This window comes from Micropruina sp., assembly GCF_047606665.1.
Taxonomy (GTDB): Bacteria; Actinomycetota; Actinomycetes; order Propionibacteriales; family Propionibacteriaceae; genus Micropruina.
The window spans coordinates 55,413-107,922 of the sequence record NZ_JASGEF010000047.1; the positions used below are offsets into that span (position 1 = coordinate 55,413).

Genomic DNA, 52,510 nt, shown 5'->3' on the forward strand with positions numbered 1-52,510 from the left:
GATCGCCGGGGTCAGCGACGGCGAGTCCGGCCTGGACGCCGCCTACGAATCCGCCGCCGCCGAGGTGGAACGGATCGAGGCCGGGCTGGCCGACGTCCGGCGCGCCGAGGCGAAGGCGCAGACCGAGCGGGCCACCCTGGCCGCCCGGCTGGACGCGTTGGCGTTGGGCCTGGAACGCAAGGACGCCTCCGCGGCCCTGCTCGCCGCCGGCGACGCGGTGGGCGGGCTGCTCGGCTCGGTGGCGACCCTGATCGGGGTCGAACCCGGTTGTGAAGTGGCGATTTCGGCGGCTCTCGGGTCGGCCGCGGACGCCGTCGCGGTCGCCGGGCTGGACGCCGCCGTGGGCGCGTTCGGGCATCTGAAAGCCGAGGATCTGGGCCGTGCCGGACTGTTGCTGGGCGGCTCGGCCCATCCGGACGCCGACTGCTGGCCGACGTTGCCGGGCGGGGCGCGCTGGGCGATCGACGCGGTGACCTGCACCGACCAGGTGAGGCCCGCGCTGGCCCGGCTGTTGCTGAAAGTCGCCGTGGTGGACGATCTGCCGGCCGCCCGCGCACTGGTCGCCGACCTGCCCGACGTCACTGCGGTGACCCGCGACGGCGACGTGCTCAGCCAGTGGTTCGCCGCCGGCGGATCGTCGGCGAAACCGTCGCTGATCGAGGTGCAGGCCGCCGTCGACGAGACCGAGTCGCGGCTGGCCGGCGTCCAGGCCGACCTGGAACGGGCCCGGTTCGCGCTCGCCCAGCACGAGGCCGAGCTGGCCCAGGCGCGCGAGCGGGCCGAGGCGGCGCTGGCCCGGCTGCACGAATCGGACGCCGAACATGCCGCACTGGCCGAAGAGCTGGCCACGCTCAGCCAGACCACCCGTGCCGCGCAGGCGGAGGCCGAGCGGCTGGCGGCGTCCATCGCGGCGGCGCAAGCCACCCGCGAGCAGAACCGCACTGCGCTGGCGGCGTTGGAGCAGCGCCTCGAACTGGCCTCGGCGCAGACCGAGGTGACCGAGGCCGACCCGTCCGAACGCGACCGGCTGAGCGTGCTGGAGCGTGCGGCCCGCGGTGCCGAGATGGAGGCCCGGCTGGCGCTGCGCACCATCGAGGAGCGCGCCCGTGCGCTGGCCGGACGTGCCGACTCGCTGACCCGTGCCGCCGCCGCGGAACGTCAGGCGCGAGCACGGGCAGCCGCCCGTCGCGAACAGCTGCGCCGCGAGGCTGCCGACGCGCGTGCGGTCAGCGAGGCCGCGATCTGGCTGCTCGGCCGGGTCGAGGCGTCCCAAGAGCTGGCCGCCGCCGAACGGTCCGCGGCGGAGGCCGCCCGGCTGGCCGCCGAGAACACGCTCACCGAGGCGCGGCGTCGCGGCCGGGAGTTGGCCAAGGAGTTCGAGGACCTGGTCGCCCACGTCCATCGCGACGAGCTGGCCCGGGCCGAGCAGCGGCTGCGGGTCGAAGCGCTCGCCGAGCGGGCCCTGGTCGAGCTGGGCCTGGACGCCGACGTGCTGGTCGCCGAATACGGCCCCGACCAGCTGATCCCCGTGCTGACCAGGGCCGATGGTTCCGCGCTCGGGCCGGACGAGCGTCCCGAACCGGTGCCGTTCGTCCGGGCCGAGCAAGAGAAGCGGCTCCGGACGGCGGAACGCAACCTCGGCGTCCTGGGCAAGGTGAACCCGCTGGCCCTGGAGGAGTTCGACGCGCTGCAGGAACGGCACGCCTTCCTCGCCGAGCAACTGGACGACCTGCGCAAGACCCGCGCCGACCTGAGCGAGATCATCGAGCAGGTCGACGCACGAGTGCAGGAGGTGTTCGCCGCCGCCTACGCCGACGTCGAAAAGGCCTTCGAGCACTCCTTCGCGCGGCTCTTCCCCGGTGGCGAGGGACGCCTGGTGCTGACCGAGCCGGGGGAGTGGCTGACCACCGGCGTGGACGTCGAGGCGCGTCCGGCCGGCAAGAAGGTGAAGCGGCTGTCGCTGCTCTCCGGTGGTGAACGCTCGCTGGTCGCGGTCGCGTTCCTGGTCGCGCTGTTCAAGGCCCGGCCCAGCCCCTTCTACATCCTCGACGAGGTCGAGGCCGCCCTGGACGATGTCAACCTCGGCCGGCTGCTGGAGATCTACGAGGAACTGCGCGAGAACTCGCAGCTGCTGGTGATCACCCACCAGAAACGCACCATGGAGATCGCCGACGCCCTGTACGGCGTCACGATGCGCTCCGACGGTGTCTCCGCGGTGATCAGCCAGCGGCTCCGCGACTGAGTAGCCGGGGCCGCTGCGCGGCCATCGTGGGTTCGGGAAGAGTTCGGGTTGGTGCGGTTGGTCGCGGGGCAGGACCGTGGCGGTGTGGATCGTGGTCGACCTCGGTTTACCTTTCGTGCTGGTGACCGACTACCCAATCGGCCAGTTGACCACCCAGTCGGCTAGTCGGGCTGCCGTACTAGCGCGCACATCGAGAGGGACTTGGCGGGTGATGTAAAGTGTGGCCATTCCTGGAATGGCTAAATGTCGAGAAAGGGCGAGTCTGTGACGGAGTTCTCGATCCTGTGTGTGGCCATCACGGGGTTCCTGGTTGTATTGAGCATTCTCATGCTAATTCTTATCCGCAAGGTCAGGGATGGGACCCTCCAGCGTCCTGATGGTATGTTTAGCGGTTTTGGCCTCCGAACTCCGGCAACTTTGGCCAGTGATGAGGCCTGGCAGGCAGGGCATCATGCCATTCTTCCTTGGGCTTGGGTAACCGTCGTGGCGGGGTTCGCGGGAGCCTGTGCCGCCCTGGGCGGCCTGGTGTTGGGAGATGATCGGACCGGCTTCGCGATTTGCGATGGTTGGAGTTGCCGCGGTCATTGCAATATCCGTGGTCATCGCACTCGTCGGCAGCGCCGCGGCCGCGAAAGTGGGCAGATGATCGATCGTCCGAGAGTTCAGGTCGTCCCTATCCGAGCGAATGAACTCTCGAAATATGGGGTTTCCGACCTGACCTCGGTGTGCGCACGCTATAGGTGGGGAAACGAACTTGGCAAGAGAGGAGGCGGCGGGGTGGAAGCATCCGCCCGCGGCTGCTCCTTGCCGTCGCATCCAAGGTGGCAGAGGTTGGCGGCTCCAACGCTGCGGCGTTTGACTGTCGGCGCCAGGAACTTCCGGCCACGATGCGGCATACTGGGCACCACCCGTCCGGAAGGTTCATAAACGTGGCTGTCGCACTGCTGGTGATGGTGGTGATCCTGGCCGTGGCCATCGGCATCGTCGCCGTGGTCGCCATGGGAATCCAGGGCGCCGGTCGCGAGCGGGCACCCGAACTCGCCAACGTGATGGCCGAGACGGCCAGGCACCTCAACGGCGACGCCGAACCTCCGCAGGGACTGGTCGGGTTCTTCGAGGAGATCCCCGATATGCGCAAGGGCTCGGACGGCGCCGCCAAGTCCGAGCCGTCCGCCAAGTAGCAGAACAAGCACCGATTTCGCCGGACGGGCTTGTCGAGCCCGGAACGGCCCGCTGCTGACAAGGTGTTTCGGCAGACTCAACCCGCCTTGGTCGCGCTTCTTAGTGCGGCGCGATGTCGAGTTGTAGCTCGTTCCAGACCACCGCACCGAGCCGGCGGACGCCGTCCGCGAGCCGGTGGGACGGCGCCGGTCCGGCCTCCGCGAACCACGACACCATGACGGTGTGTGCGTGGGGCCGCCACGTGCCACAGACCTGGCCGTCGCGGATGATGGCGTTGCCCCCATTGGTGATCAGCGCTCGCCGTGCCGGGGTCACGATGAGGGGGTCGGCGGTACCGGGACCGAGCATCCACGGGTCGTATCCGGGCAGCAGGACGACCGCGTCCGACGGTTCCGTGGCGGCCATCTCGTCCAGGTCTGCGGTCAGCGCCAGGCAGGGGAGTCCGTCCATGCTCACTGCGGTGACCACGTCCGCCAGTTCGGCGAGCCAGCCTGCGAGCCGACGAGTGGGGACCCCGAGGCCCTCGCTGAGCCAGTACTGAAGATTGGCCTCGGTGGCCGGCCCGTAGGCATGCAGATAGTGGACGATCGCACGGCGCCCGGCGTCCTCCACGTCCGGCAACCCCGGCCAGTGGGGATCGCCGCGGAGCAAGCGGAAGGTGGCCTGTCTGCCTCGGGCCGGGCCGAAGCAGATGTCGCCCCACCAGTGCAGCGGCTTGTAGAGGGTGTCGGCACCCGCGCCGGTGGCGGCCGCGTCGGCCAGCCGCCGCAGCGTCGGCGACCGCCGCAGGTGTTCGGCGATCTCGTCGCGAGTCAACGGACCGTCGGCCAGCGCCGTGCGGATCGCGTCGCGAACCGGCTCCCAGTCGTCCACGACGATGTCGCCCTGGCGCTGCCACCGGTCGGTTCGCCAGATCGCGGTGACGGTGCGGACGGCGAGCAGCACGGCGCCGATCTCGGGGGCGAACACGTACGACCCGCCTCGGAACGCGTAGCTGCGGATCAACTCGCCGACCTCCACCGCACGCGGAACCACATCTGGAACGGGCTCGGCCAACCGGACCCCGAACGCCAGGTCGGCGGTCCGGTCGGGCCAGCCGCGCACCGCCAGGACGCGCTCGGCGACGTCGGTCGCGTCCGTCCCGGACGCCGGATCGAGGCCGTGCCGGCGGAGCCGCCAGGCCAGCGCGCGTCTCCCGTCCAGTTGCATACGCCGACGGTATCCCGCGACCGCCGGGCGGACTCGACCGACGAACCGGGCGCTCGCCGCCCCCGCGGCACCCGTAGCATGAGCCGGTGGATTGGATCTCCTGGCTCATCGTCGGCGTCCTGGCCCTCGCGGTCGTGGTCGCCGGCATCGTTGTCATTGCTCGCCGCAGGTCGCTGCCGCCGGCGCCTCGGCGTCCGGTATTGCCCAGCGAGCCCGAGACCTCCGCCGGTCCGGACGCCGGCGCCGCCGAGCCGGAGACGTCCACCGGAACCGCCACACTGGAGCGCCCCGAGGCGCCGTCCACCCGGATGGCCAGGCTGCGCCGCCGGCTGGCCGGCAGCAACAATCCGCTGGCCCGCGGCCTGCTGTCGATCCTGTCGTCCGATCGGCTGGACGCCGACGTCTGGGACGACTTCGAGGCCACTCTGATCACCTCCGACCTCGGCGTCGGCCCCACACAGGAGCTGACCGAGGCGCTGCGTCGCGAACTCGCCGTCGACGGGGTCAGCGATCCGGCCCACGCGAGGGCTGTGCTGCGGCACGAACTGCTCAGCCTGGTCGGTCCCGGCGTGGACCGCTCGCTCAACCTGCACGGCGCCGACGGCAAGCCGGCCGTGGTCCTGGTGGTGGGCGTCAACGGCACCGGCAAGACCACCACGATCGGCAAACTGGCCCGGGTCCTGGTGGCTGAGGAGAAGTCGGTGGTGCTGGGCGCCGCGGACACGTTCCGGGCCGCCGCCGCGGAGCAGCTGCAGACCTGGGGTGACCGGGTCGGCGTCCCCACCGTCCGCGGCCCCGAGGGTGGCGATCCGGCAGCTGTTGCCTACCAGGCCGTCCAGCGCGGCATCGACGAGGGTGCCGACGTGGTGATCGTCGACACCGCCGGACGCCTGCACACCAAGACCGGCCTGATGGACGAACTCGGCAAGATCAAGCGGGTCATCGAGAAGCTGGCCCCGGTCACCGAGGTGCTGCTGCTGCTCGATGCCACCACCGGACAGAACGGGCTGATCCAAGCTCGGGTGTTCGCCGAGGTGGTGCAGATCACCGGCATCGTGCTGAGCAAACTGGACGGCTCCGCCAAGGGCGGCATCGTCGTCCAGGTCCAGCGCGAGCTCGGCGTCCCGGTGAAGCTGATCGGTCTCGGCGAGGGCGTGGACGACCTGGTCCCGTTCGAGGCCGAGCAATTCGTGGACGCTCTGCTCACCGACTGAGCGCCGCGACGGGCACCCGTCCGAGCCGGTCGCGACGGCGTTCGGTGGGCTACCGGTACGATGTCCGGGATACCCGACTGCGTGAGGAAGCCCGTTGTTCGACACCCTGCAAGACCGCCTCTCCGAGGTCTTCAAGAACCTGCGCGGCAAGAGCCGGCTGTCCGAGGCCGACATCGACGCGACCGCGCGCGAGATCCGGCTGGCGCTGCTCGAGGCCGACGTCAACCTGGGCGTGGTCAAGGAGTTCATCGCCAACCTGAAGTCGCGCGCCCTCGGTGCCGAGATTCACAAGGCGCTCAACCCGAGTCAGCAGATCATCAAGTTGGTCAACGAGGAACTGATCGCGATCCTCGGCGGCGAGACCCGTCCGCTGCGGTTCGCCAAGCGTCCGCCGACGGTGATCATGCTGGCCGGTCTGCAGGGCTCCGGTAAGACCACGCTCGCCGGCAAGCTCGGCCTGTGGCTCAAGGGGCAGGGACATTCGCCGCTGCTGGTGGCGGCGGACCTGCAGCGTCCGAACGCGGTCAACCAGCTGCAGGTGGTCGGCGAGCGCGCCGGCGTCCACGTCTTCGCGCCCGAGCCGGGCAACGGCGTCGGCGACCCGGTGCAGGTGGCCCGGACGTCGATCCTGCACGCGATGAGCAAGCTCTACGACGTGGTGATCGTCGACACCGCCGGCCGGTTGGGCATCGACGCCGAGCTGATGCAGCAGGCGTCCGATATTCGCAGCGCGGTGAACCCGACCGAAGTGCTGTTCGTGGTCGACGCGATGATCGGCCAGGACGCGGTGAACACTGCCAACGCGTTCGCCGAGGGCGTCGGCTTCGACGGCGTGGTGCTGACCAAGCTGGACGGCGACGCCCGCGGTGGTGCCGCGCTGTCGATCGCCAAGGTGATCGGCAAGCCGATCATGTTCGCCTCCAACGGCGAGGGCTTGAAGGACTTCGACGCCTTCCACCCCGACCGGATGGCGTCCCGCATCCTCGGCATGGGCGATGTGCTCACCCTGATCGAGCAGGCCGAGAAGACCTTCGACGCCGAGCAGACCCAGAAGGCGGCCGAGAAGCTGCTGGGCGGACGCGGCGAGTTCGGCCTGGACGACTTCCTGCAGCAGATGCAGGCCGTGCGGCGGATGGGTCCGCTGTCCAAGATCCTCGGGATGATGCCCGGCATGGGCGCCATGAAGGACCAGATCAACAACATCGACGAGCGCGAGATCGACCGTCTCGAGGCGATCATCAAGTCGATGACCCCGGCCGAGCGGGCCAACCCGAAAATCCTGGACGGCTCTCGCCGCACCCGGATCGCGAAGGGTTCCGGAACCACGGTCACCGACGTGAACAGCCTGGTCAACCGGTTCTTCGACGCCCGCAAGATGATGCAGCAGCTGGGTGGCCAGATGGGCGGCATGCCCGGTCTGCCCGGCGGACGCCGCCAGCCGCAGCGTCAGGCGGCCCGGCCGAAGCGCGGCAAGGGCGTCTCCGGCAATCCGGCCAAGCGGGCGGCCGGTCCGGCCGCCGTGCCCGCCGCGCAGCAGCAGCCCGAGTGGAACCCGGCGGACGCCTTCGGGCTGGGCGCCAAGCCGTCGGACGCCGATCTGGCGAAGGCGCTCGGCGACTTCCAGCTGCCCCCCGATCTGCAGAAGATGTTCAACCAGAAGAACCAGGGCCCCCGCTGACCCTCACCCACGCGGTGGTCGAGCTTGTCGAGACCCTGCGGCGCCGTCTGGTGAACTTCAACCGGCGACGCGACCGCAGTGACAGGATCGGATCATGACCCACAGCCATGACATGCCTCCCGGTTTGGGGCCGCTCACCTCGCTGACCCACACCCACGACGGGCACACCCATACCCACGTCCGCAGCGAGGTTCCGGTCGGACCACCGCAGCGGCTGCATCTGCGGGGCGTCGTCCTGCCCGACGGGGAGGAGCGCGATCTGTGGCTGCACGACGGGGTGATCGGCTTCGAACCGCTGGCGGACGCCATCACCATCGCCACCGAGGGCTGGATCATGCCGGGCCTGGTGGACGCCCACTGCCATGTCGGTCTGGAATCACACGGGGCGGTCAGTGAGGAGCGCGCGGAGGAGCATGCGATCATCGATCGTGAGGCGGGTGCGCTGCTGCTGCGCGACGCCGGTTCGCCGCTGGACACCCGGTTCTTGCAGGACCGTGAGGACCTGCCGAAGATCATCCGGGCCGGACGGCACATCGCCCGGCCGAAGCGCTACTCCCGCAATTTCGCCGAAGAGGTGGAACCCGACGAGCTCGTCGACGAGGTGGTCACCCAGGCCGAACGCGGTGACGGCTGGGTCAAGATCGTCGGCGACTGGATCGACCGGGACGCCGGCGATCTGACCCCGTTGTGGCCCAAGGAGGTCGCGAAAGAGGCGATCGAGGCCGCCCACGCGCATGGGGCGCGAGTCACCGCGCACTGCTTCGACGAACGCTCGGTCGCCGAACTGGTGGACGCCGGAATCGACGGCATCGAGCACGGCACCGGCCTCGACGACGAGACCATTGCCGCCATGGCCGAACGTCAGGTCTCGCTGGTGCCCACCATGGTGAACCTGGAGAACTTCCCGAAATTTGCCGCCGCCGGCGAGGCCAAATTCCCCCGCTACGCCGCCCATATCCGGGCGCTGCACGCCCGGCGGTTCGAGACCATCGGCAAGGCGGTGGACGCCGGCGTCGGCGTCTATGCCGGCACCGACGCCGGCGGCGTCCACGGGCACGGGCTGATCGCGTCCGAGATCGAGCTGCTGGCTCAGGTCGGCGGCAACGACTTCGCCCTCGGTGCGGCGTCCTGGAACGCGCGCCGTTGGCTCGGTCACCCTGGTATCGAGGAGGGCGCACCCGCCGACATCGTGGTGTTCGCCGAGGATCCGCGGGTGACGATCTCCGTGGTGCGCGAGCCGGTGCTGATCATCCTCAACGGACGCGTGGTGGGTGGGTCTGCGGCGGCCTGAGATCCCGGCGTTCGCCGGGATGACGAGGGTCGGGACGCGGGGGTGCGAGCCCCGTCATCCCGTGCTCGACACGGGATCTCAATGCGGGACGGCCGGGTGGGCATGTCACGCGCCGTCCGGGACTACTGTCCGGACATGGAACCGCATCGGCTGAGCCGGCAGGACGCCCGCCGCATCGCCGTCCGGGCTCAGCTGCTCGACGCCGACCGTCCCGCCCTGGTCGCCGAGGTCGTCGATGAGCTCACGGTGCTCAATATCGACCCCACCGAGGCCATCGCCCCTAGCGAAGACCACATTCTGTGGTCGAGGCTGGGTGGCGGCTACGAGCACGCGCAGTTGCAGGAGTCCGTCGAGACCGACCGGACCGTGTTCGAATACGACGGCATGTACCGGGCGATCGCCGACCTGCCGCTGTACCGGGCGCTGATGCGGCGTCCGTTGCGTTACCAGAAGCCGGCCGACTGGCTGGCCGCCAACGACCGCTTCCGCGGCGACGTGCTTGCCCTCTTGCGAGAGCGGGGCCCGCTGCGGACCGGCGAGATTCCGGACACCGCCCAGCAGCCCTGGGGTTCGACCGGCTGGACCAACGATCGAAACGTCACCATCCTGCTGGAGCTGCTGGTGCGGTTGGGAGAGGTGGCGATCGTCGGCCGTACCGGGCGCGAGCGCCGCTGGGATCTGGCCGAGCGCTGGTACCCGGCCGATCTGCCCGAGGTGCCCGACGCCGAGGTGGACGCGCGACGCGACGAGCGGCGGCTGCAATCCCTGGGCATCGCGCGCGCGAAGCAGACCGCGGTGCCGTTGGAGCGGATGGACGTCGGCGCCGCCGGCGAACCCGCGGTGGTGGACGGGGTGGCGGGCCTCTGGCGAGTCGATCCGGTCGGCCTGGACGACCTGGCCCGCCCCTTCGAAGGCCGGACGGCGCTGCTGTCGCCCTTCGACCGCCTGGTCTTCGATCGGGCCAGAGCGATGGCCCTGTTCGGCTTCGAGTACGCCCTCGAGATGTACAAGCCGGCCGCCAAACGCCGATGGGGCTATTTCGCCCTGCCGATCCTGCAGGGCGATGCGCTGATCGGAAAGCTGGACGCCAAAGCGGACCGGCGGGCCGGGGTCTTGCGGGTATTCCGCGTCCATGCCGACGGCGACTGGACGTCCGAGACCGCCGAAGCGGTCCGAGCCGAGATCGGTGCCCTGGCCGAGTGGCTCGGCCTGGAGATCGACGAATCCGAGGCGGCAGCCGAACGGTGAGACCGGGCGTCTCGTTCCGGCGCGAATCGCGCGAACCGGCTGCGGCGGCCGGCGGTGCGCCGGGAGAATGACCTTGTGACCAAGGACATCTTCACCGACCGCGATATTGCCGACGGCACGGTCCGCGCGGCCCTCACCGAGCTCGTCCGGCGTCCGCTCTCCTGGGTGACGACCACGTCACCGGACGGCGAACCGTGCGTCGCCGCGCAGAGTTTCGTCACTCTGGTCTCGGTCGATCCGCCGATGGTCGGGGTCAGCCTGTTCGGCGAGCAGCAGACCCTGGCCAACATCGAGCGCAGCAACGAATTCGTGGTGTCCCTGGCCACCGCGGAGAGCGTGCGGCGGGCGACCTTGATCGCCGGCGGCCTGCACCCCGACATCGACGAGTTCACCGCGGGACTGCCGTTGGAGACCGCCGACACCGTGGGCGTGCAACGGCCGTCCGATTCGTCGGTGCACCTGGAATGCGGGCTGCAGACCGTGCTGAACTTCGGCAACGGGCACCTGGTGATCGGACGCCTGACCGCGCTGGTGGTCGACGGCGACACCGCACGCGACGGCGTCCAGTTGGTGGCCGACAGCCTCGCCGGCGTCGGCGGCTGAGATCGGCAGAGAGCGGCTCCGAACCGGGAGCGCCGGCTTCACCCGACAAGGTGCGGACGCCGGCGTCGCGGTTCGCGGTTTCGGTGAGCGATCTGGCACAATATGGGGCGCGTCGTCCGCGCCGGTGCCCTCTCACCTCCGGTTCGGTCGGTCCACCCGAGACTCGCGTTCATTCCCCACAATGAGCGTCGGCCTCACCCGTCCAGCCTGGCAGACGTTGTCCAGGCTTTCCCACAGGAGAAACCACACACGTGGCTGTCAAGATTCGTTTGAAGCGGCTCGGCAAGATCCGCTCGCCGCACTACCGCATCGTCGTCATGGACTCGCGCACCAAGCGCGACGGCCGTGCGATCGAGGAGATCGGCCTCTACCAGCCGAAGAACGACCCTTCGGTGATCAAGGTCAACTCCGAACGGGCGCAGTACTGGCTCGGCGTCGGCGCCCAGCCGACCGAGGCCGTCGTCACCATCTTCAAGCGCAGTGGTGACTGGCAGAAGTTCACCGGCGACTCCTCGGAGTCGGGCATCGCCCCGCAGGCCGAGAAGGCCGACAAGGTCGCCCGGTTCAACGCCGCGCTGGCCGAGGCCGACGACGCGCCGGCCGCCGGGGCGATCAGCACCGGCAAGAAGCGGGCCGCCGAGTCGGACGCCGCTGACGCCGACGAGGCCTGATCGTGCTCGCCGACGCCCTGGAGCATCTGGTGCGCGGCCTTGTCGCGAACCCCGATGAGGTGCGCGTCTCCGATTCCGACCGGCGTCATCCGCGCACCCTCGAGGTCCGGGTTCATCCCGAGGACATCGGCAAGGTGATCGGACGCCAGGGCCGCACCGCCGGTGCCCTGCGCACCGTGGTCAGCGCTCTGGCCGGCCGCGAGACGGTCCGGGTCGACTTCGTCGACGTCGACCGGCGGCAACGCCAGCGTCGCCGCTGATCATCGGCGACTACAACCATACCGACGCCCCTGAGCCTGCTCAGGGGCGTCTATGAGTCTGCGCAACACCCCGTTTCGGCAGGCTCTCCGGCTTTCGGGAGGAATGATGGCGTCCACCGTCGAGGTGGTGGTCGGCACCGTCGGACGCGCCCACGGGCTGCGCGGCGAGGTGACCATCCGGCTGCTCAGCGACTTCCCCGAGGAGCGGTTCGCGCCCGGCGTCGTGCTGCACGCCGGGCAGCCCGCAGGCCGCGGGCTCGAGGTGGCCACCAGCCGCTGGCAAGGCGACATGCTGCTGGTCGCTTTCCGCGGATATACCGACCGGTCGCGTGCCGAGACGCTGCGTGGCACCGAACTGTGGGCACAGGTCGAGGCGGGCGAGGACGACGAGGGCGACTTCCACGATGCCGCACTGACCGGTCTGGAGGTCCGCACCGGCACTGTCGTCCGCGGCCGGATCGCCTCGATCGTGCACAACCCCGGCCAGGATCTGCTGGTGGTCCGTTCCGCCACGGGCGAGCATCTGGTGCCGTTCGTCACCGAGCTGGTGCCGACGGTCGACCTGGCGGCGGGTTTCGTCGAGGTGGTCGACCTGCCGGGTTTGTTCGGCGAACCTGAAGTCGCCGGCGAGTCCGAGGCGGAGGAGGTCCGATGAGGCTCGATATCGTCACGATCTTCCCCGAATACTTTGCACCGTTGCAGCTGTCCCTGGTCGGCAAGGCGATCCGCGCCGGCACGGTGGACGTCGCCGTCCACGATCTGCGCCGCTGGACCCACGACCGGCACCGCACCGTCGACGACACCCCGTACGGCGGCGGTGCCGGCATGGTGATGAAGCCCGAGCCGTGGGGCGAAGCACTGGACGAGCTGCTCGCCCTGCCGGATCACCAATCCGATGAGCCGGTGCTGATCGTGCCCACGCCGTCCGGGACGCCGTTCACCCAGCAGATCGCGCACGAGTGGGCCGCGGAGAAGCGGCTGGTCTTCGCCTGCGGACGCTACGAGGGCATCGACGCTCGGGTCGTCGAACATGCTGCCACCCGGATGCGAACCGCCGAGGTCAGCCTCGGCGACTACGTGCTGAACGGGGGAGAGGTCGCCGCGCTGGCGATCGTCGAGGCCGTCGTCCGGCTGCTGCCCGGGGTGCTGGGCAATCCGGCGTCCCTGATCGAGGAATCGCACGCGCCCGGCCACGACAACCTGCTGGAGTACCCGACCTACACCAAGCCGGAGACCTGGCGCGGGCTGAGCGTGCCGGAGGTGCTGCTGTCCGGCCATCACGGTGAAGTGGCGAAGTGGCGCCGGGCGCAGGCCGTGGAGCGGACTCGCGAATGGCGTCCGGACCTGCTCTGAGCGGCGTGGGAGATCCTCGGCGGGTGGCGTTCACTGGTCCGGTGATTGCTTCCCCGTAACGCCCCCGATCGCCTTCGCCTGTGGTCTCGCCCTGCTGCTCGCCGGCCGTGCCGCGCCCCTGCCCTGCAACCTGGACGCCGGTCGGCACCCGACCGACTCACGAGACCCTTCGTCTCAACCGGGGCGACTTTCCGGTGGCGTCCAACATGGCCGTCGCAAGGGGAATATGGTGACTCTCGTGGCGACGACAACTCTTTCCCCACGCGCTCAGGCGGTCCGCTCCTCGGTGGCCATAAAGGTCCTGATGGCGATCACCGGTCTGATCATGATCGGGTTCCTGCTGATGCACATGTACGGCAACCTGAAGGTCTTCTTCGGTGCCGAATCCTTCGATCACTACGCCGAGTGGCTCAAGGGGGACATCCTCTACCCGCTGGCGCCGAAGGGTTGGTTCATCTGGATCTTCCGGACGTTCCTGCTGGCGGCGATCGTGCTGCACATCTGGTCGGCGGCCACTCTGACCCTGCGCGCCCGTCGCGCCCGCGGCACCAAGTACGTCAACTCCAAGCCGATCCAACAGACCTACTCGGCCCGCACCATGCGCTGGGGCGGCGTGATCCTGGCCGGCTTCCTGGTCTTCCACATCCTCCAGTTCACCTCCCGCACGATCAAGACCGGCTTCGCCGCGGACGCCGGGGCGTACGACATGTTCGTGGCCTCGTTCCAGTACTGGTGGCTGGTGCTGGCCTACGCGCTGTGGATGGTGACGGTCTGCATGCACATCCGGCACGGCTTCTGGAGCGCGTTCGCGACGCTCGGCGCAAACACCTCGGCGAAGGCCCGCACATGGTTCAACATCGTTGCCTACGCGGTCGCCATTCTGTTGTATGTCGGATTCATGGTGGCACCACTGGCGGTGCTGTTCGGAGCGGTGAAGTGATGGCAACCCAGACGATTGAGCGCGACGAGACGTCCGTCGGCGACCAGTACTGGCAGGTCGGTGCCGAGGTCCGAGACGCGAAGGCGCCGGCCGGTCCGATCGAGGGCAAGTGGGCGAAGCGGCAGTTCGAGGCGAAGCTGGTCAACCCCGCCAACCGGCGCAAGCTGACGGTGATCATCGTCGGCACCGGTTTAGCCGGCGGCGCCGCGGCGGCCTCCCTGGGTGAGGCCGGCTACAACGTGCTCAACTTCTGTTACCAGGACAGCCCGCGCCGGGCCCATTCGATCGCCGCGCAGGGCGGCATCAACGCCGCCAAGAACTATCGCAACGACAACGACTCCACCTACCGGCTGTTCTACGACACGGTCAAGGGCGGCGACTACCGCTCCCGCGAGACCAACGTCTACCGGCTGGCCGAGGTGAGTGCCCGGATCATCGACCAGTGCGTCGCCCAGGGCGTCCCGTTCGCCCGCGAGTACGGGGGTCTGCTCGACAACCGTTCGTTCGGTGGCGTCCAGGTGCAGCGCACCTTCTACGCCCGCGGCCAGACCGGGCAGCAGTTGTTGATCGGCGCCTACCAAGCGCTGGAGCGTCAGGTGGCAGCTGGCACGGTCAAGATGCACACCCGGCACGAGATGCTCGAGCTGATCGTGGTGGACGGCCGGGCTCGGGGCATCGTCGCTCGCGACATGGTGACCGGTGAGATCGAAACCCATCTCGCGGATGCCGTGGTGCTGGCCACCGGTGGCTACGGCAACGTGTTCTTCCTGTCCACCAATGCGATGGGATGCAATGTCACGGCCGGCTGGCGGGCGCACCGCAAGGGCGCCTATTTCGCCAACCCGTGCTACACCCAGATTCACCCGACCTGCATTCCGGTGCACGGCGAGACCCAGTCCAAGCTGACCCTGATGAGCGAGTCGCTGCGCAACGACGGACGCATCTGGGTGCCGAAACGCGCCGAGGACTGCGACAAGGACCCGCGGCAGATTCCCGAGGAAGATCGCGACTACTACCTGGAGCGGATCTACCCGGCGTTCGGCAACCTGGTGCCCCGCGATATCGCGTCCCGGCAGGCCAAGAACATGTGCGACGACGGACGCGGCGTCGGCCCGGCGGTCGCAGAGAAGCAGCCGGACGGCTCAACCAAGATGGTCCGCCGCGGCGTCTACCTCGATTTCGCCGAGGTGATCAAGCGAATCGGACGCGACGGCGTCGCCGCCAAATACGGCAACCTGTTCGACATGTACGCCCAGATCACCGCGGAGGACCCCTACGAGGTGCCGATGCGGATCTACCCGGCCGTGCACTACACGATGGGCGGCGTCTGGGTCGACTACGACCTGATGACCTCGATCACCGGCCTTTACGCCACCGGCGAATGCAATTTCTCCGACCACGGCGCGAACCGGCTCGGGGCGTCCGCCCTGATGCAGGGGCTGGCCGACGGCTACTTCGTGCTGCCGAACACGATCAACGACTACCTGGCTGCCGCTCCCTTCCCGAAGCTGAGCCCCGACCACCCGGACGTGGTGGCCGCGGTGCGCAGCGTCCAGGAACGAATCGACACCCTGCTGTCCATTCAAGGCAGCCGCACGGTCGACTCGTTCCACAAGGAACTCGGCCAGATCATGTGGGAATACTGCGGCATGGAACGCACCGAAGCGGGCCTGAAGAAGGCGATCGGGCTGATCCGCGAGCTGCGCGACGAGTTCTGGCGCGACGTCAAGGTGACCGGCCAGAACGAGCAATTCAACCAGACCCTGGAACGGGCCGGACGGGTCGCCGACTTCCTCGAACTCGGCGAACTGATGTGCATCGACGCGCTGCATCGACGCGAATCCTGCGGTGGCCATTTCCGGGCCGAGTCGCAGACCCCGGACGGCGAGGCGCTACGGCACGACGACGAGTTCCTCTACGTCGGCGCCTGGGAATATACCGGCGATGTGCCCGTGCTGCACAAGGAACCGCTGGAATACGAGTTCATCGAGCTGAAGCAACGGAGTTACAAGTGAACATCACTTTGCGGGTCTGGCGGCAGGCGAACGCCGACGCCAAGGGGGCCATGCAGACCTACCAGCTGGCCGATGTCAGCCCGGACATGTCGTTCCTGGAGATGCTCGATCTGCTCAATGAGCAACTCACCATCGAGGGCGGCGAGCCGGTCGCCTTCGACCACGACTGCCGCGAAGGCATCTGCGGCATGTGCGGCGTGGTGATCAACGGTTCGGCGCACGGACGGGGCTCGTCCCCGGTGCCGACCACTACCTGCCAGCTGCACATGCGCTCGTTCGCGGATGGCGCCACCATCGACGTCGAGCCGTGGCGGGCCGGCGGCTTCCCGGTGATCAAAGACCTGGTCGTGGACCGCAGCGCCTTCGACCGGATCATCCAGGCCGGCGGCTACATCTCGGTCAACACCGGCGCCGCACAGGACGCCAACGCCCTTCCGGTGCCCAAGGTGGACGCCGACCGCGCGTTCGACGCCGCCACCTGCATCGGCTGCGGCGCCTGCGTGGCGGCCTGTCCGAACGGTTCGGCGATGCTGTTCACCTCGGCCAAGATCACCCACCTGGCGATGCTGCCGCAGGGCCAGCCGGAACGCTGGTCGCGGGTCAAGGGCATGGTGGCCCAGCACGACGCCGAGGGCTTCGGCGGCTGCACCAACATCGGCGAGTGCGCGGCGGTCTGCCCCAAGGGCATCCCGCTGGACACCATCAGCCAGCTGAACCGCGACCTGATGCACGCCCTGTTCAAGAAGGACAAGTAGGTCCCCCCAGCCTCCGCGCTCGTCCCACTCGTCACGGCTCGCTGAACTCGGCGAGCATCAGGTAGGCGAGCGGCCGGGGTCGGACAACGGATCTCGTCCGATTTCGGGCTGGGGAGGGGGTATGGCAGACTTGATCCTCGGTGCCGAAACGCCCCTGCCACAGGGGGGAAGGCGTCCGCACTCCGGTCCTGATCAAACCACGAGGTGTCCTGTGGCACCGGCGAGGAAATCGACATGAACAAGCTCGTTGCCGAGGTCACTGCGGCCTCCCTACGCTCCGACATCCCCGAGTTTCGCCCCGGCGACTCCGTGCGGGTGCACGTGAAGGTGGTCGAGGGCAACCGCTCCCGGATCCAGGTCTTCGCCGGCGCGGTGATCTCCCGCACCGGCAGCGGTATCGGCGAGTCGTTCACCGTCCGCAAGGTCAGCTTCGGCACCGGTGTCGAGCGGACGTTCCCGCTGCACTCCCCGATCATCGACAAGATCGAGGTCGAGCGCCGTGGCGACGTCCGGCGGGCCAAGCTGTACTACCTGCGCGGTCTGCGCGGCAAGGCGGCCAAGATCAAGGAAAAGCGGGACCGCTGAGTCCGCCCGATGGGGACGCCGAACACAGGGGCAGGAGCCGCGCGGTGAGCGAGTCAGCCCCGAGCGAGAAGAGCGAGAAGCCCTCGGCCGGCCGGGTGGCCGGCATGTGGGCCAAAGAGATCGCCATCGTAGTGATCGGCGCGCTGGTCGCGTCCACGCTGCTGCGGTTGTTCATCGCCCAGATGTTCGTCATCCCGTCCGGATCGATGGAGAACACACTGCTGATCCGCGACCGGGTCATGGTGCAGAAGGTCGCCGGCTGGTCACGCGGCGACGTCGTGGTGTTCCGCGACACCCAGGGCTGGCTCGCCGACCCCGAGGAAGAGACCGATCCCGTTCGCAAGGCGTTGATCTTCATCGGCCTGGCGCCCGACGAGAGTTCGAACCACCTGATCAAACGGGTGATCGGGCTGCCCGGCGATCACGTCAAGTGCTGCGATTCGCAGGGCCGGATCACGGTGAACGACGACCCGCTGGACGAGACCAGCTATCTGTACTCCAGCAATGGCGAGACGGTCGAGCCGTCCGCGATGTCGTTCGACGTGGTGGTGCCGAAAGACCGGATCTGGGTGATGGGCGACCATCGCAACGATTCCCAGGATTCCCGTTGCCACCTCACCGAGGGCACCGGCGGCATGGCGGCGTTCGTGCCGATCGCGGACGTAGTGGGATCGGCCGTGGCGGTGGTGTTCCCCTTCGACCGATGGCGCGGACTGTCCCGTCCGGACACCTTCGCCCAGGTCCCGGAGCCGGCCTCGCCGGCACCCGATCGGCCGGTGATCGCCGGGCAGACACCGGTCTGCTGAGATCGCCATGGCGTTCGTGTTGCGTCGGGACGCGGGCCTGTACGGCTACGAGCGGGCACTCCGCCGGGCCGGTTTCGGGCTGATCGCCGGTGCCGACGAGGCCGGACGTGGGGCCTGCGCCGGTCCGTTGGTCGCGGCGGCGGCGATTCTGGGCAGTACGCCGGGCGCGCAGGTGGCCGGTTTGAGGGACTCCAAACTGCTCAGCCCGGCGCAACGCGAGCGCTGCTACGACGAGATCATGGCCAAGGCCGTGGCCTGGTCGGCGGTGCTGATCGAACCCGGCGAATGCGACCGGCTGGGCATGCATGTGGCGAACATCCAGGCGTTGCGCCGGGCGGTCTGGCGGCTCGGCGTCGCCCCTCATTTCGTGCTGACCGACGGCTTCGGCGTCGACGGATTGGGCGTGCCGTCGCTGGCGGTGTGGAAGGGGGACGCCGTGGCGGGCTGTGTGGCGGCGGCGTCCGTGATCGCCAAGGTCACCCGGGATCGGCTGATGAAAGCCGCGCACGAGCAGTGGCCGCACTACCGTTTCGACGTTCACAAGGGCTATTGCACGCCTCTGCATCAAGAACACCTGGACGTCCACGGGCCCTGTGAGATCCATCGGTTCCGGTTCGAGAACGTCCGTCGGGCAGCGGCGACCGTGGCGGCGCGCACGCACGGTTCGGGATCGGCCCTGACGCCCCCACCGGGGTTGCCGAGCGACGTCCGCAATAGAGATAGAGTGGCCACGCTATGAGCGCCGAAGATCTTGAACAGTACGAGAGCGAACTCGAACTCCAGTTGTACCGGGAGTACAAGGACGTGGTCGGGATCTTCACCTACGCGGTGGAGACGGAGCGGCGTTTCTACCTGTGCAACGCCGTTGATCTGAAGGTGCGCACCGAGGCTGGCGACGTCTACTACGAGGTGTCCATGGGCGACGCCTGGGTGTGGGACATGTACCGTCCGGCCCGGTTCGTGAAGTCCGCCAAGGTGCTCACCTTCCGCGACGTCTCCATCGAAGAGATCGCCCACAGCGAGTTGAAGGTGCCGGACAGCCTCTGAGGTTCCCCAGCGGACCTCGCGCCCGTTTATCCACAGCCGCCCGACGACTTTGAACACTTTCGTATCCGGGTGCCCATGCTGAGGGCATGGAACGACAAGCGGTGGGGCGAGCGGGCGAGGTGGCGGCCGTTCAGCATCTGGTGCGCCGGGGCTGGACGATCATCGAACGCAACTGGCGATGTTCGCTGGGCGAGGTCGACATCATCGCTCACACGGCGGAACCCGATCCGGTGCTGGTCTTCTGTGAGGTCAAATGCCGTAGTGGCACCGGGTTCGGCGATCCGCTCGAGGCGATCACCGCCGAGAAGCTGGCTCGGCTGCGCCGGCTGGCGCTGACCTGGCTCGGCGAGCAGAGCAGGTGGGTGCCGCACTACCGGCTGGACGCCATCGGCGTCCTGCTGCCTCGCGACGGACGTCCCCGCATCGCCCATCTGGAAGGAATCGGCGAATGACCCCGGCACGGGCCTTCTCGGTCGCCCTGGTCGGGGTCGAGGGCACGATCGTCGAGGTGGAGGCCGCCATCGGGGGCGGGTTGCCGCGGATGGTGATCGTCGGATTGGCGGACGCCGCACTCGGCGAGGCACGCGAACGTTGCCGGGCCGCCGTGCATGCCCAGGGCCTGGGCTGGCCGGCGCAGCTGGTGACCGTCAACCTGTCGCCGGCGACCTTGCCGAAGGCGGGTTCGCATTTCGATCTGGCGATCGTGGCCGCGGTCGAGGCGGCTGCCGAGAAGTTCGACCGGGCCGTGCTGGAACGCATGGTGCTGTTCGGCGAGTTGGGCCTCGACGGACGCGTCCGGCCGGTGCGCGGGCTGCTGCCGGCGCTGCTCGCCGCGGTCACGGCCGGGTTCAGCACCGCCGTCGTGCCCGCCGCGCAACTGCGCGAGGCAGAGCTGGTCGAAGGGCTCACCCTATGGGGCGTGAACGACCTGCTCGACCTGGTGGCGGTGCTGCTCGGCGAACCACCCAAGCCTCCGCCGGAGGTGCCGCCGACGGCCGCCGCCGAGACCTCACCCGTCAAAGACCTGAGCGATGTGGTGGGTCAGTTGGAGGCCAAGTGGGTGATCGAGGTGGCGGCAGCCGGACGCCATCACCTCTACCTGCACGGGCCGCCGGGGGTGGGCAAGACGCTGCTGGCCGAACGCCTGCCCGGCATCCTTCCCGACCTGGAGACCGCTGAGGCGCTGGAGGTGTCGGCGATCCATTCGCTGGCCGGTCTGCCGCTGGAGGGCGGCCTGATCCGGCGTCCGCCCTATGCCGATCCGCACCACACGGCGTCGCTGGCCAGCATCGTCGGTGGCGGCGCCCGGATCGCCCAACCCGGCAGCATCAGCCGGGCTCACAACGGGATTCTGTTCTTGGACGAGGCTCCGGAATTTTCGCCGCGGGTGTTGGAGGCGCTTCGGGTGCCGTTGGAGTCGGGCCGGGTGGTGCTGGGCCGGGCGGCGGCGCAGGCCAGCTACCCGGCCAGCTTTCAACTGGTCCTCGCCGCGAATCCCTGTCCGTGCGGCAACGCCGCCACGCCCGGCGCGCACTGTACCTGTGCACCGATGGCGATCCGGCGCTACGGCGACCGCATCTCGGGGCCGATCCTCGACCGGATCGACATCCGGCACTACCTGCGGCCGATGTCGCAGAGCTATCTGAAGGCGGCCGTCGGCAGGGGGGAGCCGTCGGCGGCGGTGGCCGCGCGGGTGGCCGAGGCACGCGAGCGGCAACGGCATCGACTCGCCCCGCACGGCTGGCGGACCAACGGCGAGGTGCCCGGCCCCGCGTTGCGGCGCCGGCTGCCGCTGCCGCAGGGCAGCGAACTGCTCGACGAGGCGGTGGCCCGCGGACGCCTCTCGGCCCGCGGCGTCGACAAGGTGATCCGGCTGTCCTGGACGGTCGCCGACCTGGCCGGCGTCGACCGGCCGCGACGCGAACATCTGCACACCGCCCTGGCGATGCGTCACGGGCGCGATCTGGCGGAGGTGGGAAGTGGATGAGCGTGACGCCCGGATGGCCCTGTGCTGCGCGGTCGAACCGGGCAATCGCGCGGTGACGGCGGCGGTGGCCGAATACGGCCCCGCGGCGGTGTTCGCCAGCCTGTGCAAACCGTCGTCGCGTTCCCGCTGGGAGCGGCGGGCCAAGGCGGTCGACCTGACGGTGGTGCGCCGGGCGGCGGACCGCAACCGGCTGCGGTTCGTGATTCCCGGCGACGACGAGTGGCCGGAGGCCCTCGACGATCTGGCCACCGGCGAACCGGTCCAAGAGATGGGTGGCGTCCCGTTCGGGCTCTGGCTGAAAGGGGACGCCGACCTCGCCCAGGCGGCCGCACGGGCCATCGCCATCGTCGGCTCCCGTGCCGCGACGCCGTACGGCCGGTCGGTGGCGTCCGATCTGGCGGCCGGCCTGGGCAGCCACGGCATCGCGGTCGTCAGCGGCGGCGCCTATGGCATCGACGCCGCCGCGCACGAGGGTGCGCTCGCCACCTCGGTGCCGACCATCGCCGTGATGGCCGGCGGCCTGGACAGCCCGTATCCGCCGGGCAATGCGGCGCTGCTGCAGCGAGTGGCCGGGCAGGGCCTGTTGGTCAGCGAACTGCCGCCGGGGGAGCATCCCACCAGGTCCCGGTTCCTGGCGCGCAACCGGCTGATCGCGGCCTTGTCGCGGGCCACGGTCATCGTCGAGGCCGCCTGGCGCAGCGGCGCGCGGAACACGGTCAGCTGGGCGAGCGCCTGCGGACGGGTCGTGCTGGCGGTACCCGGTCCGGTGCACAGTGCGACCTCGACCACCCCGCACCGGCTGATCCGCGATGCCGAGGCGGTGCTGTGCACCGGCGTCCCGGACGTCCTGGAACTCGTCGGCCCGCTCGGGCGGCAGCCACCCGGCCGGCCCGATCAGCACCGTCTGCTCGACGAGCTCAACGCCGACGAACTGGCCGTCTACGAGGCGTTTCCGGCGCGCGGCGAAATCGATGCCGGCGAGGTGTCGCTACGCGCCGGCCTCGCGCTGGGCAACTGCCTGGCGATCCTCGACCGTATCTCTGAACGCGGTCTCATCGAGTACGGCGCGGCCGGCTGGAAACTGACCCGGCCTGTCACTCGCACGGGTGACTGACGTGGCAGCTAACGATCTATAAAGTTGTCCATGTCGGGGGGACATAGAAGTACTGTTGACCGGATCGCACTAGTTCGGGGGGAGTGGGGCGATTCGGCCAGCGGTTCTTCCAGCTACTTTCCGCCCGCAGGCGACCCAGCGTCGCCTGCGGGCGGAGTGCTTGCGATCGCGCCTTCCGGTGTCTGATATCGGCCGGCGTGAGAGGACAAGAAGCCATGTTGGAGTACCGCCGCAGGTGCGAGCGTTGCGGCCGCGACCTTGCTGTCGACGACCATCGGGTCTACATCTGCTCCTTCGAATGCACCTGGTGCGCCGATTGCGCGGCCACCTTCCCGGCGGGACACTGCCCCAACTGCGGCGGCAACCTCGAACTGCGTCCGATCCAGCCACGTCACCTGGCCCGGCACACGCCACGGTTCCAGCCGCACTCCGACATGCTGCAGCTGCTCGCGCCCAGCGTCTGAGCACACGCCACGTCGCTCGCGGCAGTGCCGTGAGGGACGTCTATGCTGACCGCCATGAGTCGCGGACCGATGAACCGGGCACTGAGCGGTTTCACCTCCACGATCTTCGCCGAGATGTCCGCGTTGGCGTCCCGCACCTCGTCGGTCAACCTCGGTCAGGGCTTCCCCGACTTCGACGGACCGGCGAGCATGCTCGATCGGGCCCGCCAGGCGATCGCCGATGGCGTCAATCAATACCCGCCTGGACCGGGGAGTCCGGAACTGCGGGCCGCCGTGGCAGCCCATCAGCGACGGTTCTACGGCCTTCCACTCGACCCGGACGCCCAGGTGCTGGTCACCGCGGGGGCAACCGAAGGAATCGCCGCCGCCATGCTCGGTCTGCTCGAACCCGGCGACGAGGTCGTTCTGCTCGAGCCCTACTACGACTCCTACGCCGCAACCATCGCGCTGGCAGGCGGCGTCCGGCGTCCGGTCCGCCTCGAACCACCGGATTTCGTGCTCCCCCGCGAGGCGTTCGCCTCGGCGATCGGGCCACGAACCCGGCTGCTGCTGATCAACTCGCCACACAACCCGACCGGTGCCGTACTGAGCCGTGGCGACCTGACCTTTATCGCGAGTTAGCCGTTCGCCACGACCTGATCGTCGTCACCGACGAGGTCTACGAGCACCTCACCTACGACGGAACCGAGCATCTGCCGCTGAGCACCTTGCCTGGGATGGCCGACCGGACCATTACCTTGTCATCGGCCGGAAAGACCTTCTCCGCGACTGGCTGGAAGATCGGCTGGGCCACCGGGCCGGCCGAACTGGTCGCCGCCGTCCGGGCCGCCAAGCAGTTCCTCACCTACGTGAACGGGGCGCCCTTCCAGCCGGCGATCGCCGAAGCCCTGCAGCTGCCGAACAGCTACTTCCGCGATTTCCGGACGTCCCTGCAAGACAAGCGGGACCGGCTCATCGACGGACTGACGAGCGCCGGCATCGCGACTTTCCGGCCGTCCGGCACCTACTTCGTGGTCGCGGACGCCCGCAGCCTCGGCTTCGACGACGGCTACCAGCTGTGCCGGGAGCTGCCCGCCCTCTGCGGCGTGGTCGCCGTGCCGATGCAGGTGTTCTACGACAATCCGGACGGCGCCCGTCACCTGGTCCGGTTCGCCTACTGCAAACGCGACGAGGTGCTCGACGAAGCCGTCCGCCGGCTTGGTTTCCTGCGCTCCGGCTAGCAGAGTCGCCGATTTCGTTGGTCGAGCTTGTCGAGACCTCGCGGCGTCCGCTATTCAGTGAGGCCCAGTCGGGCGAATGCCTCGACCAGACCGGCCTGCTCCGGCGGCGGCACGACCAGATCGGCCAGCGCCAGCAACGGTTCGGGCGATCCCTCGATCACCACCGCGGTGGCTGCGTCGGTGAGCATCTCCAAATCGTTGTAGCCGTCGCCGATGGCCACGATGTCTGCGTGGTCCGCGCCGAAGTGCTCCACGGCCATCATCATCCCGACCGACTTGTTTACCTCGGCCAGATAGAGCTCGCCGGCGCGATCGCCGAGCGTCGCCATCGAGCTCGGCACGAAGCCGACCTCCGGCTGGAGTTGGTTCGCCACCTCGCTCATCGGCGCGTTCGCGTCGAAGTTGGCTACCTTGCTGAACGACACCGTGCTCAGGTCGTCGCTCACCCGAAGGGCGTCGACGATGTCGCCACCGGTGGTGCTGGTCGGCGAACCGTCGTCCTGCCCCACGTGCATCAGGGACGCGATCCGCGCCGGCGTCGTCGGGCGCGCGTGCACGGCGTCCGGGGTCTCGAGAATGTAGGCCGCGTCGTGGGCGTCCAGGAGTGCCCGGACGCGGTCGCCCAACTCGGCCGGGAAACGGCGATCGAGAAGTACCTCGCCGTCCACCTCCAGATAGGCGCCGGCGGCGCCGACCATGCCGTCGAAGAGCACTCGGACCTCGTCGCTGACCAGTGAGCGCGGACGGCCGGTGCAGAGCAGGATGCGGTGTCCTCGGCTACGGGCCTCGCGGATGACCTCCGCATGCGGCGGCGGCACCACACCCCGGTCGGCCAGCGTTCCGTCGAAGTCGATGAACACGATCTTGCCCACGGGCGAAGCAACTCCTGAAATTAGATGTTTCAACTAAAAGGCAGTCTATGCCGGGTGGCCTGCGTCGCCCCAATCGACGTCCGGGGGGCGCTCAGAAGTCCCAGTCGGAGTCCTCGGTGTTCACCGCCTTGCCCATCACGTAGGACGAGCCGGAGCCGGAGAAGAAGTCGTGGTTCTCGTCCGCGTTGGGCGACAGCGCGGCCAGGATGGCGGGGGAGACCGCGGTGGCCTGCTTGGGGAACAGCGGTTCGTAACCGAGGTTCATCAGCGCCTTGTTGGCGTTGTAGCGCAGGAACATCTTGACGTCCTCGGTCTGGCCGAGCGGGTCGTAGAGGTCCTCGGTGTAATTCTCTTCGTTGTCGTACAGCTCGTAGAGCAGGTCGAAGGTGTAGTCCTTCAACTCGTCCCGCCGTGCCTGGGACGCCTCGCGCAGCGCCACCTGGTACTTGTAGCCGATGTAGTAGCCGTGCACCGCCTCGTCGCGGATGATCAGCCGGATCAGGTCGGCGGTGTTGGTCAGCTTGGCGTGGCTCGACCAGTACATCGGGGCGTAGAACCCGGAGTAGAACAAGAAGGACTCCAGCATGGTCGAGGCGACCTTGCGCTTCTCGGGGTCGTCGCCGTAGTAGAAGTCGAGCACGATCTGCGCCTTGCGCTGTAGGTTCTCGTTCTCCTCGCTCCAGCGGAACGCGTCGTCGATCTCGGCGGTGGAGATCAGCGTGGAGAAGATGGACGAATAGCTCTTGGCGTGCACCGACTCCATGAACGCGATGTTGGTGTACACCGCTTCTTCGTGCGGCGTCCGGGCGTCCGGGATCAGCGAGACCGCACCGACGGTGCCCTGGATGGTGTCCAGCATGGTCAGCCCGGTGAACACCCGGGTGGTCATCAGCTGCTCGTGCGGCTTCAGCGTCCGCCACGACGGGATGTCGTTGCTCAGCGGAACCTTCTCGGGCAGCCAGAAGTTGCCGGTCAGCCGGTCCCAGACCTCGAGGTCCTTGTCGTCCTCGATGCGGTTCCAGTTGATCGCCTGGACGCCACGCAGCAGGGTCAGTTTCTGAGTCATCGGGTCTCCTTGGTGCAGGGGGACGGTTCTTCTCGTGCGAATTTCGCCTCTTGGGGACGGTTCTTCTGGTGCGATTTTCGGTGGGGGTGGGGACGGATCTTGGGCTCACGCTGACCGGAAGAACCGTCCCTCGCGTGTGAGTTTCGAACGAAAAGAACCGTCCCCGGTGTGCGAGTTTCGAACGAAAAGAACCGTCCCCAATGGTTCACAGCGCGCAGCTGACGCAGCCCTCGACCTCGGTGCCCTCCAGGGCGAGCTGCCGCAGCCGGATGTAGTACAGCGTCTTGATGCCCTTCTTCCAGGCGTAGATCTGGGCCCGGTTGAGGTCGCGGGTGGTGACGTTGTCGGGGAAGAACAGGGTCAGCGACAGGCCCTGATCCACATGCTTGGTCGCCTCGGCGTAGGTGTCGATGATCGCCTCGGGGCCGATCTCGTACGCGTCCCGGTAATACTCCAGGTTGTCGTTGGTCAGGTACGGCGCCGGGTAGTAGACCCGTCCGATCTTGCCCTCTTTGCGGATCTCGACCTTCGCGACGATCGGGTGGATCGAGGACGTCGAATGGTTGATGTAGCTGATCGAACCGGTCGGCGGAATGGCCTGCAGGTTCTGGTTGTACATCCCGTATTCGGCCACCTCGGCGGCCAGCGCACGCCAGTCGTCCGGGGTGGGCAGTGCGATCCCGGCGTCGCTGAACAGCCCGGCCACCTTCGCGGTGCGCGGCGTCCAGTCGCCCTCGATGTAGCGGACGAAGTACTCGCCCGAGGCGTACTTCGAACGCTCGAATCCGTCGAAGGTCTGGCCGCGTTCACGGGCGATCCGGCAGGACGCCGCGATCGCATGGAAGGTCACCGTGTAGAAGTACATATTGGTGAAGTCCAGGCCCTCGTCCGAGCCGTAGTGGATGGACTCCCGGGCCAGGTAGCCGTGCAGGTTCATCGCGCCCAGGCCGATCGCGTGGCTCATCGCGTTGCCGCGTTCGATGCTCGGCGCGCAGGCGATGTTCGACTGGTCCGACACCGCGGTCAGCGCTCGGATCGCGGTCTCCACCGTGACGCCGAAGTTCGGCGAGTCCATCGCCTTGGCGATGTTCAGCGACCCGAGATTGCAGGAGATGTCCTTTCCGATCTCGGCGAACGACAGGTCCTCGTTGTAGCTGGACGCCGTCGAGACCTGCAGGATCTCCGAGCACAGATTGCTCATGGTGATCCGGCCGTCGATCGGGTTGGCCCGGTTCACGGTGTCCTCGAAGACGATGTACGGGTAGCCCGATTCGAACTGGATCTCGGCCAGGGTCTGGAAGAATTTGCGGGCGTTCATCTTCGACTTGGTGATCCGGCGGTCGTCGACCAGTTCCCGGTATTTCTCCGTGATCGAGATCTCGGTGAACGGCACCCCGTAGACCCGCTCGATGTCGTAGGGGCTGAACAGGTACATGTCCTCGTTGTCGCGGGCCAGTTGGAAGGTGATGTCGGGAATCACCACGCCCAGCGACAGCGTCTTGATCCGGATCTTCTCGTCGGCGTTCTCGCGCTTGGTGTCCAGGAACCGCATGATGTCGGGATGGTGGGCGTGCAGGTACACCGCACCGGCGCCCTGCCGCGCTCCCAGCTGGTTGGCGTAGGAGAACGAATCCTCCAGCAGCTTCATCACCGGGATGACACCGGAGGACTGGTTCTTGATCTTCTTGATCGGCGCGCCGGCCTCACGAATGTTGGTCAGTGACAGCGCCACCCCGCCGCCCCGCTTGGACAGCTGCAGCGAGGAGTTGATCGCCCGGGCGATCGACTCCATATTGTCCTCGACCCGCAGCAGGAAGCACGAGACCAGCTCGCCGCGCTGCGCCTTGCCGGCGTTCAGGAAGGTCGGCGTGGCCGGCTGGAAACGTCCGGCCATGATCTCGTCGGCCAGGCTCTCGGCCATCCGCCGGTCGCCGGCGGCCAGGGTGAGCGCCACCATGCAGACCCGGTCCTCGAAGCGCTCCAGGTAGCGCGAACCGTCGAACGTCTTCAACGTGTACGAGGTGTAGTACTTGAACGCACCCATGAAGGTCGGGAACCGGAACCTCACCGCGTAGGCCCGCCTGAACAGCGACTTCACGAAATCGAAGTCGTAGAGGTCGAGCACTTGCTGCTCGTAGTAGCCCTGCTCGACCAGGTAGTCGAGCTTCTCCTTCAGCGAATGGAAGAAGACCGTGTTGGTGTTGACGTGCTGCAGGAAGTACTGATGGGCGGCCTTGCGATCGGCCTCGAACTGGATCTTGCCGTCCACGTCGTACAGATTCAGCAGCGCGTTGAGTGCGTGATAGTCGACCTCGGACGAGACGGCCTCTAGGCCGGTGTCGGTGAGCACAGTGGTTGCCATAGTGAAATGAGTCCTTCGCGGACGGCCTCGACGTCGTCGGGCGTCCCCATGAGTTCGAACTGGTACAGGTGGGGCACGCCGCATTTGCGTGCCACGATGTCGCCGGCGATGCAGTACGCCGCGCCGAAGTTGGTGTTGCCGGCCGCGATCACACCCAGCATCAGTGCTCGGTTGGCCGGATCGTTGAGGAAGCGGATCACCTGCTTGGGGATCGCCCCTTCGCCGTTGCCGCCCCCGTAGGTGGGCAGGATCAGGACGAAGGGACGGTCGACGCGCAGGTGCGGATCGCTGGTCCGCAGCGGGATGCGCTCGGCCTCGAAACCGAGCTTGGTCACAAAGCGGTGGGTGTTCTCCGAAACGGAGGAGAAGTACACGACGTGCACCATGGTTCTCTCCGTTCGGCTGGGGCGGTGAGGGTGGCAGGCCGATCGAATCGGTCGTGGCTGCCCGGGATCTGCTGTCGCTCCATGCTGCGTTGTTCGCGGCGCTTGGACAACCCCGGGCGGGAGTGCGGGTGGGTCAGGCCGCCTGGACGCGGGCCGCGGTCGCCTTGATCCGGTCTGGACGGAACCCGGCCCAATGCTCGTCGTCGGCGAAGACCACCGGGGCCTGCTGGTACCCGAGCTCCATCACCTGGGCGAGCGCCTGCTCGTCGGCCGACAGGTCGACGACATCGTAGGACAGGCCGGCCCGGTCGAGCGCGCGGTAGGTGGCGGTGCACTGCACGCACGAGGGCTTGCTGTAGACGGTGATCGTCATGGCTGCGGGTCCTTCCGGGGCTGTGTGTTACATCGGTGTAGTTCCATCGATGTCAGTCACGGACACTACACATATGGGTCAGCTCGCGCAAGAACCACTAGATCTTGTGTTGCGTGTCGTCGCCTACCGTTGTGTGGGCATGGCGGAGCCCCGCCCGACCGGGTGGCGGCCGGCGACGCGAGGAGTGCCTAGCGAGGCCTGGATGCCGTGGATCGGCGGTGATGAGTGGGGAAGGATGTGCCGGTTTCAGGCCGGGAGCGACGCTCCCTTTCGATGCTCCGGACGGGGTGGCGCGGAGCGCAGCGGTCGCCACATCGTGGTCATCAACTCTCCTTCGCGAGTTGCTCCCGGCCCGCGGTGAGCGGGGCCGCCTTCGACCCGAGCCGAAGCTCTGGCCGTCCGGCGGAACCGTCGTGGCGGACGTTCTCCCGGCCCGCGGTCGTCGGGCCGGACGCTGGCAGGTCTTCGGACTCTCGGGCTCGGATCGTCCGATCCACCTACTGTCCGTCGCTTCCCAGGCCGTCGGCCCAGTGCTCGAGACGGAGGTCGTTCCCGATGACCGCTGCGGGGCAGTCCCGGATTCTCACCGGGTTCCCTCTTGCCTCTCCGTCGCCGAGACGGCGGAGAACCAGTCGCGGGCCCGACTCTACGACAGCCGGACGCGGCGACACGATTGGTCGGCGTGTCGCGGCGTGGCGGGCGAGCGATCTATCTTGCTACGCAAGGTACCTGGTAATACGATGGACGCATGTCCGGTGATCCAGGCCACTGGGGGTCGCAGTTGCGCAAGGGCGTGCTCGAGCTGGCGGTCCTCGGGCTGCTGGCCAAAGAGCAGCGCTACGGCTCCAGCCTGGTCGACGACCTCGGCGACCGTCCGGGCCTGGCGCTCACCGCGGGCACCGTCTACCCGCTGTTGGCCCGGCTGGCCAAGGCCGGCCTGGTCAGCGCCAGCTGGCAGGAATCGCCGGTCGGCCCGCCACGCAAGTACTACACGCTGACCGCCGCCGGCCGGCGCCGGCTGGACGCCATGGCCCAGGAGTTCGCCGCGGTGGCGGCGGCACTGGGCGACATTCTGAAGGGGGAGTCATGATCCGCACCATCGACGAACTGCGTCCCGACGCACGGGCGGTCGCTCAGGGCTTCCTGGACGCCGCGACCGAGGCCACCCGGCGCGGCCTGCGCTCCGACGTCCGCGCCGATCTGACCGCCCACCTGTGCGAGCGGCTAAGGTCGAGCGCGACCCTGGCCGACGTCGAGGAGGTCCTGGCTGGGTTGCGTCCCGACGACCTCGCCGCACGTGCGGGCCTCGGGTGGCCGTCCGGACTGCGACCGCGCGGGCTGCTCACCCGGATCGCCAAGATCTGGTGGCGGCCCAGCGATCCGCGATTGCTGTTGCCCCGCGCCGTCGGTCTGGGCTGGGACGTCAACCTCGGGGCGGTCGCCGTCCGGCTCCAGCTGATCGAACCGGACGCCGAGGCGGTGCCCTTCACCTCCACGCGGGAGGCCGCTTTCCGGCTGGCGGCCGCACTCCCGGTCGCGCTCGCCGGTGCCACGGCGCTGCACTACGCCGTCCGCGGACGCTCCTTGCCGCCGCGCCTGGCGTCGCACTGGGATGCCGGCGGACGTCCGGACCGGTGGGTGTCCAAGGAGCGCGCCGCGCTGATCGACATCGGGGCGACGGCCGGCGCTGCGGCGTTGGCCGGATGGGCCGCCGTCACCGCTAGCGTCGGACCCACTCGAGCCGCCGCACTGGCCGGCGCGACGATGGCGGCCACCCTCGGCGCGAGCGTGACGGTCGCCCGTCCGGCCCGTGGCGGGGTCTGGCTGAACCCGGCGATGCTGACCGCCCTGGGCGCCGGCGTGGGCGGGGTGCTGCTGGGCCTGGCCCGCGCCGGACGCCGGGTTGAGATCGACCGCGACCTCGGGAACCGCTGACCATGTCCTGCCTGAGGCCCCCTGGTGGTGCCCGAGTCCGGATGAGTCCGCGCTGAGGCCGGTATCGGTCAGGTAGCCGTGCAGCACCCGCCGCCTGGTTGATTCGAGGGTCGCGCACGCCGTAGAGCAGCGTCACCGGCGCGTGCTCGCGGCCGATCTCGCGCAGCATCTCGACAGCTGCGTTGGCGTCCAGCTCGGCCCGATAGCGGGCGGTGAACTCGGCGAGCCGATCCGGGTCGTGGTTCCACCACTTCCGGGCTCCGGACTCGGCGCCACCTCGGACGGCCGCCGATCGAGGGCGGCGGCGTCCTTCGAGACTCCCCGCGGCCACAGCCGGTCGACCAGGATGCGGTAGCCGTCCGACGGCTCGACCGGCTCGTAGACCGCTTGCTGCGGAAGGTGTCCGCAGCGTGGCCAGGTTTGGTCATCGCCCCTTTGGTACGGCACAGGTGATTTTACAATTGGATTGTGAAAAATCGAGACTCCGGTCAACCCCTTGGCCGGGCCGTTCCGCAGGTAGGGCGACCAGGCTGTTCGTGCTGACCGACGAAAGGAGGAATCGCGATGCGTACCGGCAAAGAGTCGTTCGCCCGGCAGCAGGAGGCCGTCCGCTCGGTGTTGAAGAGGTGGTGGTGGGCCGGCGTGGTAGCTGTGCTGGTGGCCTATGCGGTCGCCTTGGCCGGCGTGCTGTCAGAGAACGGAGTGCTGGGCATGCCGCACCCGCTGTGCGGATTCCTGTCCGCGATGGCGGCGCTGGGTGGCATGGGTCTGGCGATCTGGCGCGGCTTCATGGAGGCGGATCGGTCCACGATCCAACGGACGCCGTCCGGCGCCCGGCGCTGACGAATCGAGCGCGGGACTCGCTCGTCAAAGCCCCTCCATCGTCATCACGGACCTGCTCCGGGATCTCTCCCGCCTGGGATCCCGGATCATTCCCGGGATACGTGAATGATCAGCGTTTCACTGAGAGGCTCAGGGTGCGGACAGCGCCTGGATCCCGCCTTCGAGGACCCGGACGTCGGCGTAGCCGCGCGCGCGGAGACCGGCGGCGGCGATCTCGGCACGGCCGCCGCTGCGGCAGATCACCAGGATTGCACCGTCGTCCGGGACGCCGTCGAGGGCGCCCTCCAGGAGTGCCGGCAGGGGAATGTTCACCGAGCCGCGAATCCGCTCGGCGGCGAACTCGTCCGGCCCGCGCACGTCGAGCAGGAACGCCGACCCCGGCTCCGGCAACGTTAAGACCCGGACACCGCCGTCCGCCTCGGCCGGGGGAGTGGCCGCACCGCGCGCGGCGGCAGGGGTGACGGCCGGCTCGGCTGCCGACGGGCCGGGGTTCGCGCGGCGCACCGGTACCTCGTCCCAGCGTCCGGCAAGCACGTCGATGACCAGGACGCGGCCCAGCAGCGGGCGTCCGATGCCGGTGATCAGCTTGATCGCCTCCATCGCCATCACCGAGCCGGCCTGCGCGCACACCGCGCCGACCACGCCCGCCTCGGCGCACGACGGCACGGTGCCGGCCGGCGGCGGCTCGGGGAACACGTCCCGCAGCTGGACGCCACGGCCGTCCGGGGCGGCGTCCCAGAACACGGCGACCTGGGCGGCGAACCCCAGCACCGACCCCCACACCAACGGCTTTCCAGCTGCCACGCAGGCATCGTTGACCAGGTAGCGGGTGGGGAAATTGTCGGTACCGTCGATCACCAGGTCGTAGTCGGCCACCAGTCCGGCGATCGTGCCAGGGTCGACCCGGAGGCCGTGCCGCCGGATGGTCACGGTCGGGTTCAGGGCGGCCACGGCGTCCGCGGCCGAGTCGACCTTGGGACGTCCAATGCCGGCATCGGTGTGGATCACCTGCCGATGCAGATTGGACAGCTCGACCCGATCGGAGTCGACCACTCCGATCGTGCCGACGCCCGCCGCGGCCAGATACAGCAACACGGGGGCGCCGAGGCCGCCGGCCCCGATCACCAGGACCCGCGCCGCGGCCAGCCGGCGCTGCCCGTCGACGCCGACCTCGCTCAGGATCATCTGCCGCGAATAGCGCGCCAGCGCATCGGCGTCCAAGGTGCCGGTCGGCGGCACCAGCGGCGGCAATGTCATGGATTAACCCTAGAAGATCGGTGGAACCCTTCGATGTCTGACAACATCCGCGTCGTCCGGACCGCATCGAGGCTCGCCGTCCGGTGCCGCCCGGAGACGACCCCGCGACGGCGTCCGCGACGCGGGGGGTCCGATGGCGGTGGGAGAGGCATCAGCATCCTGCGCGTGGAGGCGCTGCCCAAGCAGATCGCCTCAGTCGCCGATCAGGTCCAAGAGTGGGTGTGGGACGAGTTGTGGGGCCGGCAGGCGCCGACCAACTGGCCTGTTTGCCCCAGGCATCCCGATAGTCACCCGATGAAGGCCACCGCGCAGGGGGCCGCCGGGGTGTGGGCATGCCCGAACGATGACGCCGTCATCAACGCCACAACGGCTGCTGAGCGCATCGGGCTGCGTGCGCTCATCGTCGATGCACTCGACGGCAAGGCCGCGGCGTTCTATGCGCGACACGGGTTCAAACCGTTCACCGGCAAACCTCTGCGCCTGTTCCACCGCCTGTAGCCAAGCCTGCGCCCCTCCCAGCGTCGCGAGGCTCCCAGGCACTTAACCGTGATGCCCCGGTGTGGGGCGGCCTGACTGGGCGGTCCTATTGACCGGGTTTATGACGGTCAGTTCGGGAACGGTGGCGAAGTCGCGTTCGTTTCGGTTGCGAGTCGCCCGCCTTGGGTAGGCAGATCTGGGACCGCCCGGCACGTGTAGTCCGAATCTGGCACATAGCTGGCACGAAATGATTCGACCCCTAGCCAATGAGCACTTGACTAGGGGTTTCTCTGGTGTCCGAGAGAGGACTTGAACCTCCACGCCCTGCAAAGGGCACTAGCACCTCAAGCTAGCGCGTCTACCTATTCCGCCACCCGGACAGGGTGCTCCCGGCTGGCCCGGGCAACTACGTCAGCATATCTGTGCGGCGGGTGCCTGCTCAACTTGGCGGCCGGTGCGGACGCCACCGCTGGTCCGGGGCCCACGCGGACGGGTGTGCGGGTTGCCGATCCTGCGAGCAGAGGTCCCGCTCCCTCCGTGGACGAGCCTGGCGGTCGAGGGCGAGGCCACGCCGCGCGTCCGGTCGGTCCGGCGTCCTGAGGCGACCGGATCGGCGAGATCTGTCACAGCGACGACTGCAATCTGCCATTTGGGGGCTAATCTATTCGGCGTCCGCGACCGCGGGACGAGGGCGTGACCCTTGACAGTCAGGAAAGCTCGTGCGGTCCGAAACCGCTTCTCTCCAGCGTCGGATCGACACGGAAATTCTCCTGGTCGTCTTTCCGAGAAATTTGGACGGCCGTCCGCACCTCTCCGCGCCGGACCTGCGGGGCATCCGACCGCTCCCGTGCACTTGCTATGCATACCGAGGGCGGCGTTCACCGAAGGGCGCGGCGTTCCCGAAGTCAACTGTGGACCATTGCGGTCTGCGGAGCGAGCCTCGAAGGCCGGCGCTGACGCCGATCGACGAGGTTGCCCAGCAGCCCAAACCGATCCGATAGCCCCTACCGCGACCCTCGTCCGCTGTCGATTGCGGCCGTCATTCGACGCGCCTTTTCGACACCGTCGTCGTGACGTAACACTGCTGTAGCAGCCGGCTGGGCATAATCGGCCGGACAAATCTGTGACGGAAGAGAGACGGCAAGTGAGCAGTTCGAGCATCGCCGACAAGACCCAGGTGCTGAAGCGGCGGGTCGCTGAGGATGTGGAGCGTCGCCGGGAGCAGTTGCTGGAGTTGAGTCGTGCGATCCATGCCAATCCGGAACTGTCCTGGAAGGAGTACGAGGCGTCCGCGCGGATCGCGGAGATCATGCGCGAGGCGGGCTTCGCCTCCGAGTTGGGCGCTTATGGCGTGGAGACCGCGGTCGAGGCGGTGATCGGCGACGGCGATCTCACGGTGGCGATCTGCGCCGAGTACGACGCCCTGCCGGGCATTGGTCATGGCTGCGGCCACAACGTGATCGCCACCGCCGGCGTGGGTGCCGCGCTGGCCCTGGCGCCGGTGGCGCAGGAGGCCGGCCTGCGGGTCAAGCTGCTGGGCACCCCGGCCGAGGAGCACGGCGGTGGCAAGGTCGCCCTGCTCAAGGCCGGGGCCTGGGAGGACGTCGACTTCTCGATGATGGTGCACGGCATGACCGGCCAGGACGTCAGTGCCGCCGGCATGGCGTCCACCGCCGTGGATCGCTTCGAGGTGGTCTTCCACGGCCTCACCGCGCACGCCGCCGCGATGCCCGAACAGGGCATCAACGCCGCCTCTGCGGCGACGCTGGCACTGACCGCCATCGGACTGCTGCGCCAGACCGTCCCGAAGTCGACCAATATGAACGCGTTCGTCTCCCTCGGCGGCGAGGCCACCAACGTGATCCCCGACAAGGCGGTCGTCCAGGTGGAGTTGCGCGCCTTCGAGATCGACATCTGGCGAGCGCTGAAAAAGCGGGTACTGGCCTGCTTCGAGGGCGCCGCGATCGCCACCGGCTGCACCTGGGAGTGGGCGCCCACCGAGTTTCCCTATGCACCGGTGGACTCCGATCCGGCGCTGGCCGCGTTCTGGGACAGCAATCTGGTCGCCCGCGGACGAACAATCGCCCAGGTGTCAGGCGTCAGCGGCGGCTCCACCGACATGGGCAACGTCTCCCAGGTGCTGCCGGCCATCCACCCGATGATCGCCTTCCTCGGCGAGACCGGACCGGCCCACAACCCGAACTTCACCATCTCGGCCGCGACCCCGGCCGCCGACGACGCGGCCCTCGACGGCGCCGTCCTGCTCGCCTGGACGAGCCTGGACGCTGCGCTCGACCCGGACGTCCGCGCCGATCTGAAGCGACGCCGCGCCGAGCGGCCCGCCGGATCCACCCAGATCACCCTCGAAGCCTGACCTCCGACCAACACGGGAGCCCGAAATGTCCTCTGAACCTGCCGTCGGCGAGGCGCCGACGCACGCTACGAAGGCCTTGATGACCCTCCGCGACAAGCGGCTGTGGATCATCGTCGGCCTGGCCATCGTCATCGCCTGCATCGCTCAGGCGATCGGACCGGCCGTGATCCCGCTGGGCATCGCCTCGGTGACCCTGCTGCCGATGATCTGGGGCCTTCTCCTCGCCGGCTCCATCTCCGGGCAGACCTGGCGTCCTCTCGGCCGGAACCTGCAGGACGCCGCCACCTCGATCATGGGCGTCGCCGTGCTGTTCCTCGGTGCCCGGCTGTCGCTGGAGATCGGTCCCAGCATCCCGCTGCTGCTGCAGGCCGGTCCGGCGCTGCTGCTGCAGGAGCTCGGGCACTTGTTCGGCACGCTGCTGCTGGCCCTGCCGCTGGCCGTCCTGCTGCGGATGGGTCCGGCAACCGTCGGTGCCACCTTCTCGATCGACCGCGAGGGTTCCTTCGCCATGGTCAGCGAGCGCTACGGGTCGGACTCGCCCCAGTACCGTGGCGTTCTGTCGATGTACGTCTTCGGCACGGTGTTCGGTGCCATCATCGTCAGCCTGATCGCGTCGCTGGCCACCTCGCTGGGGATCTTCGACCCCCTTGCTCTGGCGATGGGTGCCGGCGTCGGCTCCGGTTCGATGATGGCGGCAGCCGCCTCGGTGATCATCGCCCAGCATCCCGAGATGCAGCAGCAGGTGCTGGCGCTGTCGGCGGCCTCGAACCTGATCACCAACGTGCTCGGCCTGTACGTCGGCGTCTGGGTGGCGCTGCCGGCGGCCGACAAGATGTACAAGGCGCTCTCCAAGCGCTGGAAGCAGCCGGAGGAGAAGGCCGGGAACGCCGCCGAGATGGAGGCGGCCACCGCCAGCCTGCTGGAGACCCGGACCTCGGTGCCGCTGGGCACGTCGCTGCTGATCTTCAGCGGGGCCGGCCTGCTGGTCGCGATGATCGCCAAGAAGACCTTCTCGTTCGACATGGTCATCACCTTCGTCCTGCTGTCCGCGCTGGTCGCGATCAGCATCTGGCTGAGCAACATCACCAAGCACCGGATCCCGGCGATCGTCTCCGGGATGACCCTCGGAGCGCTGGCGACCTCGCCGATCTCGCCGATCGGGACCTGGGTGTCGCACACCGCCGAGAGCGTCAACTTCCTGTCCATCATCACCGCGATGCTGACCATCGCCGGCCTCGGCATCGGCAAGGACCTTCCGCTGCTGAAGAACATCGGTTGGAAGATCATCCCGACCGGCGTGGTGGCGATCGCCGCCTCGTTCATCCTGTCCGCCGTGGTCGCCGAGTTCGCGCTCGGAGCCTGGGGTCGCTGAGCCTGAGTTGTCCCGCCCGGCCCGGCGCCCGTCCTCGGGTGCCGGGCCGAGTTCGTCTCCAGATCTCGGGACGTCCGGCGTCCGCCTTCCAGGCTGGCGCGGCCGTGGGGCGCTGGGGTGTGGGCCGCCGTCGCCGGTGCGGCAGGATGACTTCCTGACCGTACTGGACCGCTTCCTCGACCAGGGCTGAGCCGGTCCGCGGTACTGGGGGTGGTGGCTGGTGCGGCAAGCCCTAGGGTTGGCCCCATGGATCGTCGTGCCGTCGGGGACAGCGGGCTGCGGGTGTCTCGGCTCGGGCTCGGCACCCTGACCTGGGGCCGCGACATTCCACCGGTGCAGGCGCGAGCCCTGCTGAACCGATTTGTCGAGGTCGGCGGCACCCTGGTCGACACGGCCGCCGCCTACGGCAACGGGGACGCGGAGCGCATCATCGGCCGGGCGATCCACACCGACTTGACCCGCGACGACCTGGTGATCGCCACCAAGGGTGGCTTCGGCGTCCGTCACGGACAGCGGGTCGTCGACACGTCGCGCACCGCGCTGCTGGACGATCTGGCCGGCTCGCTGCGACGTCTGCATACCGACCATGTCGACCTGTGGCAGCTGCACGCCTGGGGGACCGCGCCCCTGGAGGAGTCGCTGGCCGCCATCGACCATGCGGTGTCGATGGGCATGGTGCGCTACGCCGGGGTGTCGAACTTCGTCGGCTGGCAGACCGCGCAGGCTGCCACCTGGCAGTCGGCGTTCCCCGGACGCGCGCCGGTGGTGAGCGTACAGGTGGAGTATTCGCTGCTGGCCCGCCGCGCCGAGGTCGAGGTGATTCCGGCCGCGCGAGCGTTCCGCCTTGGCCTTTTCGCCTGGTCGCCGTTGGGCCGGGGCGTCCTCGCCGGCCGCTATCGCACCGGCATCCCGCGCGATTCACGGGGAGGCCAAGCGCACTTCTCCTGGTTCATCGAGCCCTACCTGGAGGCCCGCCCCCGTTCGGTGGTGGCGGCGGTGGCGACGGCTGCTGCCGGCCTTGAACTGAGTTGCGCGCAGGTGGCACTGCTGTGGACGCGGGACGCCCCCGGTGTGTCCGCGCCGCTGATCGGCCCACGCACCGTCGAGCAGCTGGACCATCTGCTCGAGACCGAGCAAATGAAGTTGCCAGCCGAGATCGTGGCCGCACTGGACGACGTCAGCGGCGGGCCCAATGCTGGCCGAACCCCCTAGCCACCGCGGATCGGCACGGGCGGTGCGGAGGGTGAGCCCTCCGTGCGCACCGCCCGGATCAGGTGGCGCTGATCACTTGGGTGGCCAACAGCAGCACGATCATCGCTGCCAGGACCACCCGGTAAACGATGAACCAGGTGAAGTTGTTCTTCGAGACGTACCGCAGCAGCCAGGCGATGGACACGTAGGCGACTACACCCGACACCGCGGTGCCGAGCAGCGTGGACGCCCAGCCGACGCCGTCCGCGACATGCTTCGCCTCTTTCACGGCCTGGTAGAGCCCGGACGCCACCAGCGTCGGAATGCCCAGGAAGAAGCTCATCCGGGTGGCGGTCACCCGGTCGAGGCCTAGCAGCAGGCCGCCGGTGATCGTGGCGCCCGAGCGGGAGACGCCGGGCACCAGCGCCAGCGACTGCAGGGTGCCGAGAATGATGCCGTCGCGGACGGTGATCGAGTCCTCGCCGCGGGTCTGCTTGCCGAACCGGTCGCCGATGAGCATCGCCACCGACCATCCCACCAGCCCGGCCACGACGGCCCACATGCTGCGCAGCGGACCGGTGATCAGCGGTTCGGCGAGCAGCGCGATCACCGCGGTCGGGATGAAGCCGGCGATGATCGCCCAGCCCATCCGGTAGTCGGAGCCACGCCGCGAGGCGTCCCTCAATCCCGTGAACCAGGCGCCGGCGAACCGCACGATGTCCGACCAGAAGTAGACGATCGAGGCGATCATCGCGCCCACCTGGATGATTGCGGTGTAGGCGGTCACGCTCGGGTCGTCGATCGGCAGACCCATCAGTTTCTCGGTCACGGTCAGGTGACCGGTCGATGAGATGGGCAGGAATTCGGTGATGCCCTCGATGATTCCGAGCACGATCGATTGCCACCAGTTGATCATGGATTTCCCTTCGGGCGAGACTGCCGCGGGCCAGCTTAGCTGGCCCCGTGAGAAGCCCGGTGACACTGTTCGGGACAAGGGACGCCGGACGCCGTCCGAAGCCCCGGCCTTCTGCCGCCGATCGCGGAAGACGCCGAGAATGCCGCCGACGGAATAGCGCGGCTATGGAATGCGCGGCGGGCCGGCGAAGTTGAGGTGCGCAGTGACCGCTGCGTGGAGCAGTGGCCGGCGCCGGGTGGCGTCGGCGAACCGTGGTGGCGGTCCGGCGATACCCTGGCGTCCGGCCCATGGGGTCGTGCCTACGAGGAGGAATTTCGGTGAGAGCCTGGACCGCGCCCGACCTACCCACCCTGGACGGCAGCGGCGGCCGGCTGCGGGTCCACGACACCGCGCTCGACGAGCTGGTCGACGTCGAACCGGACAACAACGAGGCGCGGTTCTACGTGTGCGGCATCACCCCGTACGACGCCACCCATCTCGGGCACGCCAACACCTACGTCGCCTACGACCTGATGTACCGGGCCCTCGCGGACTGCGGGCATCGCGTCGTCTACACCCAGAACGTCACCGACGTGGACGATCCGCTGCTGGAGCGGGCCGAGCAGACCGGGGTCGACTGGGAGGAACTCGCCGAAGACCAGGTGAGTCTCTTCCGGGACGACATGACCGCGCTGCGGGTGCTGCCGCCGCAGCACTACGTGGGCGCAGTCGAGGCGATCCCGTCGGTGGTCGAGCTGATCGAGTCGCTCCGGCTGACCGGAGCGATCTACCAGGTGGACGACCCCGACTACCCGGACTGGTACTTCGAGGTGCGCCGCGCCCCCGGTTTCGGGCGGCTCGCCAAGCTGAGCGACTCCGAGGCGCTGGCGATCTTCGGCGAGCGCGGCGGCGATCCGGAACGACGCGGCAAGAAGGATCCACTGGACTGCCTGGTGTGGCGGATGGCCAGGCCGGGGGAGCCGTCCTGGGAATCCCGGCTGGGCCGGGGGCGTCCGGGCTGGCACATCGAGTGCACCGCGATCGCCCTGCAGCATCTCGGCGCGGCGTTCGACGTCCAGGGTGGCGGTTCCGACCTGGTCTTTCCGCATCACGAGATGTGTGCCGCGGAGGGCGCGATGGCCACCCGCCAGCCGTTCGCGAAGGCGTATGTGCATTCCGGCATGGTCGGCCTGCACGGCGAGAAGATGAGCAAATCGCGCGGCAACCTGGTGCTGGTCAGCCGGCTTCGGGCGTCCGGCGCCGACCCGATGGCGATCCGGCTCGGACTGCTCGCCCGGCATTACCGCACCGACTGGGAATGGACGGCCGACTCGCTGCGGGAGGCCCAGCGTCGTCTCGATCGCTGGCGGGACGCCGTGGCGCGTCCGTCCGCGCCCCCCGCCGAACCCCTGGTGGCTGCCTTGCGGACGGCGCTCCGCACCGACCTGGATGCCCCCGCGGCCCTCTCGGCGATGGACGCCTGGGCGGACGCCCCCGGCAATGACCCGGACGCCGCTGCGTCCGCGGCGCAGGCGATCGACGCCCTGCTCGGCGTCCGGCTCTAGAACGATCGGGGACGGTTCTTCGGGAACGATCGGGGAACGATCGGGGACGGTTCTTCGGTGTGCGAGTTTCGCATGTCCCGGGGACGGTTCTTCGGCGTGCGAGATTCGCACGTTCGGGGGACGGTTCTCAAGGGCCCCGGTGTCCGAAGGAACCGTCCCTGGCGACCGGGAGAACCGTCCCCACGTGTGCGAGATTCGAACGTCGAAGAACCGTCCCCGACGTTGAACGGTGTTCAGAGGGTGAGGGTGGTGGACTCCACGGTGAACTCCTCGACGTCGTCCAGGTCGACTTCGACACCGATCCCTGGGCCGGACGGCGCGGTCAGACAGCCGTCGGCGTCCAGCTCGAACGAGGGGCCGATGTCGGCGGCGTAGTACCGGGAGGTCGCGGAGATGTCGCCGGGCAGGGTGAACCCGGGAAGGGTTGCCAAAGCCAGGTTGGCGGCGCGTCCGACCGCGGTCTCCAGGGTGCCGCCGCAGAACACCGGGACGCCGTTGGCCAGACAGACGTCGTGGATCTGCCGGGCGTTTATATACCCGCCGACCCGGCTGGGCTTGATGTTGATCACGTCGGCGGCGCCCATTCGGATCGTCGTCATCGCATCGTCCAGGGACAGCACCGACTCGTCCAGGCACACCGGGGTGCCGTGTCGCGCGGCCAGCTTGGCGTGCGCCAACAGCTCATGCCGGGCGAACGGCTGCTCGATCAGCACCAGTCCGAACCCGTCCAGCCTGCTCAGCAGCGGAATGTCCGCGGCGGTGTAGGCCTGGTTGGCGTCCACCTGCAGCGGCAGATCGTCGCCGAACGCCTCCCGGACGGTGTGTACCGGCTCCAGATCCCACCCCGGTTGGATCTTCAGCTTGACCCGCCGGTAGCCGTCCTCCAGATACCCCGCCACCCACGACAGCAGCGTGTCGATGTCGCCGGGAATGCCGACCGACACCCCGACCCGAATCGGACGCCGGGTCGAGCACAGGAAGTCCACGAACGGCATCCCTCGGCGCCGCAGCTCGGCGTCCAGCACCGCCGTCTCAAGCAGCCCGCGGGCCAGCGGATTGCCGGGCACCTCGGCGAACGCCGTCCGCAGTGCGCCGGTGGTCATCGGCTCCCCAGACGCCGACGCCAACAACGGCAGCAGCACCTGCTCGACGGTCGACCGGACGCCGTCGATGTACTCCGGGAAGTAGGTCGGTTCGGGATCGGCGGCCGACTCGGCCCACCCGGTCACCCCGTCGGGGCCCGTCCAGGACGCCACCAGCACCTGCCGGACGGTCTCCTCGCCCTTGCTGGTGCGGAACGGACGCACCAGCGGCATCTCCAGCCGGCGCAATTCGAGGGTGGTGGACATCGGGTTCAGGCACCTTTCACAAAGACGTAATGACCATCGGGGTCAATCCCGACCGGACGCAGCCCGCCTGCGAACAGGGTGCCGAAGACCTCCCGCGCGGCCAGCCGCCAGCGGCGTCCGAGGGCCGGATCGCCGCCCCGCAGACCTTCGATGTCGGACGGCACCCAGGCTCGCACGATCCCCGCCCCGCCACTCCCTCGGACAGCCTCCGCCAGCTCGGCGTGCCTGACCTCCGGCGCGTCCGCGACCACCGACAGCACCACGGGCGATTCCGGGGAGCCGTCGGGCAGCGGATGTCCGTCCGGCTCGTCGGCCAGCGTCCATTCGACGACGAACCGGTCGGGCAGATCGCCGGCGTTCACCGCGTCCAGCATCGGCGGGTAGTAGTCGCGGACGAAGTCGGTCACCCGACCGCCCAGCCGGTTCAGGTTGAAATGGCCGTTGCGGCGGATCAGCGGATCGTAGGTCCAGGTCAGGGTCGCCGCGCCGCGGGCCAGCGCCCAGTCGCGTTGGGCCAGCTTCAGCCGGCGTCCGAGGCCACGGCCGGCGAATGAGGCGGCCACGCCGGCGATGTAGGAGTAGATCCGATCCGAGCCGGGCGCGCCGGCGAAACCGATCGTCACACCCACCAGGGCGCCGTCCGGCGTCCAGGCGCCGAGCACGCACCCGCCCGCATGGCTGAGCGCGGTCATCAGGTCGGCGGGCACCGGCGATTCGGCGGGCGGCACGCCCCAGATGCCGGCCAGCAACGCGGCCGCAGCCAGCCGGTCGGGGTGTCTGGTGAGTTCTTCGACCCGCACCGGCGGCGGCTGGGCTGACTCCATGCCGCCCAGCATGCCGCACCGGGACCGTAGACTGCCTGCCCGTGAGCAAGAGCTTTGAGGATCTGTTCGTCGAACTGCAACGCCGTGCCGTCGAGCGACCCGAGGGATCGGGCACCGTGCGCGAACTGGACGCCGGCGTCCACACCATCGGCAAGAAGATCGTCGAGGAGGCGGCCGAGGTGTGGATGGCTGCCGAATACCAGTCCAAGGACGACACGGCGATGGAGATCAGCCAGCTGCTCTACCACCTGCAGGTGCTGATGATCTCCCAGGGTCTCGACCTCGACGACGTCTACGCGCACCTCTGACCGACCCACCCGGCTCACGCGATGACCCCGTTCGCCGCGTCCGCCGACCACCAGTAGAGTCATCCCAGTGTCCGAACGTCCCCTGCTGAAGATCGCCGTCCCCAATAAGGGCTCCCTCTCCGAGGCATCCACCGAGATGCTGCGCGAGGCGGGCTACCGGCAGCGCCACGATTCGAAAGATCTGGTGCTGGTCGATTCCGACAACGGCGTCGAGTTCTACTACCTGCGACCCCGCGACATCGCCGTCTACGTCGGCGAAGGCACCCTCGATCTGGGCATCACCGGCCGCGACATGCTGATCGATTCCGGCGCGCAGGCCGAAGAGGTGCTGGCTCTCGGCTTCGGCGGCACTCGGTTCCGGTTCGCCGCCCCCGGCGGCTCCGACTGGACGATCGACGACCTGCAGGGCAAGCGGATCGCCACCTCGTACGCCGGTCTGGTCGGCGGCTGGCTCGACAGCCAAGGATTCCAGGCGCGGCTGATCCACCTGGACGGCGCGGTCGAGTCGTCGGTCCGGCTCGGGGTGGCGGACGTCGTCGCCGACGTCGTGGAGACCGGCAGCACGCTGAAGCGCGCCGGGCTGGAACTGTTCGGCGAGGCCATCATGACCTCGGAGGCGATTCTCATCCAGCGGGCCGGGTCGCCCGCGCCCGAGGGCATGGACCTGCTGGTCCGCCGGCTGACCGGCGTGCTGACCGCCCGCACCTACTACATGGTCGACTACAACGTCCCCGAGACGGCGCTGAAGGCCGCCTGCGAGGTCACTCCGGGCCTGGACGCCCCGACGGTGTCTCCGCTTGCCAAGCCGGGGTGGGTGGCGGTCCGGGCGATGATCCCGCGGGCGTCCGCACCGCAGATCATGGACCGGCTCTGGGACGTCGGTGCGGACGCCATCCTGGTCACCAACATCGTCGCCTGCCGGCTATGAGCCCGCCCGTCACATACCGGCCGAGGGCGTCCCTGCGGATGGGGATCTCGCTGTCGACCTCGCTGGTGCTGGCCTCCTTCCTTGGCTGGACGATGACGCCGCAGCACATCCGCGACCTGTTCACCCCGGTCCAGGTCTTGACGCTGCTGCTGTTCCTGGCGCTGATGGTCGGCGGCGCGCTGGCGCTGGGCCTGAGCTATGTTCGCGCGGACGTCGAGGGGCTGACGTTCCGCAACGGCGTCCGGACCCACGTGGTGCCGTGGACCGAGGTCAAGGCGTTCCGCTACCGCGACGGCGACCCGTGGGCGTTCGTGGTGGTGCGTGGGGTGATCGAACAGCGCCCGCTGCTCGGCATTCAACGAAGCGATCGCGATCTCGCCGAGGCGAATGTCGCCGATCTGCGGGCACGGCTCGCCGAGGCTTATGGCACCGAGCGCCCGGATCTTCCCGAAGACGGGGATACCGGAACCGACGGCGACACGTCGTCCTGAGCGGCCCTGAGGCCGGGTCGCGGGAAGGTTGACCGGAGGTCAGCCCTGCGGACGGTTCTCCGGCAAGATCAGCGTCGGCTCGGCTTCGCTGCGCGGCTGCGCCGGGCGATAGGGCGCCGCCGGCGGAATGGACGCGGCGCTCTTGCGCTTGCGTGGCCGGTTCGGCACGAACCGGGACACCAGCAGCAGCAATCCGGCGAGCCCGAGCAGGCTCAGGCCGACCATCACCGGCAGCGTGTAGGTCAGGCCCTGCCACCACAGTGCGAGGGTGTTCCAGCCGTCGATCGCGGCTTGCGAGAGGCCGACCAACCAGACCCCCAGCGGTATCAGCGCGATGCCGAGCCAGGCCAAGACGGCCTTCCACGGCGCACGCGCCCACAGCACCGCGACCAGGACCAGGCCGAGCACCGTCCAGCCGATCACGATGACCATCACCCACCAGGAGATATCCATGCGAGCAGCGTGCCAGCATTGCTCCCCGGCTGCCAGGGGTCATCCGCCGCAACAACGCCCCTGAACGGAAAAGGAACCGTCCCCTTGGTCACCGGGGACGGTTCTTTCGGTCACCGGGGACGGTTCTTTTCGTTCCAAATTCGACGATCGAGGGGACGGACCTCGCACGGTGCGCCACGAGAGCTGTCCCGGTCGGCAGTGGCGCCGCCGCGAGTGCGGGTGTGGTTGGCTGGGGGAGTGAGAACCCTGGGAGAGGTCAATGCCGCCTGGGCGGGCGACCGCGGTGACCCGGACGCCGACGTCCGGACGGCCCTGGCGACGGCGTCCGGCAGCGGTGACCCGGAGACGTACCTGACGGCCGTCGCGGCATTGTGCGGGGCCCGGCTGCTGCTGCCGATCGTCGCGGACGGCGACGAGTCCGGCGCCGGCCCCGATCCCCGCCGGCATGCCGAGATGTCCGCGGTGATGATGACTTCGGCGTCCGGCGCCAGCGGGGTGCTCGCCTTCACCGGAATGGACGCCCTGCGCGCCTTCGATCCGATGGCGCGGCCGGTGCTGTGCACGCTGGACGAGGTCGCGGCCACGGCGGTCGAGGCGGGCGCGGACGCCATCGTGGTCGACGTCGCCGGGCCTCATCTGCTGACCATCGAGGGCGAACTGGTCCGCCCGCTCGCCACCGGGAACCGCCTGATGAAGCTGTCGGACGGCTGGGGCTGGCTGAGCGTGGCCGGTTCGTAGGGAACCGGACGCGCCCCGGCGCCCGTCGATTCGGCAGCACGGCGCCGCACACGCTAGAGTGACCACCGTCGACCGGCCGTCTGCGGCTGGTTCTCCGAAGTGGGGTGCCCGCACTCCCACCCATCCGGCCCTGGGTCGGTGGGTCGCCAACAGGCCGGCTGCAATGGCAGCCAGGTCCGTTTCTTCGTGGGCCTCCGCATCGGCGGAGGCCTTTTCGTTTCGGTCGGCACCGTCCCGCTGCAAGACACTGGAGGAAACATCAGCGAACCACGGATCAACGAGCGCATCCACGCCAACGAGGTGCGCTTGGTCGGGCCTGCCGGCGAACAGGTCGGCATCGTCCGCCTGGAGGACGCGCTGCGGCTCGCCCGCGAGGCAGATCTCGACCTGGTGGAGGTGGCCCCGATGGCGCGCCCACCCGTCGCCAAGCTCATGGACTACGGCAAGTTCAAGTACGAGGCCGCCCAGAAGGCCCGTGAGAGCCGGCGCAACCAGGCCAACACCGTGATCAAGGAAATGAAGCTGCGGCCCAAGATCGACAGCCACGACTACGAGACCAAGAAGGGTCACGTCGTGCGCTTCCTGAAGGCCGGCGACAAGGTCAAGATCACCATCATGTTCCGCGGCCGCGAGCAGAGCCGTCCGGAACTCGGCTTCAACCTGCTGCGGAAGCTCGCCGACGACGTCGCCGAGGACGGCTTCGTCGAGTCGGCGCCCAAGCAGGACGGCCGCAACATGCTCATGGTGTTGTCGCCGACCAAGAAGAAGTCCGAGGCCAGGGTGGACGCCGAGGCGCAGAAGCAGGCCCGGATGGCCCAGCGCGTCGCCGCCGCCGAGGCTGAGCGGACGGCGGAGGCCGAACATCGTGCCGCCCATCAGACGGGCAGCACCGCCAGAAGGCGCCGGGGTCCGGCCGACAACATGGACCCCGACATCGACCTGTGAGATCCACGAAAAGAAAGCGAGCGGCAGCATGCCGAAGATGAAGACGCACTCGGGCGCCAAGAAGCGGTTCAAGATCACCGGCTCCGGCAAGGTGATGCACCGCAAGGCGGGCAAGATGCACCTCAACGAGCACAAGCCCACCACCCGGACCCGGCGGCTGGACGGCGATGCCGTCGTCGCCAAGGGCGATGCCAAGAAGGCCCGTCGCCTGCTCGGCTCGTACAAGACCCGCTGACCCACCACCACCCGCGCCGAAATCGCGCGCGGTCCGGCTGGCCCGGACCGATCAACACAAGGAGTTAACCCACCATGGCACGCGTCAAGCGTTCGGTGAATGCCCAGAAGAAGCGCCGCGAAGTCCTCGAGCAGGCGTCCGGCTACCGCGGGCAGCGGTCCCGGCTGTACCGCAAGGCCAAGGAGCAACTGCTCCACAGCATGACCTACAACTATGCGCACCGTAAGGACCGCAAGGGCGATTTCCGCTCGCTGTGGATCCAGCGGATCAATGCTGCGGCGCGCAACGAGGGAATGACCTATAACCGTTTCATCAGCGGCCTGAAGGCCGCCGGCGTCGAGGTCGACCGCAAGATGCTCGCCGAGCTCGCGGTCAACGATGCCCCCGCATTCGGCAAGCTTGTCGAACTGGCCAAGGCCAACGCGGGCGCCACCGCCTGATTCACGCAGGAGCCCAGCGCGATATCGCAGATTCCGGCGGTATCGCGCTGAGCCGTCCACCCACCTGAGTCGTTTCATCTTGAAAGGCGATCGCCGATGATCCCCGAGCGTCTGGAGCTTCCCGAGCCGTCCCAGGCGGTGCTGCGCGCCGCCCGGGCATTGCTGCGCCGCAAAGAGCGCAAGGCGTCCGGAAAGTTCCTGGTCGAGGGTCCGCAGGCGGTGCGTGAGGCGCTCAAGCAGCCGGACGTGGTCGAGGCGGTGTTCTTCCGCTGGGCCGCCGTCCACGACCACATCGATCTGCTGACCGCTGCACGGGAGGCGGGGGTCACCCACTATGCGGTCAGCGAGCAGAACATCGCCACCATCTCCGACACCGTCACCCCGCAGGGGGTGGTCGCGGTCTGCCAGGCGCTGGACGTCCCGCTCGCCGAGGCGGTCACGCCGGAGGTCAAGCTGGTGGTGATCTGCGCGCAGATCCGCGACCCCGGCAACGCCGGCACCGTGATCCGGTGCGCGGATGCCTTCGGCGCGGACGCCGTCATCCTGTCGTCCGATTCGGTCGAGGTGTACAACCCGAAGACGGTTCGGGCCAGCGTCGGCAGCGTGTTCCATCTGCCGCTGGTGGTCGGGGTCGATCTGGCTGAGGCGATCGACGCCTGCCGGGCCGCCGGGTTGCAGGTGTTCGCCACCGACGGGGAGTCGGCCACCGAGCTCACCGATCTGGCCGACCGGTTGGACGCGCCGACCGCCTGGGTGATGGGCAACGAGTCCTGGGGGCTTCCGGTGGAGCACCTGGAGCTCGCCGACACCACCGTCGCCGTCCCGATCTACGGCCAGGCCGAAAGCCTCAATCTGGCCACCGCGGCGGCGGTCTGCCTGTACGCGTCCGCCAGCGCCCAGCACACCCGGGTGGCCGCCAGCTAGAAGGCGATGGCTTTCGCCGGTCGAGCTTGTCGAGACCCTTGAACAACGGAGAACAGACACGCATGTCAGTCCCGAACCAACCCGATCCGGCTGACGCGTTGCGCCCGGACGCCATCGAGAAGCTGGTCGCCGACGCGCTGGCCGCCATCGCGGCCGCCGACTCGACGGCCGCCTTGAAGGACGCCCGGCTGGCTCACGCCGGAGACCGCTCCCCGCTGGCGCTGGCCAACCGAGCGATCGGAGCCATCCCGCCCGCCGATCGCAAGCAGGCCGGACAGCTGCTCGGTGCCGCCCGCGGACGCGTCCAGCAAGCCCTCGCCGCTCGCGCCGAGGAGGTGGAGGCTGCCGAGTTGACCCGAACGCTGGCCGAAGAGGCGGTCGACGTCACCCTGCCGATCGACCTGCACCCGACCGGCGCGATCCACCCGATCAGCGGGCTGATCGATCTGATGAGCGACGTCTTCGTCGGCATGGGCTGGGAGATCGCCGAGGGCCCCGAGCTCGAATCGGAGTGGCTCAACTTCGACGCGCTGAACATCGGCGCCGACCATCCCAGTCGCGGTGAGACCGACACGCTGTTCGTCGAGCCGGTCGGCAACCACCTGGTGATGCGCACCCACACCTCGCCGGTGCAGATCCGCTCGCTGCTGGACCGTGAGCTGCCGGTGTACGTGGTCTGCCCGGGCAAGGTGTACCGGGCCGACGAATACGACGCGACCCACCTTCCGGTCTTCCATCAGATCGAGGGATTGGCCGTTGACAAGGGCATTTCGATGGCTCATCTGCGCGGCACCCTGGACCATTTCGCGCAGGCCATGTTCGGGGCGGGCATCCGCACCCGGATGCGTCCGCACTACTTCCCGTTTACCGAGCCGAGCGCCGAGGTCGACCTGCAGTGCTTCGTCTGCCGCGGTGAATCGGTCGGCAACCCGGACCGTCCCTGCCGCACCTGCAAATCGGAGGGCTGGATCGAGTGGGGCGGCTGCGGCGTGGTCAACCCGCGGGTGCTGCGCGCCTGCGGCGTCGACGCGGATGTCTACAGCGGCTTCGCATTCGGCATGGGCATCGACCGCACCCTGATGTTCCGCAACAACGCCTCCGATCTGCGCGATTTCGTCGAGGGCGACGTCCGATTCAGCCGCATGTTGAAGGGGGTCGCTCGATGAGGGCGCCGATGAGTTGGCTGCGCGACTGGGTCGCGCTGCCCGAGGGCTTCACCGGCCGGGAGTTGGCCGAGGTGCTGATCCGGGCCGGACTCGAGGTGGAGACCGTCGAGCAGTTCGGCGCCGGCGTCGGCCCCTTGGTGGTCGGACGCGTCGTCGACTTCGTCGACCAGCCGCAGAAGAACGGCAAGGTGATCCGTTGGTGCCACCTGGACGTCGGCGCAGCCCTTGCCCCGGCCAGGCCGCCGGCGCCGGTGGAGGGACGTGACGTGCCGGACGGCGTCCGCGGCATCATCTGCGGCGCGCACAACTTCGCCGTCGGTGACCTGGTCGTGGTCGGCCTGCCCGGCACTGTGCTGGCCGGCGGCTTCACCCTGACCTCGCGCAAGACCTACGGTCACCTCTCCGACGGCATGATCTGTGCGGAGGACGAGCTGGGCATCGGCTCCGACCACAGCGGCATCATCGTGCTTCCCGAGAGCGCCGGGCTGGTGCCCGGCGACGACCCGGGAACATACCTGGGGCTGGGCGACGAGGTCCTCGACATCAACGTGTCGCCCGATATGGCCTACTGCATGTCGATCCGCGGCCTGGCCCGCGAGGCTGCTCAGGCGCTCGGCGTCCCCTTCACCGACGTGGTCGACCGGGCTGTGCCGGCTCCGGTCGCGGACGGCCACCCGGTCGTCCTGGACGACCCCGCCTGCTCGCTGTTCGTCGCGCTCACCGTGACCGGGGTGGACGAGACCGCGCCGTCCCCGCGCTGGATGCAGCGGCGGTTGACCATGGCCGGCATGCGGTCGATCTCGCTGCCGGTCGACATCACCAACTACGTGATGCTCGAAGTCGGCCAGCCGCTGCACGCCTACGACGCGTCGAAGCTGTCGGGTCCGATCCGGGTGCGCAAGGCGTCCGCGGGGGAGTGCATCGTCACTCTGGACGACGTGCAACGCACCTTGTCAGCCGACGATCTGCTGATCACCGACGACTCCGGCCCGATCGGCATCGCCGGCGTGATGGGCGGCGCCACCACCGAATGCGACGCCGCCACCACCGACATCGTGATCGAAGCGGCCGCCTTCGACCCGTCGACCATCTCGCGATCGATGCGCCGGCACGGGCTGCCGTCCGAGGCGTCCAAGCGGTTCGAACGCGGCACCGATCCGGCCGCGACTTACGCGGCGGCTCATCTGGTGGCGCGGCATCTGGTTGAACTGGGCGGCGGTGTGCTGTCGAGTTCCGAGACGGTGACCGGGACGGTTCCGGCGATGCCGACCCAGCGGGTGCCGGTGGAGTTGCCTTCGCAGATTCTCGGTGTCGAGGTGTCCGCCGCGCGGGTGGCGGAGATCTTCCGGGCCAGCGGTGTCGCGGTGAGCGAGGCGTCCGACGGGGTGCTGGAGTTGATGCCGCCGACCTGGCGCCGCGACCTGAAAGATCCCTACGACTACGTCGAAGAGGTCGGACGCAAGATCGGCTTCGACACCATCGGCTCGATCCTGCCGACACCGCCGGGCGGTCGCGGCCTGACCGCCGGGCAGGTCACCCGGCGGGCGATCGTCCGGGCGCTGGCCAGCAACGGTTTCACCGAACTGCTGACCCTGCCGTTCGGTTCGGCCGAGGATCTCGATCGGCTGGGGCTGCCCGCCGACGACCGCCGTCGTGCCGTCGTCCGTCTGGCGAACCCGCTGGCCGAGACCAGCCCGTACCTGCGCACGTCGCTGCTGCCCGGCCTGCTGGCCGCGGTGCAGCGCAACACCTCACGCGGCAACGACGACCTGGCCCTGTTCGAGACCGGCTCGGTGTTCCGGGCCGGGAACGGTGTCGCCGCCCCGGTGCCCGGCGTCGACGGCCGTCCGAGCGATGAGGAACTGGCCGCGATCGAGGCCGCGCTGCCGGCCCAGCCGCGGCATCTGGCCGCGGTGCTGACCGGCGCCTGGCGTCCGGCCGGTTGGGACGGCCCGGCCGAGCCGGCGTCCTGGAAGCAGGCGATCGCCTTCGCCGAACTGGCCGCCGGAGAGGCAGGCGTGAGCGTGCGCCGCGAGGCCGACGATCACGCCCCGTTCCACCCGGGACGCTGCGCGAAGCTGCTGGTTTCTGACGCGGCGGGTGGTGACGTGCTGCTCGGCCACGCCGGTGAACTGCACCCCAGCGTGTGCAAGGCGTTCGGGCTGCCGGCTAGGACCGCGGCCGCTGAGATCAGCATTGATGTGCTGCTGGCGGTGGCGCCCGGACCGGGCAGCATCGCGTCGGTTTCGCAGCACCCAGTGGCCAAGGAGGACGTTGCCCTGGTGGTGGCCGAGACGATCAGCGCCGGCGAGGTGACTGACGCCTTGGTCGCCGGAGCTGGCGACCTGCTGGAGTCGATCCACCTGTTCGACATCTACCGCGGTTCGCAGATCCCGGACGGCTCGAAGTCGCTGGCCTTCGCCCTGCGGTTCCGGGCCCCCGACCGGACGCTGAAGGACGCCGAGATCGCTGCCGCGCGGGACGCCGCGGTCGCCGAAGCGGTGCGCCGGTTCGACGCGGTTCAGCGCGCCTGAGGCGTTCGCCGGCCGAGCGTGGCCCTCCGTTGGTCGAGCTTGCCGAGACCCCTTGCGGTCGGGTCTTCGTCCGTTGCGTTTGGTTGCCGCGGAGTGGGCTGCACCCCGTCCCGCCCGTGCGCTGCTCGTCCTACTTGGTTGCTCGGGTGCGGTGCCCGGCAGGGGACTCGCGCGCTTTTACGCCCGGCCTACCCGGACGGGGTGCAGCCCACTCCGCTTCATGGTTAGGTCACTACCGGCTACTCGTTGGTCGAGACCCCCCAATCGAAGCGTTGGTAGAAACGGGGGGGCGGGGGCAAACCCAGGGCCAGTAACGGCGCGCC

53 protein-coding genes, 1 tRNA gene, 1 pseudogene and 1 riboswitch (1 of these 56 running past the window's edge) are annotated in these 52,510 nt (G+C 68.8%); of the genes and pseudogenes, 42 read left to right on the forward strand and 13 right to left on the reverse strand.

The genetic code is table 11. From position 1 onward, the window contains the following. A protein-coding gene (gene smc / locus QM619_RS11390; RefSeq protein WP_415108406.1) for a chromosome segregation protein SMC crosses the window boundary here: on the forward strand, nucleotides 1–2,242 show its 3' portion. The gene continues 1,313 nt to the left of window position 1, outside the view; 2,242 of the gene's 3,555 nt are visible here — the last part of the coding sequence; its start codon lies beyond the left edge, outside the window; its stop codon occupies nucleotides 2,240–2,242. A gap of 929 nt (nucleotides 2,243–3,171) precedes the next feature. Beyond that, on the forward strand, nucleotides 3,172–3,423 hold the full coding sequence (locus QM619_RS11395) for a hypothetical protein (RefSeq protein WP_415108409.1): 252 nt from the start codon (nucleotides 3,172–3,174) through the stop codon (nucleotides 3,421–3,423). Between the two features lie 100 nt (nucleotides 3,424–3,523). Here QM619_RS11395 and QM619_RS11400 read toward each other — a convergent pair whose 3' ends face one another. Beyond that, nucleotides 3,524–4,633 (reverse strand): DNA glycosylase AlkZ-like family protein, encoded by a 1,110-nt coding sequence (locus QM619_RS11400; protein ID WP_415108412.1) that lies wholly within the window; start codon nucleotides 4,631–4,633, stop codon nucleotides 3,524–3,526. Nucleotides 4,634–4,719: 86 nt separating this feature from the next. Here QM619_RS11400 and ftsY point away from each other — a divergent pair, with 86 nt between their 5' ends. From ftsY to QM619_RS11510, 22 genes are all read left to right on the forward strand, one after another. Continuing rightward, the gene (gene ftsY / locus QM619_RS11405) at nucleotides 4,720–5,847 is read left to right on the forward strand and encodes a signal recognition particle-docking protein FtsY (protein WP_415108415.1); all 1,128 of its coding nucleotides are present in this window, start codon (nucleotides 4,720–4,722) and stop codon (nucleotides 5,845–5,847) included. A 94-nt stretch (nucleotides 5,848–5,941) separates the two neighbouring features. Then, nucleotides 5,942–7,525: a signal recognition particle protein gene (gene ffh / locus QM619_RS11410; RefSeq protein WP_415108418.1), complete on the forward strand. Its 1,584-nt coding sequence runs from the start codon at nucleotides 5,942–5,944 to the stop codon at nucleotides 7,523–7,525. A 94-nt stretch (nucleotides 7,526–7,619) separates the two neighbouring features. Then, the gene (locus tag QM619_RS11415) at nucleotides 7,620–8,816 is read left to right on the forward strand and encodes an amidohydrolase family protein (protein ID WP_415108421.1); all 1,197 of its coding nucleotides are present in this window, start codon (nucleotides 7,620–7,622) and stop codon (nucleotides 8,814–8,816) included. Between the two features lie 135 nt (nucleotides 8,817–8,951). After that, nucleotides 8,952–10,064 carry a DNA glycosylase AlkZ-like family protein gene (locus QM619_RS11420; protein ID WP_415108424.1) on the forward strand — a complete coding sequence of 371 codons (1,113 nt, stop codon included), beginning with the start codon at nucleotides 8,952–8,954 and terminating at the stop codon, nucleotides 10,062–10,064. Between the two features lie 75 nt (nucleotides 10,065–10,139). After that, nucleotides 10,140–10,667 (forward strand): flavin reductase family protein, encoded by a 528-nt coding sequence (locus QM619_RS11425; protein WP_415108427.1) that lies wholly within the window; start codon nucleotides 10,140–10,142, stop codon nucleotides 10,665–10,667. A 251-nt stretch (nucleotides 10,668–10,918) separates the two neighbouring features. Next, nucleotides 10,919–11,338 carry a 30S ribosomal protein S16 gene (gene rpsP / locus QM619_RS11430; RefSeq protein WP_415108430.1) on the forward strand — a complete coding sequence of 140 codons (420 nt, stop codon included), beginning with the start codon at nucleotides 10,919–10,921 and terminating at the stop codon, nucleotides 11,336–11,338. Between the two features lie 2 nt (nucleotides 11,339–11,340). Continuing rightward, the gene (locus QM619_RS11435; protein ID WP_415108433.1) at nucleotides 11,341–11,598 is read left to right on the forward strand and encodes an RNA-binding protein; all 258 of its coding nucleotides are present in this window, start codon (nucleotides 11,341–11,343) and stop codon (nucleotides 11,596–11,598) included. Between the two features lie 52 nt (nucleotides 11,599–11,650). Then, the gene (gene rimM, locus QM619_RS11440) at nucleotides 11,651–12,253 is read left to right on the forward strand and encodes a ribosome maturation factor RimM (protein ID WP_415108436.1); all 603 of its coding nucleotides are present in this window, start codon (nucleotides 11,651–11,653) and stop codon (nucleotides 12,251–12,253) included. Then, nucleotides 12,250–12,951, forward strand: a complete 702-nt coding sequence (gene trmD, locus QM619_RS11445) for a tRNA (guanosine(37)-N1)-methyltransferase TrmD (protein ID WP_415108439.1) — start codon at nucleotides 12,250–12,252, stop codon at nucleotides 12,949–12,951. The genes rimM and trmD overlap by 4 nt, the downstream gene beginning before the upstream one ends. A gap of 226 nt (nucleotides 12,952–13,177) precedes the next feature. Next, nucleotides 13,178–13,891 carry a succinate dehydrogenase cytochrome b subunit gene (locus QM619_RS11450; protein ID WP_415108442.1) on the forward strand — a complete coding sequence of 238 codons (714 nt, stop codon included), beginning with the start codon at nucleotides 13,178–13,180 and terminating at the stop codon, nucleotides 13,889–13,891. Then, a complete protein-coding gene (locus tag QM619_RS11455; protein ID WP_415108445.1) occupies nucleotides 13,891–15,906 on the forward strand; it encodes a fumarate reductase/succinate dehydrogenase flavoprotein subunit in 2,016 nt (671 codons plus the stop codon). The genes QM619_RS11450 and QM619_RS11455 overlap by 1 nt, the downstream gene beginning before the upstream one ends. Further along, entirely contained in the window at nucleotides 15,903–16,661 is a 759-nt protein-coding gene (locus QM619_RS11460; RefSeq protein WP_415108448.1) for a succinate dehydrogenase/fumarate reductase iron-sulfur subunit, read from the forward strand. Before QM619_RS11455 ends, QM619_RS11460 begins: the two co-directional genes overlap by 4 nt. A gap of 234 nt (nucleotides 16,662–16,895) precedes the next feature. Next, nucleotides 16,896–17,246, forward strand: coding sequence for a 50S ribosomal protein L19 (gene rplS / locus QM619_RS11465; RefSeq protein WP_415108451.1), 351 nt, complete (start codon nucleotides 16,896–16,898; stop codon nucleotides 17,244–17,246). Nucleotides 17,247–17,290: 44 nt separating this feature from the next. Then, nucleotides 17,291–18,052 carry a signal peptidase I gene (gene lepB, locus QM619_RS11470; RefSeq protein WP_415108454.1) on the forward strand — a complete coding sequence of 254 codons (762 nt, stop codon included), beginning with the start codon at nucleotides 17,291–17,293 and terminating at the stop codon, nucleotides 18,050–18,052. A 7-nt stretch (nucleotides 18,053–18,059) separates the two neighbouring features. Continuing rightward, nucleotides 18,060–18,791 (forward strand): ribonuclease HII, encoded by a 732-nt coding sequence (locus QM619_RS11475; RefSeq protein WP_415108457.1) that lies wholly within the window; start codon nucleotides 18,060–18,062, stop codon nucleotides 18,789–18,791. After that, nucleotides 18,788–19,099, forward strand: coding sequence for a DUF2469 domain-containing protein (locus QM619_RS11480; protein WP_415108460.1), 312 nt, complete (start codon nucleotides 18,788–18,790; stop codon nucleotides 19,097–19,099). The genes QM619_RS11475 and QM619_RS11480 overlap by 4 nt, the downstream gene beginning before the upstream one ends. An 86-nt stretch (nucleotides 19,100–19,185) precedes the next feature. Beyond that, nucleotides 19,186–19,551 (forward strand): YraN family protein, encoded by a 366-nt coding sequence (locus QM619_RS11485; RefSeq protein WP_415108463.1) that lies wholly within the window; start codon nucleotides 19,186–19,188, stop codon nucleotides 19,549–19,551. Next, on the forward strand, nucleotides 19,548–21,086 hold the full coding sequence (locus tag QM619_RS11490; protein ID WP_415108466.1) for a YifB family Mg chelatase-like AAA ATPase: 1,539 nt from the start codon (nucleotides 19,548–19,550) through the stop codon (nucleotides 21,084–21,086). The genes QM619_RS11485 and QM619_RS11490 overlap by 4 nt, the downstream gene beginning before the upstream one ends. Next, complete coding sequence (gene dprA, locus QM619_RS11495) at nucleotides 21,079–22,200, forward strand: DNA-processing protein DprA (RefSeq protein WP_415108469.1); 1,122 nt, start codon at nucleotides 21,079–21,081, stop codon at nucleotides 22,198–22,200. Before QM619_RS11490 ends, dprA begins: the two co-directional genes overlap by 8 nt. A gap of 215 nt (nucleotides 22,201–22,415) precedes the next feature. After that, the gene (locus QM619_RS11500; protein WP_415108472.1) at nucleotides 22,416–22,664 is read left to right on the forward strand and encodes a DUF1272 domain-containing protein; all 249 of its coding nucleotides are present in this window, start codon (nucleotides 22,416–22,418) and stop codon (nucleotides 22,662–22,664) included. 54 nt (nucleotides 22,665–22,718) lie between these two features. Then, the gene (locus QM619_RS11505) at nucleotides 22,719–23,285 is read left to right on the forward strand and encodes an aminotransferase class I/II-fold pyridoxal phosphate-dependent enzyme (protein WP_415108475.1); all 567 of its coding nucleotides are present in this window, start codon (nucleotides 22,719–22,721) and stop codon (nucleotides 23,283–23,285) included. Nucleotides 23,286–23,302: 17 nt separating this feature from the next. Further along, nucleotides 23,303–23,884, forward strand: coding sequence for an aminotransferase class I/II-fold pyridoxal phosphate-dependent enzyme (locus QM619_RS11510; RefSeq protein ID WP_415108567.1), 582 nt, complete (start codon nucleotides 23,303–23,305; stop codon nucleotides 23,882–23,884). A 50-nt stretch (nucleotides 23,885–23,934) separates the two neighbouring features. Here the strand turns inward: QM619_RS11510 and QM619_RS11515 are convergent, their stop codons facing one another. The 5 genes from QM619_RS11515 to nrdH all read right to left on the reverse strand — a co-directional run bounded on the left by QM619_RS11515 (nucleotide 23,935) and on the right by nrdH (nucleotide 28,943). Next, nucleotides 23,935–24,756, reverse strand: a complete 822-nt coding sequence (locus QM619_RS11515) for an HAD hydrolase family protein (protein WP_415108478.1) — start codon at nucleotides 24,754–24,756, stop codon at nucleotides 23,935–23,937. Between the two features lie 91 nt (nucleotides 24,757–24,847). Then, entirely contained in the window at nucleotides 24,848–25,822 is a 975-nt protein-coding gene (gene nrdF / locus QM619_RS11520) for a class 1b ribonucleoside-diphosphate reductase subunit beta (protein ID WP_415108481.1), read from the reverse strand. A gap of 205 nt (nucleotides 25,823–26,027) precedes the next feature. Then, nucleotides 26,028–28,184: a class 1b ribonucleoside-diphosphate reductase subunit alpha gene (nrdE, locus tag QM619_RS11525; protein WP_415108483.1), complete on the reverse strand. Its 2,157-nt coding sequence runs from the start codon at nucleotides 28,182–28,184 to the stop codon at nucleotides 26,028–26,030. After that, on the reverse strand, nucleotides 28,151–28,570 hold the full coding sequence (gene nrdI, locus QM619_RS11530) for a class Ib ribonucleoside-diphosphate reductase assembly flavoprotein NrdI (RefSeq protein ID WP_415108485.1): 420 nt from the start codon (nucleotides 28,568–28,570) through the stop codon (nucleotides 28,151–28,153). Before nrdI ends, nrdE begins: the two co-directional genes overlap by 34 nt. Before the next feature lie 133 nt (nucleotides 28,571–28,703). Next, a complete protein-coding gene (gene nrdH, locus QM619_RS11535) occupies nucleotides 28,704–28,943 on the reverse strand; it encodes a glutaredoxin-like protein NrdH (RefSeq protein ID WP_415108488.1) in 240 nt (79 codons plus the stop codon). Nucleotides 28,944–29,397: 454 nt separating this feature from the next. Next, nucleotides 29,398–29,575: riboswitch (cobalamin riboswitch) on the reverse strand. A 116-nt stretch (nucleotides 29,576–29,691) separates the two neighbouring features. Here nrdH and QM619_RS11540 point away from each other — a divergent pair. Continuing rightward, nucleotides 29,692–30,033 (forward strand): PadR family transcriptional regulator, encoded by a 342-nt coding sequence (locus QM619_RS11540; RefSeq protein ID WP_415108491.1) that lies wholly within the window; start codon nucleotides 29,692–29,694, stop codon nucleotides 30,031–30,033. After that, entirely contained in the window at nucleotides 30,030–30,878 is an 849-nt protein-coding gene (locus QM619_RS11545) for a DUF5808 domain-containing protein (RefSeq protein ID WP_415108494.1), read from the forward strand. The genes QM619_RS11540 and QM619_RS11545 overlap by 4 nt, the downstream gene beginning before the upstream one ends. 148 nt (nucleotides 30,879–31,026) lie before the next feature. On the opposite strand, the pseudogene QM619_RS11550 reads toward QM619_RS11545, so the two are convergent. Continuing rightward, a pseudogene (locus QM619_RS11550) lies at nucleotides 31,027–31,325 on the reverse strand (DUF488 domain-containing protein); the annotation flags it as partial. Between the two features lie 117 nt (nucleotides 31,326–31,442). On the opposite strand from QM619_RS11550, the gene QM619_RS11555 reads away from it, so the two are divergent. Next, nucleotides 31,443–31,721 carry a hypothetical protein gene (locus QM619_RS11555; RefSeq protein ID WP_415108496.1) on the forward strand — a complete coding sequence of 93 codons (279 nt, stop codon included), beginning with the start codon at nucleotides 31,443–31,445 and terminating at the stop codon, nucleotides 31,719–31,721. Nucleotides 31,722–31,850: 129 nt separating this feature from the next. Here QM619_RS11555 and moeB read toward each other — a convergent pair whose 3' ends face one another. Beyond that, nucleotides 31,851–32,978 (reverse strand): molybdopterin-synthase adenylyltransferase MoeB, encoded by a 1,128-nt coding sequence (gene moeB, locus QM619_RS11560; RefSeq protein ID WP_415108499.1) that lies wholly within the window; start codon nucleotides 32,976–32,978, stop codon nucleotides 31,851–31,853. Nucleotides 32,979–33,143: 165 nt separating this feature from the next. Between moeB and QM619_RS11565 the strand changes: the two genes are divergently transcribed. Then, complete coding sequence (locus QM619_RS11565; protein ID WP_415108502.1) at nucleotides 33,144–33,476, forward strand: hypothetical protein; 333 nt, start codon at nucleotides 33,144–33,146, stop codon at nucleotides 33,474–33,476. 270 nt (nucleotides 33,477–33,746) lie between these two features. Here QM619_RS11565 and QM619_RS11570 read toward each other — a convergent pair. Next, a tRNA-Leu gene (locus QM619_RS11570) sits at nucleotides 33,747–33,835 on the reverse strand. A 764-nt stretch (nucleotides 33,836–34,599) separates the two neighbouring features. Here QM619_RS11570 and QM619_RS11575 point away from each other — a divergent pair. From QM619_RS11575 to QM619_RS11585, 3 genes are all read left to right on the forward strand, one after another. Next, the gene (locus QM619_RS11575; RefSeq protein WP_415108505.1) at nucleotides 34,600–35,829 is read left to right on the forward strand and encodes an amidohydrolase; all 1,230 of its coding nucleotides are present in this window, start codon (nucleotides 34,600–34,602) and stop codon (nucleotides 35,827–35,829) included. 79 nt (nucleotides 35,830–35,908) lie between these two features. Next, nucleotides 35,909–37,201, forward strand: a complete 1,293-nt coding sequence (locus tag QM619_RS11580; RefSeq protein WP_415108508.1) for a DUF3100 domain-containing protein — start codon at nucleotides 35,909–35,911, stop codon at nucleotides 37,199–37,201. A gap of 246 nt (nucleotides 37,202–37,447) precedes the next feature. Then, complete coding sequence (locus tag QM619_RS11585) at nucleotides 37,448–38,413, forward strand: aldo/keto reductase (protein ID WP_415108511.1); 966 nt, start codon at nucleotides 37,448–37,450, stop codon at nucleotides 38,411–38,413. Between the two features lie 58 nt (nucleotides 38,414–38,471). Here the strand turns inward: QM619_RS11585 and QM619_RS11590 are convergent, their stop codons facing one another. Beyond that, complete coding sequence (locus QM619_RS11590; RefSeq protein WP_415108570.1) at nucleotides 38,472–39,305, reverse strand: undecaprenyl-diphosphate phosphatase; 834 nt, start codon at nucleotides 39,303–39,305, stop codon at nucleotides 38,472–38,474. 320 nt (nucleotides 39,306–39,625) lie between these two features. On the opposite strand from QM619_RS11590, the gene mshC reads away from it, so the two are divergent. Continuing rightward, nucleotides 39,626–40,852, forward strand: a complete 1,227-nt coding sequence (gene mshC / locus QM619_RS11595) for a cysteine--1-D-myo-inosityl 2-amino-2-deoxy-alpha-D-glucopyranoside ligase (protein ID WP_415108514.1) — start codon at nucleotides 39,626–39,628, stop codon at nucleotides 40,850–40,852. 233 nt (nucleotides 40,853–41,085) lie between these two features. Here the strand turns inward: mshC and menC are convergent, their stop codons facing one another. Continuing rightward, on the reverse strand, nucleotides 41,086–42,201 hold the full coding sequence (menC, locus tag QM619_RS11600) for an o-succinylbenzoate synthase (RefSeq protein WP_415108517.1): 1,116 nt from the start codon (nucleotides 42,199–42,201) through the stop codon (nucleotides 41,086–41,088). Between the two features lie 5 nt (nucleotides 42,202–42,206). Further along, a complete protein-coding gene (locus QM619_RS11605) occupies nucleotides 42,207–43,025 on the reverse strand; it encodes a GNAT family N-acetyltransferase (RefSeq protein ID WP_415108520.1) in 819 nt (272 codons plus the stop codon). Between the two features lie 41 nt (nucleotides 43,026–43,066). Between QM619_RS11605 and QM619_RS11610 the strand changes: the two genes are divergently transcribed. The 3 genes from QM619_RS11610 to QM619_RS11620 all read left to right on the forward strand — a co-directional run bounded on the left by QM619_RS11610 (nucleotide 43,067) and on the right by QM619_RS11620 (nucleotide 44,752). Continuing rightward, the gene (locus QM619_RS11610; protein ID WP_415108523.1) at nucleotides 43,067–43,333 is read left to right on the forward strand and encodes a phosphoribosyl-ATP diphosphatase; all 267 of its coding nucleotides are present in this window, start codon (nucleotides 43,067–43,069) and stop codon (nucleotides 43,331–43,333) included. An 82-nt stretch (nucleotides 43,334–43,415) separates the two neighbouring features. After that, complete coding sequence (hisG, locus tag QM619_RS11615) at nucleotides 43,416–44,261, forward strand: ATP phosphoribosyltransferase (protein WP_415108573.1); 846 nt, start codon at nucleotides 43,416–43,418, stop codon at nucleotides 44,259–44,261. Beyond that, entirely contained in the window at nucleotides 44,258–44,752 is a 495-nt protein-coding gene (locus tag QM619_RS11620; protein WP_415108526.1) for a PH domain-containing protein, read from the forward strand. Before hisG ends, QM619_RS11620 begins: the two co-directional genes overlap by 4 nt. A 39-nt stretch (nucleotides 44,753–44,791) precedes the next feature. Here QM619_RS11620 and QM619_RS11625 read toward each other — a convergent pair whose 3' ends face one another. Next, nucleotides 44,792–45,205, reverse strand: a complete 414-nt coding sequence (locus QM619_RS11625; RefSeq protein ID WP_415108529.1) for a hypothetical protein — start codon at nucleotides 45,203–45,205, stop codon at nucleotides 44,792–44,794. Nucleotides 45,206–45,442: 237 nt separating this feature from the next. On the opposite strand from QM619_RS11625, the gene QM619_RS11630 reads away from it, so the two are divergent. From QM619_RS11630 to pheT, 7 genes are all read left to right on the forward strand, one after another. Beyond that, on the forward strand, nucleotides 45,443–45,943 hold the full coding sequence (locus QM619_RS11630) for an SseB family protein (protein ID WP_415108532.1): 501 nt from the start codon (nucleotides 45,443–45,445) through the stop codon (nucleotides 45,941–45,943). 186 nt (nucleotides 45,944–46,129) lie between these two features. Further along, nucleotides 46,130–46,888 carry a translation initiation factor IF-3 gene (gene infC, locus QM619_RS11635; protein ID WP_415108535.1) on the forward strand — a complete coding sequence of 253 codons (759 nt, stop codon included), beginning with the start codon at nucleotides 46,130–46,132 and terminating at the stop codon, nucleotides 46,886–46,888. Between the two features lie 28 nt (nucleotides 46,889–46,916). Continuing rightward, entirely contained in the window at nucleotides 46,917–47,123 is a 207-nt protein-coding gene (gene rpmI, locus QM619_RS11640) for a 50S ribosomal protein L35 (RefSeq protein ID WP_415108538.1), read from the forward strand. Nucleotides 47,124–47,197: 74 nt separating this feature from the next. After that, entirely contained in the window at nucleotides 47,198–47,563 is a 366-nt protein-coding gene (rplT, locus tag QM619_RS11645; protein WP_298132257.1) for a 50S ribosomal protein L20, read from the forward strand. A 96-nt stretch (nucleotides 47,564–47,659) separates the two neighbouring features. Beyond that, nucleotides 47,660–48,487, forward strand: a complete 828-nt coding sequence (locus tag QM619_RS11650; RefSeq protein WP_415108541.1) for a TrmH family RNA methyltransferase — start codon at nucleotides 47,660–47,662, stop codon at nucleotides 48,485–48,487. Between the two features lie 62 nt (nucleotides 48,488–48,549). Then, nucleotides 48,550–49,653, forward strand: a complete 1,104-nt coding sequence (gene pheS, locus QM619_RS11655) for a phenylalanine--tRNA ligase subunit alpha (protein ID WP_415108544.1) — start codon at nucleotides 48,550–48,552, stop codon at nucleotides 49,651–49,653. Next, the gene (gene pheT / locus QM619_RS11660; protein ID WP_415108547.1) at nucleotides 49,650–52,187 is read left to right on the forward strand and encodes a phenylalanine--tRNA ligase subunit beta; all 2,538 of its coding nucleotides are present in this window, start codon (nucleotides 49,650–49,652) and stop codon (nucleotides 52,185–52,187) included. Before pheS ends, pheT begins: the two co-directional genes overlap by 4 nt. Nucleotides 52,188–52,510 lie beyond the last annotated feature (323 nt).

Coding starts and splice junctions, on each gene's coding strand:
- QM619_RS11625 (WP_415108529.1), bottom strand. CDS start 45,205: ATGGATATCTCCTGGTGGGTGATGGTCATCGTGATCGGCTGGACGGTG.
- QM619_RS11490 (WP_415108466.1), top strand. CDS start 19,548: ATGACCCCGGCACGGGCCTTCTCGGTCGCCCTGGTCGGGGTCGAGGGC.
- QM619_RS11455 (WP_415108445.1), top strand. CDS start 13,891: ATGGCAACCCAGACGATTGAGCGCGACGAGACGTCCGTCGGCGACCAG.
- rpmI (WP_415108538.1), top strand. CDS start 46,917: ATGCCGAAGATGAAGACGCACTCGGGCGCCAAGAAGCGGTTCAAGATC.
- rplS (WP_415108451.1), top strand. CDS start 16,896: ATGAACAAGCTCGTTGCCGAGGTCACTGCGGCCTCCCTACGCTCCGAC.
- pheS (WP_415108544.1), top strand. CDS start 48,550: ATGTCAGTCCCGAACCAACCCGATCCGGCTGACGCGTTGCGCCCGGAC.
- QM619_RS11545 (WP_415108494.1), top strand. CDS start 30,030: ATGATCCGCACCATCGACGAACTGCGTCCCGACGCACGGGCGGTCGCT.
- QM619_RS11555 (WP_415108496.1), top strand. CDS start 31,443: ATGCGTACCGGCAAAGAGTCGTTCGCCCGGCAGCAGGAGGCCGTCCGC.
- QM619_RS11540 (WP_415108491.1), top strand. CDS start 29,692: ATGTCCGGTGATCCAGGCCACTGGGGGTCGCAGTTGCGCAAGGGCGTG.
- QM619_RS11450 (WP_415108442.1), top strand. CDS start 13,178: ATGGTGACTCTCGTGGCGACGACAACTCTTTCCCCACGCGCTCAGGCG.
- QM619_RS11650 (WP_415108541.1), top strand. CDS start 47,660: ATGATCCCCGAGCGTCTGGAGCTTCCCGAGCCGTCCCAGGCGGTGCTG.
- QM619_RS11415 (WP_415108421.1), top strand. CDS start 7,620: ATGACCCACAGCCATGACATGCCTCCCGGTTTGGGGCCGCTCACCTCG.
- QM619_RS11485 (WP_415108463.1), top strand. CDS start 19,186: ATGGAACGACAAGCGGTGGGGCGAGCGGGCGAGGTGGCGGCCGTTCAG.
- menC (WP_415108517.1), bottom strand. CDS start 42,201: ATGTCCACCACCCTCGAATTGCGCCGGCTGGAGATGCCGCTGGTGCGT.
- rplT (WP_298132257.1), top strand. CDS start 47,198: ATGGCACGCGTCAAGCGTTCGGTGAATGCCCAGAAGAAGCGCCGCGAA.
- QM619_RS11585 (WP_415108511.1), top strand. CDS start 37,448: ATGGATCGTCGTGCCGTCGGGGACAGCGGGCTGCGGGTGTCTCGGCTC.
- QM619_RS11420 (WP_415108424.1), top strand. CDS start 8,952: ATGGAACCGCATCGGCTGAGCCGGCAGGACGCCCGCCGCATCGCCGTC.
- nrdI (WP_415108485.1), bottom strand. CDS start 28,570: ATGGTGCACGTCGTGTACTTCTCCTCCGTTTCGGAGAACACCCACCGC.
- QM619_RS11400 (WP_415108412.1), bottom strand. CDS start 4,633: ATGCAACTGGACGGGAGACGCGCGCTGGCCTGGCGGCTCCGCCGGCAC.
- QM619_RS11620 (WP_415108526.1), top strand. CDS start 44,258: ATGAGCCCGCCCGTCACATACCGGCCGAGGGCGTCCCTGCGGATGGGG.
- QM619_RS11580 (WP_415108508.1), top strand. CDS start 35,909: ATGACCCTCCGCGACAAGCGGCTGTGGATCATCGTCGGCCTGGCCATC.
- moeB (WP_415108499.1), bottom strand. CDS start 32,978: ATGACATTGCCGCCGCTGGTGCCGCCGACCGGCACCTTGGACGCCGAT.
- QM619_RS11480 (WP_415108460.1), top strand. CDS start 18,788: ATGAGCGCCGAAGATCTTGAACAGTACGAGAGCGAACTCGAACTCCAG.
- QM619_RS11475 (WP_415108457.1), top strand. CDS start 18,060: ATGGCGTTCGTGTTGCGTCGGGACGCGGGCCTGTACGGCTACGAGCGG.
- nrdE (WP_415108483.1), bottom strand. CDS start 28,184: ATGGCAACCACTGTGCTCACCGACACCGGCCTAGAGGCCGTCTCGTCC.
- nrdH (WP_415108488.1), bottom strand. CDS start 28,943: ATGACGATCACCGTCTACAGCAAGCCCTCGTGCGTGCAGTGCACCGCC.
- QM619_RS11605 (WP_415108520.1), bottom strand. CDS start 43,025: ATGGAGTCAGCCCAGCCGCCGCCGGTGCGGGTCGAAGAACTCACCAGA.
- nrdF (WP_415108481.1), bottom strand. CDS start 25,822: ATGACTCAGAAACTGACCCTGCTGCGTGGCGTCCAGGCGATCAACTGG.
- pheT (WP_415108547.1), top strand. CDS start 49,650: ATGAGGGCGCCGATGAGTTGGCTGCGCGACTGGGTCGCGCTGCCCGAG.
- trmD (WP_415108439.1), top strand. CDS start 12,250: ATGAGGCTCGATATCGTCACGATCTTCCCCGAATACTTTGCACCGTTG.
- QM619_RS11500 (WP_415108472.1), top strand. CDS start 22,416: ATGTTGGAGTACCGCCGCAGGTGCGAGCGTTGCGGCCGCGACCTTGCT.
- QM619_RS11505 (WP_415108475.1), top strand. CDS start 22,719: ATGAGTCGCGGACCGATGAACCGGGCACTGAGCGGTTTCACCTCCACG.
- rimM (WP_415108436.1), top strand. CDS start 11,651: ATGAGTCTGCGCAACACCCCGTTTCGGCAGGCTCTCCGGCTTTCGGGA.